Source organism: Streptomyces sp. NPDC037242 (assembly GCF_055604165.1).
Genome location: NZ_JBVJUY010000025.1, coordinates 1 through 55,012, shown reverse-complemented (window position 1 = coordinate 55,012; position 55,012 = coordinate 1). Strand labels below are relative to the sequence as shown.

Sequence of the window (55,012 nt, the reverse complement as noted above, 5' to 3'; positions counted from 1 at the left end):
GGCACCCCCCCTCCCCTCCACCCTTGTCCCCCCCGCCCGCTTCTGTCCGTGGGGTGTCGGGGCCCCCCCCCCCCCCGCCAAGCCGTGGGGACGAGCATCGACGTGACATCGATCAGCACGTGCTGTCACGTTGGCGATCTTGTGGCCTGGTTCTGTCGCCTCGCTGACTGGCGAGCGCACTGCGGGCGACCGCGCGGGCAATGTGCTTCGTCAGCTGGCCAGGATCACGGAGGCGACCGTCCGCCATCCCGCGTCGGTACGGGCGGCCAGGTAGAGCACACGGACACGCTGGAACTCCCGCCCCTGGCTGTCCTGGCGCGCCCAGGTCACCTCGATTTGCGCGGCCCGCTCGTTGAGCGCGCGCACCACCGGGTCGAGGGCCTTGCTGCCCCCGTAGTCGGCGTCGCGCAGTGCGCGCAGCTCGTGTGCGAGTCCCTGGGAGAGCGCCTCGGCGGAGGTGAGAACGGTGTGGGCCGTCCCCATGGTCATGCTGATCGGCACCGAGAAGTAGTCGAGGAGCGGCGAGGGATCGGTGCTCCCCTTTGCTGCCAGTCCGATGAACGTCTCGACGTAGCTGTCGAACCATGCCTGTGCTTCGTTCGCGACGGCGGCCAGATCGGTGTTCGTCATGATCTCGTGATCCTTCTTGCGGAGATTTCAGGTGCGGGTTTCTTGGAGGGGAGTGCGCTGCCGTCGTGTCACCGGTTCGCGAACGCGTTGGTGCCGGTCAGCTGGGCGGACAGGGTCCACAGGCGTGCGGCCTGTTCGGGGTCGACCGCGTAGGGCCTGACTCCGGGTGCGTCGTCCTGGGAGAGCGGGGCGATCTCGCAGTCGTCCAGGTAGACGCCGCCGGTGTGGGCCAACTGCGGGGAGGTGGCCGCCCAGACCTGGGTGGCGGCACCCTGCTCGGGGGTCTTGAAACTGGGGGCCGTGTTGCCCTGGTCGTCGATCCAGCCGAAGGCGATCATCTCCTCGCGAGTCATGTGCCGCTGGAGCGGGGTCATGACGGCACCGGGGGCGACGGCGAAGGCCCGCACCTGGTGCTCGCGGCCTAGGGCGTCGAGGTGGACGGCGAACAGCGCGATCGCGGTCTTGGACTGTCCGTAGGCGACGGCCTTGTCATAGTCGTTTGCGAACATGACGTCGTCCCAGCGGATCGGCGAGTAGCGGTGTCCGGCAGAGCTGAGCGCGACCACGCGCGCGCCGCCGTCGGCTGCCAGGGCGGGCCACAGCCGGTTCGTGAGTGTGTAGTGGCCCAGGTGGTTGGTGGCGAACTGCGCCTCCCAGCCGGGGCCGAGGCGGGTCTCGGGCAGGGCCATCACGCCGGCGTTGTTGATGAGGATGTCGATGCTGCGGCCGCTTGCCAGGAACTCGTCCGCGAAGGTGTGCACGCTGGCCTGGTCGCCCAGGTCGAGACGGCGCACCTCGACCCCGTCCATTGCGGTGAAGGCTTCCGCGGCCGCTTCCGGGCGGCGGACGGCTGCGACGACGCTCGCGCCGGCGCCCCGCAGGGCGCGCGTGGTCTCCAGCCCCAGTCCGGAACTACCGCCGGTCACGACTGCGAGCTTTCCGGTGAGGTCGAGGCTGGCCAGGACGTCGGCCGTGGTGCTGCGGGCCCCGAAGCCGGAGCCGATGGGCTGCTGTGCTGTCATGATCGCCATTCCTTGCGCGTGGAGCGTCACGGTCAACGCCGTAACCGGGGAGTTCCCCGGTTAGTCATCACAGTAAACGGGGAACTCCCCAGTTGTCCAGATAGACTGATCCCCTGACGAAGGGAGCAGCCTTGACCACCAAACCGAGCGTGTTGCGCGCCGACGCCCGCCGCAACCGCGAGCGCATCCTCGAAGCGGCCGTACGCGCCTTCTCCGAGAAAGGCCCGGACGTCGCCATCGACACCATCGCCAAAGCCGCGGGCGTCGGCTCGGCCACGCTCTACCGCCACTTCCCCACACGCGAGGCACTCATCGAGGCGACCTACCGCAACGAGCTCGCCCGCGTCTGCGACAGCGCCGCACAACGACTGGCCGACCATGCCCCGGACGAGGCGCTGCGCCTGTGGATGGACGACTTCATCGACTACCTCACTGCCAAGCAGGGCATGGCGGACGCACTGCGGGCCGCGGCCGCATCCGGTGCGGACCCCTTCGCCGAAACCCTCGACAAGCTCGCCACCGCCCTCGGCACCCTGCTGCACGCCGGCGCCGACGCCGGTCTCCTGCGCCCGGACATCGACCCCTTCGATGTCGGCTTCAGCCTGGCCGGCATCGGGCTGATCACCAGCGCTCCCCACCAGCGCGAACGGGCCGGACGCCTCCTCGACCTGCTCCTCGACGGCCTCCGGTACGGAGCGGACGGATCGGCGTCCAGCTCGTGACCCGGCTTTGGCCGCGGTCCCCGCCGGCTTTGTGACGTCAGCGGTCCAGCAGCCCCGACCGCGTTACGGAGCGCGAGCCACTGACACGGGTCAGGAAATGCGAAACAGGCACTTATCTTGACGTCTAAACGTCCGGCCTGAACTTGATCAGTACAACTCGTCGAGTTGATCAACGAGGGACCGCAGCTCGCGACCTCGAAGTCGGGACATGCCGAGCATTACGGCTTCTAGTGCCGTGACCGCATAGGTTCGCCGGGTCGGCGGTCGTAGCGGTTGGATGTGCGGTGACGTCCGATCCGACCGCTGGAGGCGCGGCGGCCGAGCCCGTCCGTGTGCGCAGACTTACTGATCAGGAGGGGCAGCAGCTGCAGCAGATCGTGCGCCGGGGCAGCACCAGTTCGGTTCGCTACCGGGGGGCGATGATGCTGCTGGCCTCGGCCGGCGGGAACCGGGTGCCGGTGATCGCCCAGCTGGTCCAGGCCGACGAGGACACTGTCCGGGATGTGATCCATGCGTTCAATGAGGAGGGCCTGGCCTGCCTGGACCCTAATTCGTTGATAGCGGCGCCGGTCGGCTTCTCGAAGCCAACCGGGCTGTTCGACAGCGGGACCGTCATGCCTTCCTGGACCCCGGCCAACGAGGCCTTCACTGAGAGTGGCGGGCGGCCCCACTTTGCGGACATCGCTGTTGGTAGCCGCGCGGGTGCCGAAGGCATTCCTCAAGCAGACACGGTCCGCCGAGACCTCAGCCGAGAGGGGAGCCCTTCGGCACCTCCGCGGCCACCAACACTGACCGCCGTGACCACTCGTTGGAGCTCGTGGTACGAGCCCGCTTCACGGTGACCTCTCATCCGACCCGAGTCGTCGAACCCCGGTCAAGACCGAGGCCCGTGTGGTGCGCTGGTGCCACGAACGGCTTGTGAGATGTCGGACCAGAGAGTCCTGGAATTAGGGAGCCGCGTGGCCCGCATGCGCTCGTGACCAGCACAGATGACAGTGCCAAGGGGAGGAATGACTTGATCTACTGCGGGATCGACTGGGCCGAGAAGCACCATGACGTCGCCCTCGTCGACGATACCGGCCAGCTGCTGGCCAAGCGCCGAATCAGTGACGATGCGGCCGGCTACGGACTCCTGCTGGACCTGCTGGCAGAGTACGGCGATACCGAAGGCACCCCGATTCCAGTTGCGATCGAAACGAGCCGCGGCTTGCTGGTTTCTATCCTGCGGCAGGGCAAGAGGCAGATCTTCGCCGTCAACCCGATGGCCGCCTCCCGCTATCGCGACCGTCACAGCGCCAGCCGGAAGAAGTCCGACCCCGGCGACGCCCTCGTCCTGGCGAACATCCTCCGCACCGACATGCACGCCCACCGGCCCCTGCCCAACGACAGCGACCTCGCCCGATCCATCGCCGTCCTCGCCCGTGCACAGCAGGACGCGACCTGGAACCGGCAGCAGATGGCCAACCAGCTCCGCTCGCTCCTGCGCGAGTACTACCCTGCCGCCCTGGACGCCTTCTCCAGTTGGGCCAACGGCCTCTGCCGCCCGGAAGCCCGCGAGGTGCTCAAGCTTGCCCCCACCCCGGCGCGGGCCGCCCGGCTTACCCGGGCCCAGCTCTGCTCTGCCCTCAAACGCGCCGGCCGCAGCCGCGGAATCGAAGCCGAAGCCGAACGGCTCCGCGAGGTCTTCCGCAGCGACTACGCGAGCCAGCCGCCCCTCGTCGAGGACGCGCTCGGCAAGCAAGCCCTCGCCCTCCTGCGGCAGCTGGAAGCCGCCTGCATCGCCGCCGACGAGCTCGCCGAGGCAGTGGAGGCCTCTTTTCTCCAGCACCCGGACGCTGAGTTGATCCTGAGCTTCCCTGGCCTCGGGGTCCAGCTCGGCGCCCGGGTGCTGGCCGAGATCGGAGACGACCGACAGCGGTTCGCCGACGCCCGGGGGCTCAAGGCTTATGCCGGATCAGCACCCGTCACCCGAGCCTCAGGCAAGAAACACCACGTCGGACGCCGCATGGTGAAGAACGACCGGCTCAACCATGCCGGCTACCTGTGGGCCTTCTCAGCCCTGCGATCCTCGCCAGGAGCCGACGCCCACTACCGTCATCGACGCAAACAAGGGGACTGGCATGCAGCTGCCCAGCGGCACCTGTTCAACCGCATGATCGGACAACTCCACCACTGTCTCCAGACTGGCGAACTGTTCGACGAACACGTCGCGTTCCCCTCCGAACTGGCCGCTGCCGCTTGACACGTTGGCATCGTGAGATGTCTCGGTGGGCGGGAGGCCGTCCCCGCCGACTCGGTGATGATGACGAGGACTTCGTCATCGCGACGGCCACTACCCGCCCGATCAAGCTCGGCCAGCCGTTCACCCGCTGGTCGCTGCGCAAGCTGGTCGCCTACCTGCGCAAAGTGCACAGCCGGGTGATCCGCATCGGCCGGGAGGCGTCACGGTGCCTGCTCGCCTTCGACGAGTTCGGCCCGCTGGGGATCCGGCCCATCGCGGGCTCGGGCTGGGCCGAACAACGGCGTCCCGACCGACTGCCAGCGACTTACCACCGCACTCACGGAATCCGGTACTTCCACGGCTGCTACTCGGTAGGCGACGATCGCCTGTGGGGCGTGAACCGGCGCAAGAAGGGAGCCGTGAACACGCTGGCCGCGCTGAAATCGATCCGCGCCGCCCGGCCCGACGGCGCACCGATCTACGTGATCCTGGACAACCTGTCCGCCCACAAGGGCGCCGACATCCGTCGCTGGGCGAAGAAATACAAGGTCGAGCTGTGTTTCACTCCGACCTACGCCGCGTGGGCGAACCCGATCGAAGCGCACTTCGGACCGCTGCGGCAGTTCACCATCGCCAACTCTCACCACCCCAACCACACCGTGCAGACCCGGGCCCTGAGGTTGGTCCCTGGGAGAACTCGGCTGGTGTGTGGTAGCCGAGCGCGGAGTGGCGGCGGCGCCGGTTGGAGTACGAAAGCCAGCGGAACAGCTCGAGCAGGGCCTGTGCTGTCGAGGTTCAGCGGCGTCCGTGGAGCCACTCGCGCTTGAGGCCCTGGAAGAACGACTCGGCGAGCGCGTTGTCGTAGCTCGAGCCGACCCGGCCCATGCTGCGCCGGATGCCGTGCCGGCGGCAGACGTCGGCGAAGGCGGCCGCGCTGTACTGGGCGCCCCTGTCGGTGTGGACAACGATTCCGTGGACCCGGCCGCCGCGGGCGGCCACGGCCATCTCGATCGCGTCGGTGACCAGCGAGGTGCGCATATGGTCCGCGATCGACCAGCCCACGACCTTCCTCGAGCAGATGTCGATCACCGTGGCGAGGTAGAGCCAGGCCGGGCCGACGGCTATGTAGACACCTCAGGCGTGTAACTCGTCAAGCTGCGGCGGCGAGTTCGGGTGGGTAGGCGGTGTGTTCATCGAACAGACAGTGGTTCTGTAGGCAGTGGTAGAGCTGGCCGATCATGCGGTTGAAGAGGTTGCGCTGGGCGGGGGCGTGCCAGTCTCCGTGGGCGTCGCGGCGTCGGCGGTAGTGGGTTTTGGCGCCGGGTGACGCGGTGATGGCGGCGAAGGCCCAGAGGTAACCGGCGTGGTTGAGGCGGTCGTTTTTGACCCATCGGCGGGTGATGCTGGACTTCTTCCCCGAGGCTCTGGTGATGGGTGAGGCGCCGGCGTATGCCTTCAGGCCGCGGGCGTCAGCGAACCGCTTGCGGTCGTCGCCGATCTCGGCGAGCACCCGGGCGCCGAGCTGGGTGCCGAGGCCGGGAAAGCTCAGGATGATCTCAGCGTCGGGGTGCTGAGGGAACGTCTCCTCCACCGCCTTCGCGAGGTCGTCTGCGGCCGTGCAGGCGGCTTCCAGCTGGACTAGGAGGGCGAGCATCTGCCTGCCGAGCGCGCCCTCGACCAGTGGCGGCTGGTGAGCCCAGTCGGCGCGGAAGACTTCTTGGAGCCTCTCGACCTCGGCGTCGATGCCGCGCTGGCGGCCGGCCCGCTTGAGTGCGGCCTGAAGCTGCGTGCGGGTCAGCCGTGCGGCCTTGGCCGGTGTCGGGGCGGCTTTGAGGAGCTCGTGGGCCTCGGGCCGGCAGAGGCCGTTGCGCCAAGGGTCGAAGGCTGCGAGGGCGGAGGGGTAGTACTCGCGTAAGAGGGATCGGAGCTGATTGGAGATCTGCTGACGATTCCAGGTGGCGTCCTGCTGGGCTCGTGCGAGCACGGCGACGGCACGGCCCAGGTCGCTGTCCTGGGGCAGAGGCCGGTGGGCGTGCATGTCGGTGCGGAGGATGTTCGCCAGGACCAAGGCGTCGCCCGGGTCGGACTTTTTGCGCGAGACGGAATGCCGGTCGCGGTATCGGGCGGCGGCCATCGGGTTGATCGCGAAGACCTGCCTCGTGCCGGTCCTGAGCACGGCTACCAGTAGGCCGCGGGAGGTCTCGATCGCGACCGGGATCGGGGCCTCCTGGCTGTCGCCGTACTCGGCGAGCAGGTCCAGCAGGACCCGGTAGCCGGCGGTGTCGTCGGTGATGTGCCGTTTGGCCAGCAGCTGGCCGCTGTCGTCAACCAGGGCGACGTCGTGAGTCTTCTCCGCCCAGTCGATGCCGCAGTAGATCAAGGCCCCTCCCAGTGATCCTGTCTATCTGTGCTGGTCACGAGCTCATGCGGAACCACGCAGCGACCTAATCCCAGGACTCAGCCGTGTTGGCTGGTCCGCCACCTCAGTAGCTGTTCGTGGCACCAGCTCACCCCACGGGCCTCGGTCTAGACGGGAGCTCGGAACAGCTCGGGCTTCGCAAGAGGTCACCGTGGCGCGGGCTCGCACCACCAACACCAACGAGTGATCAAGAGTTGGGTGTTGACGCTCGCAGGTGCCGGACGTCGCCGCTCTACATATGGGCGCGGGGCCAGGTGATGTCCAGGCGTCCGTCCGGCACCCGCGGGCACCAACACCCTCACTTCAGTGCAGGCATGCGCACCGATCTACGGAGAGGCTTCCTGCAGCCCGGGAATCGAAAGATGTCGCAAGCCTGCACTCGAACAGGCCCGAGGAACTCGATCTCCTCCAGCACCGCCCTTAACAAGGGATTAGGTGATGTCGCCGCACCACCGGGTGTTCAGGGCATCCGCGGTGAAGCCGCGCATCACCAGGTCCGGCGCGGGCGCCGCGGTCCTGTCCGCGATCGTGGTCCGCTTCCTCTTCCGCAGGTGCCGCCCGACGATGTGGTTGATCCGCATCAGCCGGGTCCGCGGTCGCCCAGTGGCGCGATGCCGACGCGCCGAAGAGGCACGTCAGGGGGCTGCTCAAGGAGATGGCGTCCGGGATCGAGCGGTGCATGTACTGCGAGGACAGCCTGGGCACGGACATCGACCACTTCCAGCCCATCGCCGACGACCCGCTGCGCACCTTCGACTGGCCGAACCACCTGCTCGCCTGCGCGCACTGCAACAGCAACTCCAAGGTGCACAGGTACCCGCGTGATGCTTCCGGCGCGTGCCTGCTCGTCGACCCGACCTCCGAGGACCCTGCATCCCACCTGGTTCTCCTCCTCGCGTCAGGCGAGTACCAGGCGCTGACGCCGAAGGGACGGAAGTCGATCGAAGTGTTCGGACTCAACCGCCAGCCACTGGTCAGAGGCCGGAAGGCGGCCTTCATCACTGCGAAGAACCTCCTGTCCAGCTGGTACGAGCACCGGCAGGCAGGGCGTAGTGAGCAGGCACGCGAGATCGTCGAGGCCATAGCCGAGTCGCCGTTCTCAGCAGTGGTCCGCGCCATCGTGATGCTGCCCGGGCCCGTGGCGCTGGCGGTCATGGGCGCCGGGACCCTCCCTGCGGTCGACGAATGGCGTCGGCACGCGGCGCATTGAAGGGTCGGTCGGGGGGCCGCGGCATGTGCTGCTTCTACCCGGCCTGTGCCGGAGTCGGCGGAAGTGCTTCGGAGACACCTGCCGCACCCATAGAGGTGCACGGCCTGTCACTGGCACAAGCGCGCACCATGGCAGATGAGTTGAAGACCACCGGCCTCGTGGGCACGCTCGTCGAGATGGAACTGGTAGCCGTCCGGCTCCGACACCATTCCGTCAAAACCAGTCGAGACATCGTCCAGCTGACCCTCAGGAGCGAGCAACACGCCGGTCGAGACGCTTTCCGCAGCCGCAAGAGTCCCCAGCACCCCGACGCCGAGGACACTGTCCACATCGCCTCGTCCCTGGTCACGCCCATCCTCATTTGCGACGGATCAAGATGACGGAAGGAAACGGCGCCTTGTGGTCGACACACGCGGTTCAGCGCGGATGGGAGCGCCGCGATCGACGCTCACCTCACTGGTGACGATGCCGCAGAGACCGCACCGGCCGACTGTGAACGATCCCGTTCAGGATCATCCGGTCGTCCAGCCGGGGCCACCCCAAGCGCGGGCCGGGCCGGCAGCGGGCGTATCAGGTTCCACTCGGCATCGGACAGTCCATGGCGACGTATCACCACCCCATGATCCAGCACCCGTACACTGCCTGGCGGGCTGCCCGGATGTTGCGGATTCTCCGTCAGGGAATCCGTCGGCTCTTTAGGGTAGTCCCGCTGTCTTTCGGTGCGGCCGGCCCAGGGGCGGTCCGCAAAACGGGGGGTGAGGACTGTGCTGGTCGAAGCGTTGACTGCGTTGGCGGCGGCCGCGGGCGGTGCCGTGGTACAAGCCGCCGGGACGGACGCGTGGCACGGCATGCGGGGCCGCGTGGCGGAGCTCCTCGGGCGTGGTGACGCGGAGCGAGGCCAAGCCGAGTTGGAACGCCTGGACCGGACCTCGCGGGCGCTGGAACCGGGCACGACCGAGGACCTGGAGCGGGAGCGGGCCCGGCAGGGCGGCGTCTGGCAGGAACGTTTCGAGACCCTGCTGGAGAGCCTGGACTCCGGGGACCAGGAACGCGTGGCCGAGGAGCTGCGGGCGCTGCTCGCCTTCGCCGCCGGAACGGACGGTGACCTGGCCGTGGCCACCGGAAGGGCGGTGGCCAGGGACGGCGGTCGCGCGGTGACGGGCGTCGAGCGCACCAGCGGACGGTCGGCGCGAGCGGTGAATACCGGGGACGCTGAGGCCACCGGCCCGGGCTCCCGGGCGGTCAGCGGCATCGCCGACGCGTAGCCGTCGGGCACAGGGCGAAGAGCGAAAAGCGAAGAGCCGAGAGATTCGGGGGAGCCGTGGCCAAATGGCGCTGGGGCAGACGACGTGACGGCGGCGGGCGCAGCCCGGCACGGGGCACCGCCGTCGAGGTAATACGAGTGACGGGGGACGTCCCTTCCCCACCTCCTGTCCAACAGGTGACAGGGTCCGGCAACGCGGTCGCCGACAACGGTGGCATCGCGGTCACGGGCATCTACAACGACCACTCCAGCGTGCTGCTGCCTCCCGAGGTGTTACGGGCGGCGGCCAAGGTGAAGGCCCCGCGGGGAATGGACGATCTGCCCTACCTGCCGGGCCACTTCGTGGGCAGGGAGGCCGAGCTCCAGGCTCTCGACTCGGCCTTGAGGGCCGTCGGTCAGGTGCATCTCCAGGCGGTGCACGGGCTCGGCGGGGTCGGCAAGAGTGCTCTGGCCGCCCACTGGGTGGCCACCCGGGCCCGCTCCCAGGGGCTGAAGCCGGTCAGATGGATCACCGCTGACAGCCCCACCGGCGTCCAGCAGGGGCTCGCCGCTGTGGCCATCGCCCTGCAGCCCGCCCTGGCCAAGGTGCTCACGACGGCCGCCCTGGCCGAGTACGCCCTCCAATGGCTGGCCGGGCATACCGGATGGCTGCTGGTCCTGGACAACGTCACCGACCCGGCCGACATCGCCGGACTGCTCGCCCGCGCCCCCGGCGGCCGCTTCCTGATCACCAGCCGGCTCGCCACGACCTGGACGACCGCCACCACCGTCATCCGGCTCGATGTCCTGGACCCGGCCGAGTCCCTGGCCCTCCTCACCCGCATCACCACCGCGGCCGGCCCACGCGACCTGGACGGCGCTGCCGAGTTGTGCGCCGACCTCGGCCATCTGCCGCTCGGGGTCGTGCAGGCCGCCAAGTACCTGGCGCAGAACCCGCTGCTCACCCCGCGCGACTACCTCGGCCTCCTGAGCGCGGACCCGGCCGGGACGTACCAGAGGGGAGGCGAAGGCCGCACCGCCGCCGAGCACACCGTCGCCCGTGTCTGGCGCGTGACGCTGGACCGCGTCAGCGAACTCCAGCCCTTCGCCGTCGGCGTCCTGCGCGCCCTGGCCTGGTACGGCCCCGACCGCATTCCCGCCCACCTCGTCGACCGTTTTCCCGACAACCCCTTCGAGCCGATGCCGACGCCGCGCGAAGTCGCCGACGCCATCGGTCTCCTGAACGCGTACAGCATGATCGATGTAGACCCGGCCACCCGCTCCCTCGGCATGCACCGTCTCGTGCAGGGACTGGCTCGTACACCCGACCCCGCTGACCCTCACCGCGATCCGGTTCTCGTCGAGATGGCGCGCGTCTACGCGACCGTCGGCCTGTACAAGGTCGTCAGTCCCCTGGCCTGGCGGGATCCCGCCTCGTGGCCCCAGTGGCGCAGCCTGATCCCGCACATCGACGCCTTGGCCCACAACACTCGGGTCGCCGACGACCTGCCGGACATGGCGGGCCTCCTCAACCAGGCGGGGTGTTACCTCCACAGCCATGGGCTGGCTGACCGGGCGGTCCCGCACCTCGAACGAGCCCTCGCCTATTTGGAACGAAACCAGGCTCCGGACCATTCGGACACCTCCCATGTCCTCAACAACCTCGCCGCCGCCCGCCATACGATCGGTGACCTTGCGGGCGCTATTGCCCTGCTCGAGCGGGCCATCGCGGTGACCGTGCGGCAGTGGGGCGAGGACCATCCCCTCAGCATTGGGTCCCGGGTCAGTCTCGCGGTCGTCCAGATGGAGGCCGGGGACGTGGACGGGGCGACGGCCGTGTTAGCGCAGGCCCTCGCCGACAGCCTCCGTCTGGGAGGCGAGGGCCATTTCCTCACCATTACCACCCGCTCCAATCTGGCGACCGCTTACCTGGCGGGTGGGCATTTCGACCGGGCACTGGAACTGCAGACGCGGAACGTCGCCGTCAGCGCCCGTGTGCTGGGGGAGGACCACCCTGACACCCACGCCGCCCGTCTCATCCTCACCCAGGCGTCCCAGGCGGCGGCAGACCCAGCCCGAGCCGTTCCGCTGTACGAACGGCTCCGCCGGGGCCAGGAGGAGGCCCTGGGAGAGGACCACCCCCTCACCCTCGCCACTCGCGCCAACCTCGCCTCCGCACGTCAGGCGGCCGGGGATCCGCACCAGGCGATTGAGGAGTACGAGCACGTGGTCGAAGACAGGGCGCGAGTCCTGGGTCACGACCATCCGCACTCGCTCGCCGCCCGGGGCCAGCTCGCCGACGCCTACACCGAGGCGGGGGACACGGAGCGGGCGATCCCGCTCTGCGAGCAGGTACTCACAGACCGGCTCAGGGTCTTGGGAGAGGCTCACCCCGACACGCTCGCCGCCCGCGAGAGTCTGGCCGGGGCCTACCGGGCGGCGGGAGACCTGGGGCAGGCGCTGCTGCTCTGCGGCCAGGTGCTCGACGACCGGCGGCGGGTGCTCGGCGAGGATCACCCCGAAACCCTCATCGCCCTCAACAACCTCGCCCTCATCCATCTGGAGAGGGGGGACTGGGACAAGGCGATCCCGCTCTTCGAACAGAACCTCGCGGCGAAGGTACGTGCGCTGGGCGAGGGACACCCGCACGTTTCCGCCACCCGTCTCAACCTGGCGTCCGCCCACCTGGCCGCCGGGAACCCGGGCCGGGCGATCCCCCTCCTGGAGCAGGCCGTCGACACGAACGTCGACAGGCGGAGCGAGGACCATCCCGAGACCGTGAACGCCCTGTACGGGCTCGCCTCGGCGCACCGCGACGCGGGGAACCCGGTCAAGGCCGTTCCACTCTGCGAACGGGTTCTCGCCTCCCACCGTCGGACGCTGGGCAAGGACGACGCCCAGACCTTGAAGTCGGCTTCCAACCTCGGTCTCGCTCTCTTGGAGGCGGGGGACACGGCGCGGGCCCTCCCCCTGCTGAAGGCCACCTTCCGTGCGCAGAAGAGCATCCTCGGCCCAGCCCACACCGATGTCCTCACATCCGCCCACAACCTCGCCCTCGCCCATCACACGAAGGGAGACCTGGGCAAGGCCATCCGGCTCTACTGGAAGGTCCTGGTCATGTCCGGTCCGCTCCTCGGCGAGGACGATCCCCTGACAATCTCCGCCCAAGCCCATTACGCAGCCGCTTGCGCGGAAAGGGACGCCCGCCGGGCAGCCCGCTAGACAGCGTTTGGGTGGTGGATCAGGGGGGGCGGGGGTCGAGGAACATCGGAACGAAAGCCGGCCCCTAGCCCGAGCACCGCTGGTGGGCGGCTGACGGTACGTCGACGCTGGCCGGGCCCTTCCGTTTGCCTTGCGGGCTGCGGTGTCGAGGCCTTCGAGGGCGGACTCGCGGATGTTCTCCCGTACGGTCTCCTGGGGTCGTGCATCCCGGGCAGGGGCCCGGCGAGCATCTCCGGGACCAGGTCGTGGGCGGTGAGGTGGTCGGCGAGCGCGGTGGGTTCGCGGGCGTGAGTAGTTGCGGTACAGGAAGTGCCGCTGAGATTGATCTTGGTGAAGCGCGCGGGTTCGAGAGCGGCCGTTTCAGGTCGCGTGCCAGGCCGCGTCCGGCCTGGTCGGGCGGGCGTCCGAGGTGAGGCGAAGGGCGTACACCGGTCGTTCGCCGGGGACGGGGCCGAGGTAGTGGTGCCCGGTCACGTGGCACCAGGCGGGCAGGTCGAGCGGTGCGGCCGGGTCGGTGGCGATGACGTGGACGATCGTTCCTGCCGCGGCTCCTTGGATGGCTGCGCGGAGGCGGAGCAGGAGGGTGACGCACAGCAGGCCGGTGCCGTCCACGGTCATGGCCGGTGCAGGTGTCGGTGTGGTGGTCATCGTGGCAGGGTTTGGGTGACGCGCCACAGACGGCGGGGCAGCTCGCCTTCCTCGAAGGCGTGGACCTCGTCGAGGGTCCAGCCGTGGGCGAGGGTGTCGACCAGGTGGCGGGGGAAGAAGTGCACGGCGAAGCCGCCGTGCTCGTAGATGTCGTCGCCGTGCGCGGTGCCGGCGCCGTAGTGCGCGTCGCCGGTGTGCCGGACGGTGTAGACGAAGGAGCCTCCCGGCCGCAGTACGCGGCGGATCTCGTCGACCACCGTCTGGATTTCCTTGGTGGACAGGGCCATGCACAGCAGCATGTGCGCGAAGACGCCGTCGACTGAGGCGTCCGCGAGGGGCAGGGGGGTGCGCACGTCGTGCTCCATGGTGCTCACGCGGTCCGCGACGTTCTGGTCGCGGGCGGCGTGGCGGAGCTGTTCCAGGCCGGTGGCGGAGAAGTCGGTGGCCTGGACGGTGAACCCTTCCCGGGCGAGGAACAGGGCGTCGCGGCCGTGGCCGGCGCCGAGTTCCAGCACGTTCAGGCTCCCGGACGCCCGGAAGACGGTGGCGGCGTGGAGTGCCGGTGCGCTGGGCTCCTGCCCGTACATGCCGGGGTGGGAGCCGTAGGTCTGCTGCCAGTGTGCGCGCTGGGCTTCGGCCAGCTCCCGATCGGGGCCGTTCATGCCTGCCTGCTCCTCTCGTTCCCGGCCGGTGCCGGGTTGTCCGCTGGCCAGCCTAGGTCCGCTGCGGGGCGCCTTGATCGGGCCCCGTGGCCGGTGCGGGAGCGGGTCAGCGCTGGCCCGCTTCGATCTGGCGGCGCAGGGCGCCTGAGCGCAGTTCGCGCAGGTCGGGGATGTGGTTGTAGAGGGTGCCCGGGGAGACGCCGAGCAGCTTGGCGATGGAGGTGATGGAGCGGCCGGGGTCGGGCAGCAGGTCGCGGGCGGCGCGGATGACTTCCTCGGTGGCGACGCTGGGGCGCCCGCCGACGCGGCCGCGGGCGCGGGCGGCGGCCAGGCCCTCGTTGGTGCCGATGACGATGAGTTCGCGGATGAACTCCGCGAGAGCGGCGAAGACGTGGAAGACGAGCCGGCCGCCGGGGGTGGTGGTGTCCAGGTTCTCGTGCAGCGAGGTGAAGCCGATGCCGCGGTCACGGAGTTCGGCGACCATGTTGATGAGGTCCTGGAGGCTGCGGCCGTAGCGGTCGAGCGAGGGGACGACGAGGGTATCGCCCGAGTCGAGGAAGGCGTGACACGCCTTCAGTTCGGGGCGGAGGGCGTTCTTGCCGGACTTCTTGTCCGCGAAGATCTTCCGGCATCCGGCGGCGGTGAGCGCGTCGAGCTGCCGTTCGAGCTTCTGCCCGCCGGTAGAGACCCGGGCGTATCCGATCTTGATTTCGGTGCGGTGAAGCGGTTCGGCGACGAGGAGGTCCGGTTCGTCGGCCGGTTCGAGGGCGATCATGGCCCCGGATCATGTCAGAAAACGGTGGTCGGGAGTTGTTGAACGACTCCGGTTTTTGAAGGGGTTTTTGAAGGCGCGAAGGTGCGCAGGGTTCACGATTTCCTGAATTCAGAACCTTGTGTACTGTCGTGGGCGTGCTGACTGTTGCCTCCGACATCGAGGTGCTGGCCCGCTTCGGCCGCGCGCTCGCCGACCCGATCCGCTGCCGCATCCTGCTCGCCCTGAGCGACGCCCCCGCCTACCCGGCCGACCTCGCCGACGCGCTCGGGATCTCCCGTACCCGGCTGTCGAACCACCTGGCGTGCCTGCGGGACTGCGGCCTGGTCGTCACCGTGCCCGACGGCCGCCGCACCCGCTACGAGCTGGCCGACGAACGCCTCGGCCATGCCCTGGACGATCTGCGCACGGCCGTGGTGGCCGTGGGGAGCGACCGCAGCTGCGTGGACGCCGAGACGAAGGGCTGCTGCTGACCATGGCCGCCGAGATACCGATATCTCTCGGACCCTCCCCGGCCCGCCGCGACGCGCTCACCCGACGGATACGCCTCCTCGTCGCGGCGACGATCACCTACAACGTCATCGAGGCGATTGTCGCCCTCACCGCCGGCACGCTCGCCTCCTCCACCGCCCTGATCGGCTTCGGCCTCGACTCGATCATCGAGGTCTCCTCCGCCGCCGCGGTCGCCTGGCAGTTCTCCGCCGCCGACCACGCCGTCCGCGAAGCCCGCGAACAACGAACCCTGCGGATCATCGCCGTCTCCTTCTTCGCGCTCGCCGCGTACGTCACCTTCGACGCCGCCCGGGCACTCACCGGCACCGCGGAAGCCGAACGCTCCATCCCCGGCATCATCATCGCTGCCTTGTCGCTTGCGATCATGCCGTTCCTCTCCTACGCCCAGCGCAAGGCCGGACGCGAACTCGGCTCCGCCTCCGCCGTCGCCGACTCCAAGCAGACCCTGCTCTGCACCTACCTGTCCGCCGTACTGCTGATCGGGCTGCTCCTCAACGCGACCCTCGGCTGGTCCTGGGCCGACCCGATCGCAGCCCTCGTGATCGCCGCCATCGCGGTGAAGGAGGGCCGCGACGCCTGGCAGGGCAAGGGCTGCTGCGCCCCCACGGCCGCGGCGGCGCCGTCCGCCCAGGCGGACGCGTGCGACTGCCGTCCCGGCTGCGACTGCTGCTGACCTCCCCCCGCCCGCTCCAGGGCCCCGGTCTCCGACCGGGGCCCCACGCGTGCGTGCTTGTTGTTTTCCCCGGTCCTGCTCAGGTGACGGTCTGGACGGCGTAGAGGGCGCCGATGGTGGCGGCCAGCGCGCCCAGGAGGAGACGCAGCGCGGTTTCGGGGATGCGGGGCTGGAGGCGGGCGCCGAGGTATCCACCGATGAGTCCGCCGAGGCCGATGGACAGGCCCAGGTACCAGTCCGGGGAGATGTTCCCCCGCCCGGTCAAGGAGAGCAGCGCGAAGGCGGCGGCACCGACGAGGGAGGTCGCGAAGGTGGCGGCGAGTGCGGCCGGGGCGACACGGGCGACGGGCACGCCCCGGCCGACGAGGACCGGGCCGAGGAGGGAGCCGCCGCCGATGCCGTAGATCCCTCCGACCGCGCCCACGGCGACGGCGAGGGCGGTGACCGTACGGTCGGAGGGTTCGGCCGCGGCCCGGCCACGTGACGGGCGAAGAGTGCGGGTGCACAGCCACAGACCGAGCGGAAGCAGGAATCCGGCGATGAGCAGCCGGAAGACGGTCGGGCCGGGGAGGGCGAAGACCCGCACGGCCGCGCCGATGACCACACCCGGCAGGGTGCCCAGGAGCAGACGCCGGGTCAACGGGCCACGCAGGGCGCCGGTTGCGCGGTGACGCCACAGCGAGCCGGGACCGGCGACGACGTTGAACAGAAGGTTCGTCGGCGTGACCGCCGGGCTGGGCACCGCGAACACGCTCAACTGGACAGGGGGAAGGAACACCGCACCCGACACCCCTACCGGCGCGGTCATCACCGATATCAGCAACCCCGCGGCCAGCCCGCCCAACCCAACCCACCACTCCACCACTGCCCCCGCCCCGAGATCGTCAGGGCCAGTATCGGTGCGGGCGCCCCGGGTGCAGCCGTCCGGCAACACGGCGTTCACACCGTTCTCCGGGGAAATCCGGATGCTGTCACGAGCCTCCCGGGACATGCCCCGGACCACTTTTGAGTGAGAACGGGTTCTGACAGTGAAACTGGGTCCGGGCCGTTTCCGCCGACCATTTCCGATCTTGCTCCGCGAAAGGTTCGATTCTGAGAATCGATCGGGCCGTCCGGTCACGCGGTCGGTGGATTCCGATCGGGCGGGGGAGGCGGAGTCGCGGGGCCGGATCGTACGATTCCCGTATGACCAGCACGATGCAGTCGAGCCGTCGCCCTGCGGGGCGCGGTTTTGCGCTGCTGGTGCTGGCGGTGCTGGCCGGCGTGCTGGCGATGCACGGCCTGGGGCCGGGGCCTGCTCCCGCGAAGGCGTCGGCGGCTGCCGGAAGCCACGTGATGGCGATGGGCCACGAGGAAGCCGCCCAGCAGGTGGTGGACGGCTGCTCGCACACCGATGGCGGGCTGGGTCACGTGGATCATGCGGATGCCACGTGTGCGGCGGCCGGTGTCGCCGCTGCGTACGCGCCTCCCGCTCTGGCCGCGGCCCTCGATGCGGCCCCTGTGCCCGTGGCGCTGCCCGGCGGAGCGGCGGGGATGCCCGAGAGCGGGCGGGCGCCGCCCGACCTCGCTGAGCTGCAACTCCTGCGGATATAGGAACGCCCGCACGGCACCTCCTTGCCCCGGCCCAGTGCCGGCGGGGGATGTCGCGCTCCGGTACGTCCTCAATTCCGTATCGGCACTGCCCGCTCGGGCGGCGCATCAAGGAGTCGCATCATCATGAACACCAACCGTTCCCTCGTCCGCCGTGGCGCCGCTGTCGCGACCGCGGCTTCGGCCGCTCTCGTCCTCGCCGCCTGCGGGTCGAACGGCGACGGCTCGGCCGGGGCGGTCGGCCACGCCTCGACGTCGCCGACTGCCCCTACTTCGGCTCCGGCCGTGCAGGGTCAGCACAACGCCGCGGACATCGCGTTCGCCAAGGGGATGATCCCCCACCACCGTCAGGCGGTGGAGATGGCCGGCCTCGCGCCCACTCGCGCGCAGTCCGCCGAGGTGAAGAAGCTCGCCGATGAGATCAAGAAGGCTCAGGACCCGGAGATCAAGACGCTGTCGGGCTGGCTGACCTCCTGGGGCGAGCAGGTTCCCGCCGAGGGAGCCATGGATCACTCGATGCACGGCATGGTCGGGATGATGGCGGCCGAGGAGATGGACAAGCTGAAGAGCTCCTCGGGCAAGGCGTTCGACACCGCCTTCATGGAGATGATGATCAAGCACCATGAAGGCGCTGTGACGATGGCGAGGACCGAGAAGGCCGACGGCTCCTTCCCCGACGCCAAGACCATGGCCGACGCCATCATCACCTCGCAGACCGCCGAGATCGCCAGGATGAACAACCTCCTCGGCAAGAGCTGACCCACTCCGGCGGAGGGGTGCGCCGGGCCTTCGCGGCCCCGCGCACCCTTCTGTCATTTCTCGGATCCGCCACCCTCGCGGAATACCCCTGGGGGGTATACGGTTGTGATGTGGGTCCGCGGGAGCGGGGTCACACTGGACGAGATTGGGGATGACGGTCATGGACCACAGCGCACACCACACAGCCGCCGCGCACGACCACAGCGCGCACCAGGCGCACACGGGTCGTTCCGACTGATCCCGGCGCGGTTCAGCGGCGCCTTGTCCCGTGGTCACGGACAGCGGTACGTATCGCACTCCGGCTGCGTGGGGTCGATTGCCTCGTCCGGGAGGGGGAACTGGTGGCCGTGAAGCCGGTGGACCATCTCGTCCGGCGCCGCCAGCATCCGTGCCTGGCGCCAAGCCGCGTCGAACGACAGGTGCTCGCTCGCCTTGAATTGCAGGCACAGCGCTCGCCAGGAAGTGACCGGGTCGAGGGCTATTCGCCAGAGGGTGAGTCTCATCCTTTGCGCCGCCCCTCTGAAGGAGCGGGGCAGGGGACGGACGGGTCGGCCCCTGCCGAATCCACTGACGCGTCATCGCCCTTCAGCTTCTGCAGCGCATCGCAGAGCGCGAGCATGGCCCGGTGCTGTAGCTCGATGTCGTTGAAGCCCTGGCCGACCTGCTCCCACTGGTCGAGCATGGGCTGCCACCACTCGTCGGCCGCGACGATCCACCGGGCCAGGCGCTGCCAGTCGGCAACCTGCTGAGCGCCCGGCCAGTCGCCCTGTCGTTCGATTCGGTCGAGTACGAAGAGGTCGGGTTGCTCGTACAGGTGCTTGCGTAGGAACCGCAGCCGCCGTACGCGTGCTTCGTCCGCCTGCTGCTGGGCGAGGTCCTCCCGGGTGCTCTCCGAGAGCCCCAGTTCCACGCGGGCAGCCAGGCAGCGATAGCCGGTGCCGCGTCTGTGCTTCGGAGCACCGAGTTCGGCGTTGATGGTGTCCTGTGCGGTGCGCACCTCGATGGCTTCGAAGCGCTGCGCGATCTCCCCGGCCTGCGCCAGGGCCTGGCTGAGTACGAGGTCTTCGAGGTTGGGCCGGGTCTGCAGCGCGGGGCGCCATCCGATGGTGAACGTGGCTTCGAAATGGATGCCGGGTGTTGCACAGCGGAGCATCCGCGGCTGCGTGCAGTGGATCGTGCGGGCCCGGCGCTGCCAGAACCACCTCACGCCGGATTCCCGTTGAGCTGGATCACCGTGCGGACACGGGGATCGACGAGTCGCTCCCAGAAGTCGTTGGCGGCGTTCGTCTCCCCGTCGACCCGAACGTTCTCCAATGCCTGCATGAGGCCCACGGAAGCCTTGAAGATGTTCTGGCCGCGCAAGACGGGGAGCAGCCTGTCGCGCACTCGGGCATAAGAGACCGGATCGGTTGCAGACTGCTTGATCCATGTCGTGAGGCGGTTGATGGTGTCCGACGCCGTGGCGATGTCTCCCAGCAGGTCCTGAAGGGCCCGCTTCACATCCACCCCGGACGGGACTTCGTCGGACAGCAGCCACGGGATGGCGGTGCCTGGTGCATCCATCAGGGCCAGGAAGGCGGTGGTACCGGCTCCACGGGACCGTCCCGACTGCTGCCAGGTTCGAACTTCGGTGATCAGACGGGCGACCCCAGCAGACCGCTGCGTCTGCTCCACGAAAGCCTGGAGGACTTCGGACCGGGCCGCATCGTTCTCGTTGGCGACTCGTCGCAGCCGGACCATGGCCATCTTGGCTTGAGACGCCGTGACGTCCTCCGCGTTCAGGACGTGTCGGCAAGTGGCCACCACCGTGTCCGCGCGATCCTTGACCGACGCCCAGCCGTACAGAATTCCCCAGGCCTGGCGGCCGATGTGCTCGTCCCGCACGGCCTGGAGCAGGAGGGCGCTGAGGAGTTCCTTCCTCGCCGGGTGGGTCGGGGACCCGAGCTGGACGAGATGGCTGACGTTCCCGTGCCGCAAGGTCAGAGCGGCGATGGCGTCCACGACGTGCGCGTTCGCCTCTTCGCTGCTGCCGCTGTCACCGGACAGGAGCCACTTCAGCAAGGGGTCGCGGATGACTTCGTAGTTGTCCCAGACGTAGGTCAGCACGGCCCTGCCGTAGCCGGGCTGATCGAAGACGACGTTGTCGTGGGTACCGACCTCGGCGCCGACGTCCCTGAGGCGGCGGCGTAATCCGCGGCCTGCGAACGCGGCACTCACCGTCGCGGCGAAACCGCTGGCGCCCGCGTCGGTGCTGATCTTCTGCTGCAGGTTCCGGGCGGCCTGAGACACCTCGGGCATGGGGGCGGATTGGCGTACGGCGAGGGCCAGGAGGAGGCAGCGGTCCTCCAGCGGGAGAGAAGTGGCGTTGCCGCCGTGCGTGGTGGCCGTCTCCCCGAACAGGATGTCGAGTTTGTCCCGCCAGTCGGACAGGGCGGAAGTGATGCGCTCGGCCAGTGCGGCATCGAGTGCGGACCACGACGACTGGACGTTCATGGGGAGTGAGGAACCGGACAGCCGTTCGTGTTCCTGCCACGTCAGCACGATCGAGTCCGCCGTACGGACCGCCTCAACGGCATCCAGGCGACTCAGCGAAGCCTTGGCCTTGTCCACGGAGTGGAGGTAGGGAATGAGGCCGGGGGCTTCGCGAGCCTTCAGGCGGACTTCTACGACGCTCTGGGCCGGCGGGGGCTCGGTGAGGTGGACGAGGTGGATGCCCGACTGGACCGGTACGTAGTGATCGGCCCAGAGGTCCTTGGCCACGTTCAGTACGAGGTAGGACCCCAGATCTTTGAGGGTCCGGGCGTGGTCCTGGAGCCTTGTGAGGAAGTCTGCCGAGACGAGGTCGCGGACGGGGTCCTTGAGGTCGAGTTGGTACGCATGGCGTTCCTCGGCGGGAAGCCGGCCCACCTTGGGGACCTGCCAGTCCGCATCCAGTTTCACGATGTCGGTGTCGTCGTCCGTGTGCCGGGCGAGGAGGTGCAGGGCCAGGGTGGTCGACCCGAACGAACGCGGGGCGACAATGATCAGTACGCGCTGTCGCGGGCGCACCCCCGCTGGATCGAGCGCCTGCCGCCATGCCTCGGCCCACTGGCCTTCGCGGATGATCTGTTCCTGCTTGATCCGGTGGCGGGGCACAGTGGCCCCGTCCAGGATGTCCTGCCTGCGACTCTCGTTGATGAACTTGCCGATGTGGTTGGCGACGAGTTCCGGGTTGTTCACCGTGATCGGCGCCGGCCCGGTGCCGGGTGTAGGGGGCAGGACGTTCAGTGCCGGGGTTGCCGGGTGGCTGTCGGCTGCCGCCATGTCATGAGCGGTGCCACTAGCCGGGCCCGAGAACCACGCAGTACTGCCGCCCTCGCCGGTGGGAGGAGGCGTGGGGTCGTCGGAAGGGCGGGGCGGCAGAGCGGGACGATCGTCGGACATGCGCTGTCTGCTTCCTTTCCATGAGGCATGGGCGTGCGGGCACGGGCAGGGTCAGATCCGGCGCCGGTCGATGCGGATCGTTCCGACCTCGTTGATGACGGTCGTGTCGGTCATGTCGCCCTCGAACGTGAAGACGGAGGGCGAGCTACTCGGGCCGGCCGGGGGCGTCGGCAGCGTCGGCGCAGCCAATCCGCCCCCCTCTTCGGACGGGTCCGGGTTGATGAGCGGGGAGAGGGCTCGCGGTGTCATCTGGGGTACGAACAGCCAGCACGGCTCCTCGAACGCCTTGCCGTCCACGCGGGCCGTCGTGCGGAGGAAGTGCTCTTCGCCGAGGTCCGGAGTGCGTCCCGCGCGGACGGTGCGGCGGTAGGCCGCTTCTGAGACGACGGCGGCCAGGAAGCCGCCCCGCTGTTCGCGGGCTACGGTCAGACCCGTGCGCGCGACCTGGCTGTCGAGCAGCCGGCACACCTCGTTGATGGCGTCGCCACGGTGGTCGGGCAGGGAGAGCGGTCCGACGTGCACGGCAGCTCGCAGCCGGATCGTCGGAGCACTGGGGAGCCGGTCCCGGTCGTACCGGACCAGGGCCGCGTGCAGGTGTTCGAGCAGCGGGTCGACCAGCCGTGCGATGTCCATGGCTGGCATGACGAAAATGACTCCGTCGCCGGTGTCCTTGTACGCGCCGGGCTGGTCCCGCGGGTCCTGGAGCCCGATGTGGGCCATCACGTTGGTGAGGACGTCGTCCAGGTCTGAACGGACCGGCGCCATCTTCGCTTCCGGGATCTGGCTGTAGCCCTGCATGTCCACGGCCAGGAGAGCCTGTTCCGGAGGGACATCGAGGGGCGAGTGCGGGACACGGGGCACGCTGTCACCGACCTTTCGATCACGACGGTGGATTCGGGTGCCCCATGCTCATCCGGCCGGCCGCGCGGTGGTGCCCACTACTGGGCACCACCCGGGTGCGGCCGGTCACATCGTGCTGCGGACGTGCGCCTCGATCGATGCGATGTCGTGGATCAGCAGTCCTCCGCCGTGATCCGTCTTCAGCCAGCCTGCTTCGCGCCACGGCTTGATTGCCGCGCCGACGGCGTTGCGGGAAGCGCCGATCATCTGGGACAGCTCTCCCTGGGTGAGTCGGACGCTCACCACCGGCCGGTTCGTCGATGCCGCTTCCACGAGCCGGCTCAGCGCACCGGCCAGGCGTGCGGGGACGCACGCGGTGGCGAGTTCGAGTCTGACGGCCTCGGACTCCCTGACTCGCGCGATCGCATGGCGCAGCAACGGGTTCAGCAGACTGTTGGCCTCGACGAAGGAAAGGAACTCGGGGGCTGGAATGAGGTGCACCCGGCAGGATTCCGCCGCAATCACCGAAGCCGAGCGGGGCTGGCAATCCAGTACGGCCAACTCGCCGAGCAGCTCACCGGGGCCGCGTACCGAGAGCAGCGTCCGTTCCCCGCTCGGCCCCGTGAGCGTCACGAGGGTCGATCCCGAAGACAGCAGGACCACGTGGGTGCCGGGGTCTCCCTGCCGCAGCAGAACACTGCGGGCCGGGCGGACTCGCACGGGCGCGAGGCAACTCAGCGCCTCCCACAGATCCTCGCCAATCACTTCCATATGCGACTGATACATTTCCCCCCAAACCTAGGGACCATCCCGCAGGGAGTGAGGGTTTCAGGACACGACAAAGATGAGCAACGGGACCAATCCGGCCACAGTGATTGCGGCCACCGTGAGATCCACGCCCAACCTGATCGCCCGGAACTTCCGCCGAGCGAGGCCGGTCAGAATGGCCTCACGTTCCAGTCCCTCCGTGTGGCTCACCAGTCGCGGAACGGATGACGGCGCGTGCTCTCCAGCACTGCCTCCACCGGGAAGCTCCTCGCGCCACACGAGCGCGTCATCCTTCGGAAAGGCGGGACGCAAGACTCTCAGCGCCGAGATCAGGGCTGCCCCGAGCAACGCGCCCACCAAGGTCACAGCCGTGCGGAGGAGGTGCGACGACCCGACTGGAGTGGACAGCGCAGTCCCCACCAGGATGGCGAGTAGCGCGCCGATGACGCCGCAGAGCGCCGTTGCTTTCGTATCCGCGCGCTGCAATTCGACGAACATCCGGCTGGTCCTGCTCGCTGGCACATCGCTTGTTGCCGGGACGGGGAGTGGGGCGTTCTCTTGCCAGCATCCGGCCACTGCGTACTCCTGTTCGTCAGCTTGCGACTTGAAGCATCAGTGTTGGCCGGCGATTGACACGACGCTGCCCACCAAGTGGTACAGGCTGCGATCGGTGGATCACCATGTGGGGCTGCCGATGTGTTGGGCGGCATGACAGGCGGCAGTGGTGACGCCTGGATTTTGGATCTTCGCGCTGCGCCCGCGGGGATGAACCCACGAAAACGCCCCGACAACCGCCTTGGACCGGCTACTGCCCCTCCCGCCTTCGGGGATGGCGGAGCGGGCCCGGGCGCATGGGCGTCCTGATGCGGCGGACAGGCTCGTGGACGTGGTGCTGTCCGCCGCATCCGGCTGATCAGCCGCGTTCAGGGGGGCGTTGCCCGATGTGTAGAGCCGTGCCGCCTCGGTCACCACGGCGCCGTCGTTGAGTGGTCTCGTCATGGCCCATCGTGTCGCAGGCGGCGGCGTCCATCGCCAGGACAGGCCGACGGAGCGGACCGTCACCGCCGTGCCTCCCCTTCGAGTGAGCGATCTGGGCGAACGGGCTTCGGCAGTCGCTCCCCAGGCATACGGTCAGGAGCTTGCGCATCGGGCTCCTCCGACGGATCTGAGGGCCTGTTTGAGTGAGGTCACCACGAGGTCGATGTCCGTGTCGGTGAGGTGCTGGTGGAAGGGCAGGCTGAGGATCTCCTCGCCGGCCTGCTCAGTGGCCGGCAGGGGGCGGTGCCAGGCGGCGAACGCGGGCTGGGTGTGGTTGGGCGGGTAGTGGACACCCACGCTGATGTCCCGGCCCCGGAGGTTGGCGAATACCTCGTCGCGGTGAGGGACGCGGACCTGGCACAGGTGCGGCACAGCGTGGTCCACGTCCACGTCGATGAGCGTCACGCCGTCCAGCGAGGGGAGGGCGTCGCGGTAGGTCCGCCACAGGTGGCGGCGGGTGTCCTCGGCGGCCTGGAAGGCGTCGAGCTGGACCAGGCCGATGGCGGCGTTGAGGGCGGAGAGCTGGTAGCGCAGGCCGAAGGCCTCCACGCGGTAGCGGGTGGTGTTCGCACGCTCGCCCTGGGGCTGGACGACGCCCAGGAGCCGGATCCGGCGGATCGTGTCGGCTTCGGCGGGTGTGCGGGGGATGACCATGCCGCCCTGGCCGCAGGTGAGGTTCTTGATCGGCCCGAACGAGAAGCAGGTCAGTGCCCCGTTCGCCCCGACGCGGCGTGTGCCGTGGCGGGATCCGAACGCGTGCGCCATGTCCTCGATGACGACGATGCCTCGTTCGTCGAGTTGCTCCTGGATGGCGGAGAGGCCGACGGGCGGGCCGCCGAACAGGACCGGCATGACGGCGGCGGTGTTGTCGGTGACGGCGCCCATGACGAGCTGGTCGCTGACGCACAGTGTGGCGGGATCGATGTCGACGAAGTGCGGCGTGGCGCCGACGGCCAGGATGGCCTGCACGGTCGCGCAGAACGTCATGGACGGCACGATCACCTCGCGGCCGGGGCCGATCCCGGCGGCGAGCAGGGCGGTGTGGAGGGCTGCGGTGCCGGAGGCGACGGCCACGGCCTCGGGGACGCCGGAAGTCGGCGAGCTGCTGCTCGAACTCCTCGGTGACGTCGATGTGTCCGTACTGCCCGCCCTCCACTTCTGGTCGGTCTTCGACTTGACGGTGTACACCCAGACTTCCGAGTCGGAGATCCGGACGTGCTCGACGAGGAGGTCCGCTGCTTCGATGCTGCGGGAGAGCTTGCCGTTGTCCCAGTCGGCGTGTACTACCGTGGCCTGCGCGGCCACCGCTTCGTTTTCCGTCTTCATAAACGATCACGATGCAGGTGGCCGTACACATGGCCCCAGGCACCCCAGCCACCGCGCCTCCCTCGGAGTATTTTATATACTCAACGGAAGAGCAGGGAAGGAGCTACCTTCAGGCGCAGAACTACATTAGGCGGTCAGCTTGAAGTTGTGCCACGCGTTGTTTTGGACGCTCCACTGATTGACCATCTTATTGTTGTCCAGGTAGAAGATGTTGCGTCCCGACGACGAGTCAGTGATGGCACTCGGGCTTGTTCCAGCAAGTGCGGCGACATTGCCACCAGTGCCGGTGAGCTTGTTGTTATTCCAAGCACCACCCTGCACAGACCACTGCCACAGCTGGTTGTCCGGCCCGACATAGAACACGTTGCGGCCGGTTGCGGAGTCGACGACTACGCTCGGGCTGGTGCCCGGCGCCACCGTCTGATTGCCATTCGTGCCAGAGACCTGGAAGTCATTCCACTGACCGTTTTGGACGCTCCACTGCCAAACGTGGCGATCGGCTCCGACGTAGAAGATATTCCTTCCCGTTGCGGAGTCGCTGATCGCGCTGGGGCTGGTACCCGGCGCGGCAGTCATAAGACCACCGGTGCCAGTCAGCTTGAAGTTGTGCCACGCGTTGTTTTGGACGCTCCACTGCCAAACGGCATTATCTGCCCCAATGTAAAAGACATTACGCCCACTCGACGGATCGACGACGGCGCTAGGGCTAGTGTTCGGTGCCGCTGCGGCATTGCCGCCAGTGCCAGTTAGCTTGAAGTTGACCCACTGGTTGTTCTGAACGGACAACTGCCAGATCTGGCTGTCGCTACCAACGTAAAAGACATTACGCCCCGACGGCAAATCCGTGACAACACTGGGGCTGGTGTTCGGTGCAACGCTTCCACCGAGGCGGGTGTTGATCCACTGACCACCCTGTACGCTCCACTGCCAGATGGCATGGTCTGCCCCGACGTAAAAGACATTGCGTCCACTCGACGGATCGACGACGGCGCTAGGGCTCGTACCCAGTGCTACAGCCGCACCGCCTCCGGAACCGCCAAGCTTGACGTTACTCCAGGCACCACCGATGATGCTCCACTGCCAGATGGAATTATCTGCCCCGACGTAAAAGATGTTCCTTCCGGTCGAAGGGTCGGTGATAGCGGAGGGCGCCTGGAGGTTTTGTGGCGAGGTTACACTGCAGCCATCACCCACAAACGCAGTACCGCTCCACGTCCCGTTACCACCATTCGGGCCGGTAGCGGTCAGGTCTGGGGCACCGCAGATCCGCGCACTGTGTGCAGAATCGAACGGGATGACCGAGCTGTTGTAGCAGTTGGGTGTGCCCCACATCTGGAAGTGGATATGTGCGACTCCGGCGTTATTGCGCGTGCCCGCCGGAGCAACTGTTCCTACGGCCTGACCCGCAGTGACTGCTCCACTTGTGATAGAGCTGTCGATGTGAGTGAGGGTGATACTGCGTCCGTCTGCGGTATTGATGCACAGATTGCCGTAGCTGGCTTGGTAGTAATAGACCGTGCCATCCATCGGCGCTCGGACGTTCCTACCCGACGCCGAGTTGTCGCACCCTGCGCCAGTCAAGTCCAGACCGTACTGAGACGTCCCCGCGTGCGAGACGCTGCCGTCATAGCCCTGACAGATGTTCCATGTCTGCCCGATGTCGAACGGCGGCAGGATGTTGCCTGTTGCCGCCGCAGCCGGCGTCGCCGCCACAACCGCTCCCGTGAGGCCCGCAAGCACAAGGCCTACGATAGCTAGGAGAGCTTGGAGACGCACGAATACCTTGCGCCTCAAAATTTCTATTGTCATGCAGCTGACCCTATTCTCGGGATGCCGTAGAAGATGCGCGGCATTATCGCCATAAATCCCTTCACCTTGCTACTAGTGACGGGAACGCACCTGGGCGCAATTATGGGATAGGGAGCAAGGAGAGCGGCGCATAAAGGTTATCTTCACTCTATTGAGTGACGCAATGCTCGCAGTGAGCGTGCTCACCTACATGCTCCTGGCCGTCGGCTCCCTCCATGAACGGCGCCGCACCACCCCGACGGCCACGAGGCCGAGTTGCTCGTGGCGCCCGCCCGCTCGCGGGCCGAGGCCGTTCAACGGGCGCGGGAAACCGCCTTCAGCCCGGACTCCAGCCTGAGCATGCTGCATGACGCCGCCGAGCACTGGGCCGCTGCTGCCGCCTCTTCGACCAGGAACACCGCCTGTACGCGATGAAGCCGCTCAGGGCATCCACTGCCACTTCTGGTGTACCCGCTACGGGAGATCCCGGTTCGCGATATATCCGCAATCGTTGAAAACAACCGCGCTTCCGCGATGCTGGGCCTGGACACTGGGTCAGGCGGACTCGAAGCTAGGTCTCGCGGGTCCGATGTTGCCCGCCTCGTCCATGAACTGAAGATTCGTGACGAACTCAAGGACGAAGGCGGCAAAGGGGCCGTCGAAGGTCACACAGCTGGATCCATGCACCGCTGTGACGACCTTCCAATGGTTCGGATCAGGGCTGCACGGCAGGAAGAAGTGCTCATCCCCGCCGAAGTCGTATCCCCAATAGATGAGACCATTTTCCTCAGGGTGGAACGGGTGCGGAAAGTCGTCCGGGCGCCGCTCGCGGGACCGGCTGGCACGCGCGTGTATCTCGCGCATGCGTGACAGGAGGGGAGTCGAGCCTTGGGGATGAAAGACCATGAGCTCATCGGAGATGATGCCGCAGCCGTAGGCGTTCATGAAGGCCTTGTAGTCCGTCGGCAGCGACGTGCCAAGGTGGCTTTCAACCTCAGCCCAGTCGCTCGACGAGTACGGCCTCGGTGCAGGATCTCCCAACAATCTCTTCAACTCGTCAAGGCCTGACACGTACCCCACCTCGCTCGAACGTCGCGTTGACCAGCGACGACGAAGATAGCTGGGCCAGTCAGGCCACGGCGAAGGGGGTAGTCGTCACCCGGAGCGGTGCCTCGGAACGCGATTCCAAGAGGGCTGGCATGCCGGATCGATTCGCTGCGGCAGAGATTCTGTATCCGGTTGCGTGAGCTGTCAGATGCCCTGCTTCCCGGCCTCGAGCTGCGGATGGAGCGGTTGCATGTCGCGGGCCGCACTCTCTTTGTGGACGTGGTTGGTACCGGCCCTCCTGGCCCTTGTCCGGACTTTGGCAGCAGCGCACGGAGGGTTCACAGTCGGTACTGGCGGCGGCTGGCTGATCGGGCTGTCGGCGGTCGAGAGGTGCTCGTCCGACTGCGGGTGAGGCGGTTCCTCTGTGACGTCGTCCTTGACGGCCCGGCTCGGCCCGCACACTTCAAGATCGGGCGGCCCCCTCAGTTGGCACCGTCGTATAGAGGCCGGCGCATGGGGACGAAGGAGGCAGGGATGGGGAATTACGTAAACGCTTACACGCAGCGGTTCACCGCCCTGGTCCGCGAACGAAAAGGTCACTTGTTGGCCGATTGGATCAGCGAAGTGGAGCGTGACGCGCCTCAGCCGATCCGCGGGTTCGCCCGGTTCATGAAGTTCGACATCGACGCCGTCACCGCGGGCCTGACCCTGCAATTCAGCTCCGGCGTCGTAGAGGCCACGTCAACCGCATCAAAACGATCAAGCGGCAGATGTAGGCCGTGCCTCGTTCAACGCCCGACTGAAGGAGGCCGCGCAGAAGCGCGCCGAGGCGTACGAGCCGCCGTCGGACTGGCAGCCGATCTGGAAGCGGCCCCGGAAGCCGAAGTCCATGAAGGCGAGAAAGGCGGAGCTGGCCAAGCAGCGCAAGCGGCTCAAGGCGGCCGGTGTCCGACGGTTCTACGGCGCCCAGGCGCGCCGGCCTCAGCCCCGGCAGAACCGCATCGGCAGCGCCGCCGCCCGCCGCGCCGCCCGAGCCCTGGCCCGGATGCGGCACTCGAACGCCTGGCTGTGGTGACGACGCCAGGCATCGTCCGCCGAGTGGACGGCCCGACGCCGACACGAGTGGAGCCCATCGAGTGGACTCCACTGTGGGCTGCCGAGCCCGCGCGCCGCAGCTTCCCATGCACCCTTCGCCCCGCCCCGTCCGGGGAAATAGAGTGCGCTGAGCCTGAGCCGAGGCAGATCATTGGCGCCTGACCGGCCATCACCCGGCCGCCCCGTGCTAGGAGTTGCCGATGACCGATGAATCCCCGATGACCTGGGAAGAGCTGCTGGCCAGCCCGTTCAAGATATCCACGGTCACCACGCACAACAGCAGCTACCTGACCGAGACCCGGCGCATGTTCAACATGAGCGACGAGGCCTTCCAAAAGATGATGCGGGTCGCTCACCGCCAGCTCACCGACGACCTCGAAGGCCACGGGATCTCGTACGACAGCCTGGCCAAGGCCCTGCTGCCCCAGCACGGCCGCAAGGAGACAGCGCTCCTCTTCGACTCCGAGGTGGCCTCCGCCCGGTCCAGAGGCTTCTACGGACACGACGTAGCCGAAGCATGGATACCGGCGCTGCCGAAGGTGAAGAGCGGCGTTCCGGTGAACTCGATCCTGCGCGGCGACATCCTCGAAGGCCCCCTCGACCAGATAGCCCTCGCGCTCCAGAAGAGCGTCATCCACCACCGGCCCCACAGGTACGTCCACCCGCAGTTGATGTACTGCGTCTACATCAACAACCTATCCCCGACGCAGGACCGTGAGCTGAGGCAGGCAGTCGAGGAGCACCCCGCCTACATCGGCTACGCGGATTGCTCCGGCCGTAACACGCTGAAGCAGTACCTGGGCATGTCGCTGATGAACTCGGGCCTACGTGTGGGCGACCAGATCCTCGACGGAGTCCTCCACGACGGCCGGAGCTTCGATGGCACGCCCAACGCGGCCGGCCTGCCCTACAAGGAGAACGGCTTCACACCGACCGCGATCCGCGAGTATCTGTTCCTGCCGTTCCTCAGCTACCGCATCAACAGCCACCTCACCGGCAGGAACGCGGAAGACGCGTATGCCGCGCTCACGACACTCTCACCCGATGCGTATCTGGTGGAAAGCCCGGCGATCTGGATGACCCCCAACCGGTACGAATACCTTCACGATGCCGGCAAGCACCTCGTCTCCCTCCAACAGGCCGGCCTGGATCACCTCGATCACCCCGGGCTGGAGGCCGTCGTCAGCAAGCTGGTTGCGCAGGGCCACATCTATAATCTGCGCCTCAACGAGTACGGCGCGCTCCTGTACACCTCCATGGTCGAGGTCGACACGGGAGGCGGCGAGTACAAGACCTTCACCGTCGGCCTGAAATTCAACCCCGAGGACAAGCGCGTCGAGCTGACCACCTTCTTCTGAGTCGCCTCGGCCCCCGCCCCGGCAGCACCGCATCGGCAGCGCCGCCGCCCGCCGCGATGCCTCCGCCCTGCCCTGGATGCGGCACTCGAACACCTGGCTGTGGTGACGACGCCGGGCATCGTCCACCGAGTGGACCGCCCGATGCCGACACTGAGTAGAGCCCATCGAGTGGACTCCACTCAGTGAGCCCCCGCCAACTTGAAGTAGCAGGTCAAAGGGCTGGTGTGATCGGCGCTCAGGGTGCTCACGCTGGTCATGGGCGGCTGTCTGCGCAGTAGATCGTCCGTCAGCGGTTGGTTGCCGGTCTTTCGGTGCTCGAAATCGGTGGCGGACGTGCGCTTTCCGACCAGTGACAGGCGTGACTCCGACGCCGTGGTGTTCGGCCGCAGAGCCTCCTCAAAAACCCGTTGGCGGAACCACGGCAGCCACTGCTACGTTTCCGGAGGCCGTGCAAGAGAGCGAGGAGGTGGTACCCGTGAACGTATCGACATGGGTGCTCCCCTCCGGGGTCACGGTCGGGCGGTAGGTCGTCCGGGAGCGCCGTTCCATGGCATTCCCGAAAGGCATGACCATGCAATTCACTTCTGAACAGCGTCTCGACGACGCTGTCCTTGAGCGCGAATTCACCCTCGGCGAGATCCCCGGCATCCTGTGGACGCCCGGATCTGCATCCACATCCGCACCGGCGCCGCTGATCCTGCTCAGCCCCCCTCCTCTCGGGCTGCGCAAGATGTACCCCCGGCTGCTGGCCCGGGCCCGGCACTCCGCGGCGGGCGGCTTCGCCACGGCCACCATCGAGCTCCCCGGAAGCGGCGACCGGCCCCGTTTGCCCGCAGCCGAGCAGGCCGTCGCCGACCTGCGCCGGGCTATGGAGGCCGGCGAGCCGGTCAGCGACGAGATCATCGACGCCCTTATCCTCCCCCTGGTCGACAAGGCGGTCCCGGAATGGCAGGCCGCCCTGGACGCCCTCCTGTCGCTGCCCGAGATCGGCGGCCCGGTCGGGTACTCGGGGGGAGTGATCTCCATCGGGACCCGGCTGGCGGTGGTCGAGCCGCGTATCTCGGCCGCTGTTCTGTTCGCCGGGAGTTTCGTCCCTCGCGCCATGTTCGAGGAGGCCCGCCAGGTAACCATCCCCCTGCACGTCCTGCTGCAGTGGGACGACGAAGGGAACGACCGGCAGGCGGCCCTGGACCTGTTCGACGCCTTCGGCTCCAAGGAGAAGACGCTGCACGCCAATATGGGCGGGCACACCGGCGTCCCGCAGTTCGCGGGGGACGCCGCGGCCCAGTTCTTCACCCGACACCTGAAGTGACGCCGGGCCGTCAGGCCACCAGCAGACGGTAGCCGTGTTGGCCAGGATGCTGCTCATCTAGGGACGGGTCCCAGCCCCCCTCGGCTCCCTACACCACGGGCCCCTGCCAGACCCTTGGCAGTGGCTGCGTCAGTGGCAACTGGGTCCATCAGTAGGCCTGTTCCGGCTCCACGCAGGGGTCTCAGGGCCAAGATCTGAATGTGAGAAGTGACTCCACCTTGGGCGCGTGAGAGACCGACATTTCAGCTGTTCTGGACCCGGCTGCCGACCTGCTCGGCCAGCCAGGCGGCGTACCGCTGCGCATCGCGGGTCCGGTGGACGTCGACGCACACAGTGTGGGTGCCGACCTGCCAGTCGGCTCCGGCAGCGTCGCAGTTGAACACCAGGGTGACCCCATCGTGCTCGACCCTGCCGCCGTACCCGAACTTCGGTACCTCCGGCCAGATCACTTGGTCCCAGCGGATCAAGCCGTAGTTCGCGCCCACCAAGGCGGTGAACCCGTCCTCGATGCTGCCGACGGGCCGGTCCAGCATCGACGCCCAGAGCGGGAGCAGGGGGAGGAGGTCATCCGTGTCCTCTGAGAGTTCCGGCGCGTGGAATTCAAACCGCAGTTCCGCCCGCTCGTCAGGATCCCTCGACCAGAAGTCGTCGTTCTCAGTGCGAAACCAGGCGTCTGGCAGCGCCCGACGCAGCCGCAGCACCTCCGCGACCGTACCGAGCTCCACGTCCACCGACACCTGGGCGTATTCTCGCTCGCCCAGTGTGAGGAGCCGACGCGCCATAGCGAGGGCCGCTGCCGGATCGGACGTGCGGAAGACGGGATAGGAGACGCCGTTGGACATGCGGGCACTCTGCCACACGCTGACGCCGGCCAGCATCCGCGTTTCGGCGGCACGCGGTTTCACCAATTGCCGTCCGCTACGAAGCGACCACCACTTCCACACCAGGCCCTAGCCCTGTGACCGGGACAGACGTCAGCTCGTGACCGCCGCGGCCGCTTCGGCGCGGGCCCGTGTGACGGCCAGGCGGTAGGAGTCGGTTCCGGTTTCGATGATGTTGCCGCCGAAGGTGAGGCGGTCGACGATGGCGGCGCAGAGCCTGGGGTCGGTGAAGGTTTTCGTCCAGCCTCCAAACGATTCGTTGGAGGCTATCGCCACAGAGCTCTTCTCCTCGCGCTCGGTCAAAACCTGGAAGAGGAGTTCGGCACCGCGCCGGTCCAGTTCCATGTATCCCAGCTCGTCAATACAGAGAAGGTCGACGCGGCCGTAGCGGGCGATCGTCTTGGCGAGGAGTTTCTCATCAGCGGCTTCAACGAGTTCGTTGACGAGTTTGGTCGCGAGGACGTACTTGACCCGGTAGCCGTGCATCGCGGCCTCAGTGCCGAGCGCGATCAGCAGATGTGATTTCCCGGTCCCGGAGTCGCCGATCAGGCAGAGCGGCATGCTCTTCTTGACCCAGTCGCAGGAGGCCAGTGTATGGATCGCGGCAGGGTCGATGGCCGGGTTCGCGTCGAAGTCAAAGGCCCGGAGCGACTTGTCACGCGGGAAGCCGGCGGCCTTGATGCGCCGCTCGGAGCGGCGCCGGGCCCGGTCGTCGCACTCCGACATCAGCAGCTCGGCCAGGAAACCGCGGTAGGTCATTTGGTCCTGTGCGGCGGCCGCTGCCAGTTCCGGGTACTGGGCTCGGATCGTCGGCAGCCGCAGCATCCGGCATGCCTGGTCCACGGCCGCGTCCGCGGCTTCCTCGGTCAGTCCCCGGTTGCGCTTTGCGCTCATGATTCCCCCTGTTGGGTGGATGGTCCGGCGTGCCGACGGCGTAGCCGTAGCAGTTCGTCGTAGGCGGCTACCGATGGCAGTGGCCTGGGGTCTGGTGGCAGCGCGGCCAGCCGGCGCGCGGTCAGCGAGGTCACCGTCGCCCCGCCCTCCGCCGGGCGTGTGATCCGTTCCTGGTGCGGCGCGGGCACGCTGGCATCGGTGTCGGCGGCTTTGCGGGCCTCCAGTGCGACGGCGTCCGCGGTCAGCGCGCCAGCCTTCAGCGCGGCTGCGATCCCGGCGACCACGTCCTCGTGGGCCATGTGCCGGTGCAGGAGCAGGACCGAGATCAGGGCCCGGGTGCCCTCGGGGTCGCCGTGGGCTTTACAAGCGGCCTGCCACCAGGCGTCGTGGACCGGGGTGAACTTACCGGCTGAACGGGCCTGCTCGAGCGCGGTGGCGCCGGGAAGGGCGCCGGGCTTGCGGACCAGGGCCTCGAGGTAGTGGTCCAGGTCCAGGCGGGATCCGCCCTTGGCGATCAGCCGCTCGTGCCGGGCCACTTCCTTGGGCCCGTCGTAGACGACGAGCTCGGAGGCGTGCAGGACGATCCGTACCATCTGGCCGATCAGCCGCACCGGCACCGAGTAGTGATTGGTGCGGGCCGAGACCTGCCCGTAACGGTCCACCCGCACCGAGGAGACGAACCCCGTCTCGAAAACCTCGTCAGGCAGCGGAACCAGCAGCGGGTGCTCGGCCTGGAAGTATTCGCCGATGGTTTTCGGGCGGAGCCGGATCCGGCGGTCGTTGTCCTGGCGATCCCACTGCTCGACCAGCAGATTCAGTTCCGCGAGGGTGTTCACCTGCGGGACGGGGACCAGGTGGTTCCTGCGGAACCAGCCGATCTGGCCTTCGACCCCGCCCTTCTCGTGGGCGCCCTCGATGCCTGGGTGGCAGTAGAAACTGGTGATCGAATAGTGCGAGCGGAACGCGGTCCACCGCTCGGATTCCACTCGGCGCCGGGTCAGGCCCAGCACTTGGGCGACCGCCGCCCGCAAGTTGTCGTAGCGGATCTTGCCGTAAGGGACGCCGCCGAGCGTGTTCAGCGCGTGGACGTGGCCTTCGAGGAAGGCCTCCTGCCCGCAGGACGCGAGACCTATTGACCGCACTAACGGCGTGTCCTGTATGAGGTTGGCCAGGTAGTCCAGGACGCTCCGTCCGAGATGTGATCTCACGGACGGAGTACTGGTGGAACAACAACAAGAGGTGGCGCGGCGGGATGTGTCGGGGATCGTAGTCGCTAGGGCCGGGCGCGTGACGGCGACGACCGATCCGACGCTGCCGTGGGTGGTACGCGACGGTGCTGGGGTGCCGGTCGAGCCGGTCAGCGCGTTCCTGCGGGAGCTGTTGGCGTGCGGGAACAGCCCGGCGTCGTGTCGTTCGTACGGATACGACTTGTTGCGGTGGTTTCGGTTCCTCGCGGCGGTCGGCGTCGTGTGGAGTCGTGCGCAACGGGTGGATGTGCGGGACTTCGTGCTGTGGCTGCGGACCGCGCACAATCCGGCACGGGATCGGCGACGCCCTGGTGCCCCGCTCCCGGGCTCGGTGAATCCGCGTACGGGCAAGCCGTACTTGTCCGGGGGCTATGCCCCGGCCACCGTCAACCACGCTCTGTCGGTGATCTCGGCGTTCTACGACTTCCATCTGCAGACCGGGGAGGGGCCAGTGGTGTCGCCGGTGCCACCTCAGTCACGGTCCGGCCGCCGCCCGAACGCCCACCACAACCCGCTGGAGCCGTTCCATCCGCTGCGGCGGGGCGCCTACCGGCAGAAGCAGACTGATCGGCCGCCCCGGGCAGTGCCCGACGACGTGTTGGACGAGGTGTTCGCCCGACTGGGGTGCAACCGAGACCGGGCGCTGTTCAGCATGTTCTTGTCCAGCGGCGCGCGGGCGTCCGAGCTGCTGGGCATGGCGGTGGGCGACGCTCACCCCGGCGACGGCCGCATCTACGTGCGGACCAAGGGTCTTGGCGGGATCAAGCAGGCGTGTCCGGCGGCGCCGGAGGCGTTCGCGTGGATGGCTGTCTGCCTCGGCGAACTCCTGGACGCGGGGCACCGGCCCGAGCCGGACGAGCCGTTGTGGTGGACGCGTCGTCATCCGCTGCGGCCCTTGACCTACACCGCCCTGCGGGCCGTCCTGACGCGGATCAACGACCGGATCGGGGCCAACGTCAGCCTTCACGATCTGCGGCACACGCTGGGGTTGCGGCTGATTTCCGACCCCAATGTCACCCTCGTCGACGTCCAGCAGGTGATGCGGCACCGGCAGATCACCACCACCTGCGGCTACCTGCGTCCGCGAACCGACGAGGTGATCGCGAAGATCCACGAGCACTACGCGCGCCCGAAACCGACACCGCAGCCGCTGCACGGCTGGTCCTACGACCCGCAGGACCTGGCCGACGTGTTCGGCAGCAACGGCTGATGGGCGGCCGACATGGCAAGGTGGCCCGCACGCCGGTCAGCCCGCGTGATCCACGCATGCTGGCGGGCCTGCCGCCGGCACGATCGGCGGGGCCGGCCGCTTCGCGCGGGCAGGCCGCCGCGACGCGTGCGCAGTTGAGCTCGCTGGCGGACGCACTCCTCGACCAGCCGACCTACCAGCAGCGGTGGAGGCAGACTCTGGCGTTGACGCGCGTCCTGGACCGGCTGGAGACCTTCCCGGGCGAGGACTGGCAGGACCGCTGGTTGCTGAGCGGGGCCGAAGACCAGGGCCGACGATGGGGCCCACAGGATCTCACCCCCGCGCTGCGGAACCGGCTGACGGCCGGGCTCGGGATCATGATCGCGCTGCGGGCCGTCCGCCCGTCCTACGCCTGGCTGTCGAGCAGCAGGCTGCTGGGCGTCTACGCGTCGTTCCGCCGCCACAACCAGGCCGACACCTTCGCTGACGTCGAGCGGTACGCCGCCCGCCACCAGGGGCACGAGTACGCGGCCGAGGCGGTGAACGTGCTGACCCGCATGGTGATCGTGACCGGCAAGCCGCTGCGCGAACTCGACCTCGCCGACTTCGGTGAGTACACGACGGCCCGCCAAGCGTGCGGCAGCAAGGTCGCCGCACTGCCGATGGCCTACGAGTTGTTGCGCGCGGCCGGCGGACTGGAGGACTTGCCGCCGACCCTGCGGGAGGCCCAGGCCCGCGGGTAGATGTCGGTGGCCGAACTCGTGGACCGCTACCCGGTCGCGAACAAGGAGATCCGCGACGTCCTGGTGCACTACCTGGTCGAGCGTTCCGCCGCGCTCGACTACGGATCATTGGTCAACCTGGTCCAGGTCCTGGTGGACCTGTTCTGGCGCGACCTGGAGCGCCACCATCCAGGCATCTGCTCGCTCCATCTGCCCGAACCGGTGGCCCAGGCATGGAAACAGCGGATCCGTACGCTGCCGAACGGCCAGCCCCGGCGCACCTTTCACTCGGTGTTACTGGCGGTCCGCGCGTTCTACCTCGACCTGCTGCAGTGGTCGCTGGAGGACCCCGCCCGTTGGGCCCGGTGGGCCGCACCGTCCCCCGTCGGCGAGGCCGACATCCGCGGCTACATCAAGGAGCCCCGGCGCCGCCAGGCCCTCATGCAACAACGGACCCGCACCCTCATTCCCGTGCTGCCGCGACTCATCACCGCCGCGGAGGACGAACTCGACGCGGCCGGCCGGATGCTGTCCGCTGCCCGGGACGCCGCAGCCGGCGAAGAGTTCACCATCGACGGCCAGCGCTATCGACGCACCGGTCGGGGCTCCAGCACGTGGCGTCCGAGCGCGCTGTTCGTCACTCCTGCCGACCAGTCCGGCCCCCGCTTCGACGCGGAACGCCTGGAGGACAACGCCTTCTGGACCTTCGCGGCCATCGAGGTTCTGCGCAGGACGGGAACGCGCATCGAGGAGCTCCTCGAACTGACCCATGTGAGCCTGCGCCAGTATCAGGCCCCGACCGGGGAGATGGTGCCGCTGCTGCAGGTCAGCCCGTCCAAGACGGACGCCGAACGGGTCATCCCGGCCGCCCCGGACCTGGTCGCGGTGCTGGCCCGCATCATTCGCCGGATCAAGCGCGACGGCACAGTGCCGCTCCTCAGCCGCTACGACGGCTACGAACGCACCTTCGGCCCGCTGCTGCCGCATCTGTTCCAGCGGGTCACCCACCACCAGCTACAGGTCATCCCGCCGGACCGCATCCGGGAACTCCTCGACGGACTGGCCCGGCGGGCAGGCATCACCGACGTCGACGGCACCCCGCTGAAGTTCACCCCACACGATTTCCGAAGAATCTTCTCCACGGAGACCGTCAACGGAGGACTGCCCATCCACATCGCGGCGAAGCTACTGGGACACCTGGATTTGAATACCACCCAGGGGTATGTCGCGGTCTATCCGGAAGAGGTGATCCGCCACTACCGCCAGTTCGTCGACCAGCGCCGGACCCATCGGCCGAGCGAGGAATACCGCGAGCCGACCGACAGCGAATGGGAGGAGTTCCGAGACCACTTCAGCCTGCGGAAGGTCGCGCTCGGCCGATGCGACCGTCCGTATGGGACACCCTGCCAACATGAATCAGCGTGCGTGCGCTGCCCGATGCTTCACATGTCGTTGAACCAGGTCCCCCGACTGTTGGAGATCGAACGCAACACCCACGAACGACTGGACGAAGCCCGACGGCTGCGATGGCTCGGCGAGGTCACCAACCTTCAAGAAGGCCTGCGGCACATCGCGGCCAAGAAGCGCCAGGCCGAACGCCTGCGTCGACAACAACCAGACCAGGGCGAATCGGGAGACAACGTACTCAGCTGACTCGTTGGCGCTCACGCCATAGCGATGCCGCCAGGGAATCCTCCACGAGGACCCAGCTGTCGAAGTCTTCGCGCACGAGCCCGCGGTCGACGGGCATGAGTCGAATCTGCGGACGGTCATCCATCCACCAGATCTCGAAGTCCGCCGTCGTGCCGACGGCGGGCCAGCGCGTCGCGTCCCGAGGCAGCATGAGCACGTCGACGAAGCCGCTGACGGCAAGCCCCAGGTCGACACCGATCCCGGTGACGCCAGGACGGAGAACCCAGTCCACTGTTCCGGCCAGCCGCTGCCCAAGCCGAAGCTGTCCGCGCAGTTCGTCCCAGGCATTGTCGTGAAGAGTCATCCCAGACATCTTGCAGCATGTTCGCTTGGCGTCTCCATCGGCCCCACATCAGTAGTGCGGAGAAAAATCTTGTGGACTGAGCGGCCCGAATACGAAAGCCGCAGCGAGAACAAGAAGCACTTCGTCAGGGTGCCGCCGAGGTTGATCCACACGTCCCCGAAATCGACCTCCGCCTCATCGCCCGGGCGGTGGGTCTGCGGGATGAACGAGGCCGGGGGCCCGCGGCCCTCCTCGACCCGGATCTCGCGGCGGCGGTCGAAGACGTAGTCGCGGACCATTGCGTAGGACACTTCCTCGGCGCCGTACTCGTCGAGCAGCCGGTGGAAGATCCGCGTGAGCGTGTGCCGCTGCTTGCGCGGAGCGTCCAGGTCCGCCCGCAGCATCCCGTCGATGGCCAGCTTGTACGGATCAAGACGTGACCCGCGCGGCGGCATCCGCTTCCGGGCAGTCGGCCACGCCGACTCCAGTGCGAGAGCCACCGTGCGCCGGCCCACCGAGTACTTCAACGCCAGCGCGCGAGTGGACAGACCTGCCTCCCGCGCATCACGACGGATCGCGGCATACAACTCGACCTTGGAGCCGGGCACTGAAGTCCCCTCACGCTCGCTAGCACCCCGATCCTCCCACCACCAGCCCTCCACTGGAGCCAAAAACCCATCAACACGAACTCCACCCAGCCCAAGTGGAGTCAGAAGTCACCTTCCGACTGGAGTCACTTGTCGTCTATAGAGCCATGGCAGGGACCCGTGCTGCCCGAAGCCATGAATTGCTCGACGTCTGCAGAGGTTCGAGTGCTGCCCAAACCCGTGTACAGGTGCTGTCGGCTCGTGAACAAAGCCACTCGATCGCACCCCTTTCCGGAAAACCCCATCAATGGGCTTCTACGATCTATGCATGCTGGATCCCGAGCTGCTGGAACGGATCACCGCGCGGCGCGCGGAACTGGACGGACTCGAAGAACGGCTGGCCAAGGAGCTGGCGGAGGTGCGGGCTGAGCGGGATGAGCTCGCTGTCGCCGAACGGGTCCTTGAGCTGGTGTCCGGGCAGCTCGCCGAGGAACGCGCCTCGGACCTGCCGGCGCCCGGGCAGGTGGCCGGACGAGCGGTGATGCTGATCCCGCACCGCGAACCGGGCGTGGAGGAGAGCACGCTGCCGCCGGACTATCAGCGCATTCTCATCGTTGTGCGGCAGGCCGCGGGACCGGTCATGGCCCGCGAGGTCGGCGAGGCGGTGGGCGTCGACATCAGTGTGCGGGCCAAGCTGGAACCGCTACGCGGCAAGCTGGTCAGACTCGTCGATCGCGGCTGGCTGCGGAAACTCCCCGACGGCCGGTTCACCTCGCGCCTGTGACTAGGGGCACCGCCGCCCGGAGCGGTGCGGCACGGGCGTAACCAGGGTGCCCCCGGCGGCCGTTGGAATTGTGTGACGAATACCAAGAAGCACGCCGAGGACACCTGCCCGATTGTCTACCAGTGCCGTCTGTCGCTGTCCACGCGCACCGTCAACCACCTCGCCGATCTGCTCAGGCGCCATCTGAAGGCGATCAGGTCCCGGTGGCGGATCCTGCCACCGGGGAAGATCGCGGTGATCGTCCTGGCCGTACTTCGCCACGACGAACGTCTGGCCGACATGGCCGGCGGCAACGACGTGTCCGAGTCCACTGTCCGACGCTGGCGGGACGAGCTGATCGCCCTGCTCGCCGCCCAGGCGCCGCGCTTGGACCGCGCCCTGAAGAAGGTCGTCAATCAGGGCGGGGAGGTGGTTCTGATCGACGGCACCCTCATCCGCACCCAGCGCCGCACCGGACCGGCCGACCGGCGCAACTACTCTGGCAAGCACCGCAGCCACGGCCTGCACTTCCTCGCCCTGACCGACGAGAACGGCCGCCTGATCTGGATCTCCGCCGCCCGGCCCGGCCGCACCCACGACAACACCGCCGCCCGCCACGACCACATCCTGGCCCACCTACGTGCCGCCGGCCTCGGCGCTCTGGCCGACCTCGGCTTCCGCGGCCTGGACAACGACATCCGCGACCCCGTGATCGTCACCGGCTACACCGCCAGCCGCACCCACAAACTCACCGCCGGTCAGAAGGAAGCCAACCGCGTCCTCGCCGTCGGACGCGCACCGGTCGAGCACGGCTTCGCCCACCTCAAGAACTGGCGGATCCTCACCAAACTCCGTACCGATCCCGCCCACGCCACCCAACTCCTGCGTGCTCTGCTCGTCCTGACGAACCTCGAAGTCGACCGCTGACGGACGATCTTGTCCGCAGACTTCCGCCCGCGACCAGCACGAGCACCACGAGAGCCGATCACACTAGCCCTTTGACCTGCGACTTAAAGTTGGCGGGAGCTCACTGCACCTCCGAGTCCCAGGCCCGCAGGGTCCTGGCCGCATTGCACGGACGGATGGCCGAGGTCGGGCTGGAGCTGCACCCGGACAAGACGAAGATTGTGTACTGCAAGGACAGTAACCGGCGTGGCTCGTTCGAGCAGGTGTCGTTCACGTTCCTGGGGTACACCTTCCGGCCGAGGTCGGCCCAGCGGAAGGACGGCGTGGTGTTCACGGCGTTCCTCCCCGCGGTCAGCAGGGACGCCCTGAAGAAGATGAGCGCGGTAGTGCGGTCCTGGCGACTGCACCGCCGCGTCAACAGCACGGAAGCGGACCTCGCACGGATGGTCAATCCGATCGTGCGGGGATGGATGGCCTACTACGGGGCCTTCTTCCATACCGAGCTGACGCCCGTACTCGACCGCATCAACACCTATCTGTTGCGGTGGATCATGAAGAAGTACAAGAGATCGGGGACCTTGCGAAAGGCCCGCCAGGCGATGGCGCTGGCCGCCGCCCGGAGCCCCCGGTACTTCGCACACTGGATCTGGGTGAAACCGGCCGTCAAGTGACCAGAGCGACAAGAGCCGTATGACGGGAGACCGTCACGTACGGATCTGTGGGAGCCCCGGGGCTGCGATGCCCGGGGCCACCCGACCGCGTTCTCTTGTACGCCGACAGACGCCAAGGACGCCGCGGTCATCGCCGACCAGGTCCGCATCCGACGGGACCTGAACCCCTTACGCACCGGCGACGAAACCGTCACGGACCTCAAGATCCTCACAGGGCGTCGCGCGGACCTGGTCGCCGACATCACCCGCACTGTCAACCGTCTCCACGCCCAGCTCACCAGCATCTTCCCCGGTCTGGAGCGGGCCCTGGACCTCAGCAACACGGGTCCGCTCGTGCTGCTGACCGGCTACCAGACCCCGGCCGCCCTGCGCCGGGCGGGTAAGAAACGGCTCGAGACCTGGCTGCGCAACCGCAAGGTCCTGAGGGCCGACCGGCTCGCCGAGACAGCTCTGGACGCCGCCGCACGCCAGCACACCAGCCTGCCCGGGGAGAAACTCACCGCGCAGATGGTGCACACCCTGGCAGCGGAGGTGATGGCGCTCAACCAGCAGGTCGCCGAGGCCGACAAGGCGATCGAGGCCCGGTTTCGCGACCACGGGGACTTCGGGGTGATCACCAGCATGCCAGGCCTGGGCATCATCCTGGGCGCCGAGTTCCTGGCTGCCACCGGCGGAGACATGACCGCCTTCGGCGGCCCAGACCGACTCGCGGGCTTCGGCGGTGTCGCCCCCGTCCCCCGCGGCTCCGGCAAGATGAGCGGCAACCTTCGCCGACCACGCCGCTACAACCGCAGCCTCCAGCGCGTCTTCTACATATCCGCGTTGTTCAGCATCCGGCACAGCGAGGACTCCCGCCGATTTTACGAACGCAAGCGCGCCGAAGGTAGACGCCGCATCCAAGCAGTACTCGCACTGGCCCGCCGCCGCGTCAACGTCCTCTGGGCCCTCCTTCGCGACGGACGCATCTACCAACCTGTCCCGCCCACCCCGCTCGCGGCTTGACAGACCGCATTAGGAATCAGTGATGAACCGCTTCGTCGAGTTCATCAACACGGGCGACGAGGGTCTCGCTTGCGAGGTCATTTCTCCGGACGCGGTGTTCCACGCGCCGAGTCACCCGGAACCGCTGCGGGGGCCTGATGGGTACGTGGACGTCCTCGGGATGATGCGCAGCGCCTTCCCGGACGTCCAGTGGACGCTGGAGGAGACGGTCACCGAAGGCGACACGGTGGCGGCGCGGTTCACCATGCGGGGAACCCACGACGGTGAATTCTTCGGGATCCCGGCGAGCGGCAACAAGATCTCGGTGCAGGCCATGAACTTCTACTATCTCGCCGACGGCCGGATCGTCGGCGAACGGGGCCAGCCCGACCTTCTCGGGGTGCAGCAGATCGGTGCCGTACCAGCGCCGTGAACCTCGTAGCGCCGCGTGAGCCCGCTATCGCGCGGAACTACCGCCGCCGGGAGGTACGTCGCCCCGGCAAAAGGGGAAGGCCCACACCAGGCCCGCGGGCGGCCGACGCAGGTTCACTGCAAGAGGTTGGCCTCCCATATGACGCTCCTTGCCATCCAACCCAGTCGGAGCAGGCGGGCCAGGGGGTCCGGGCCGAAAGAAGCGTCACGCGGCTGCGTTGACAGCGAAGTTAGTCCGCGCAGGTCAGCGACTTCGGCCCGACTAACTTCGCTGTCAAAGGACAGTCGAGGCTCTTGAGCGCGACATCCGGGCCTGGCTCGCCGACTGCAACGACCAGCCCAGGCCCTTCGTCTGGACGAAGACAGCCGACGAGATCCTCGACAAAGTCGCCGCCTACTGCCACCGAATCTCTGACTCAGGTCACTAGAACGGGCCGGGGAAATACCAGTTCTGGTCATCGTGACCGCAAGAGAACTGGATCAGCTGCTGCCCCCACTGGCCGCTGCTGCCGGTGCCTATACATTTACCCGAGTACACATTGCGGATCTGCAGAGTCATGACACCGTTTCCAGGCTCGACCCAGAACTTCTCATCCACGGCACCGTTACAGGTGTACTGAATGAGGGCAGGTCCATTCTGGGTGCTCGATCCGACCCCCATGCACTTTCCGGTGTAGTAATTCTTGATGAAATACGCTTCGTTCCCGTTGTTGTCGCGGGTGGGGACAAAATCCCAGACCGTGTCCGAAGCCCCGTTGCATTCCCATTGGATTACATGGGCGCCATTTCCAGTAGCGCTGCCCATGCCCGCGCAAAGCCCGTTCCAGTTATTCTTGATGGTGACCCATCCGTCTACTGCGTTGGCGGTACCCGTATTAAGAGCTATAGCCGCGGCAGTAGCCACCACAATTCCAACTACCCGAGAGAGTTTCACACCCATCCCCTTTCGTAAAATAAGAAGAGAAACGACCTTGATTTCACCAACGGAAGCCGCAAGTGGCCCAGTCAACCTGTAGATACGTTCATGTCCACTGCGACGTAGGTGCCCTTGAGGCCGATACGCATTAGCAGCGCACACCGAGTGGGTCAGGCAGTCCCCTTCCCGCGCCGCACCATCTGCCACTTGTCGCACGCCCCCTGGCTGAAACCGATACGATCATAAGCGCAGGCGAGTATCGGTTGAACAGCTATGGGCCTGCCGCATGCAACAGATCGGCGACAGCCAAGGCCAATACGCCCTTTTGGGGCGGACCTGGCCCGTTTCGGGGAAGATGCCGGTGATCCCGACACGCCTGCGGCGGCATCACCGTCGACCGACTGCACGTAATCGGCGGAGGGCTGACGAGCAGTTACGACTGCGCCTGCGGCACCTGGGCCCGGATCACCCACAGGGGCACTCTCGCCCAGCACCCCCATTATGACGGGCCATTGATGCAGTGCCTGTGCGGGCCTTCTGACCTGGGTGTGTGCAGGTTGGTTGGCTGGTATGTGGGTGTGGTCGGTGTTCCTCCGGCTGTCGGGGGTGTTGCTGCTTGGTGTGGGTCCAGGTCCGGAGCAGGTCGTCGGGTGGGAGTACGAGGCGGTCCAGGCCGAGGGCGTGGGCGGTCTGGTCGAGGAAGCCGAGCCTGGTCTGGCTTCGGGGTGTGCGTGTGAGGTGTCGGGCGAGGGTGACGGTCTCGGGGTAGGTGACGGGGTAGCGGCCGGTGAGGGCCCAGGATGTGCCGCCTGCAGGTGGCGGGTTCGTACGGGCGAGGCGAGTGAGCCGGTTGTGCCAGCGTCGGGTGAGGTGGTGTTGGTGGTCGTACCAGCGGGTGGTGATCATGCCCGCCCACTGGTAGGCGGTGGTGGCGTCAGGCCGGCGTACGAGACGCCGGTGGGCGCGGTGGGCTTGGGCGAGCTCCGGTAGTGCACGGGTGTCCAGGGATGTCTGGTCACCGGGCGGGGTGGCCCATCGATGGTGGCGTGGGCACAGCCGCCGGTGTTCGGCCTGGTAGGCCCAGGCTTGGCTGGTGGTTCCGTGGGTGTGGTGGAGCGTGCACCAGGGGCAGGTGCGGGTGGGCTGACGGGCGGGTTCAAGAGGCTGCCAGTGAGCGGTGGGATGGCCGGTATCCGGACCTCCTGGCCCATGGAGGCCCTTGCCCAGGGCGAGCTGCAGCTCGGGGACGCGGGCGAACACCGTGAGGTGATGCAGTGCTGTGGGGGCGAGGCTGATCTCGCTTCCTCCCTGCGTGCTGCCGGGGCGGCCATGGACGGTGATGTCGAGGCCTTCGAGGAGTTGGCGTGTCTCCAGGCGGTACATGCTGGCGAGGCGGTGGAGGTAGGAGGCGGTCGACTCGTGTGCCATGGGCCTGACGCGTAGCGCTCCGGGCGCCGTGGGCTGCGGCATGTCGGTGGAGGGCGCTGCCGGAGTGCTCACGGCAGCTCTGCTCTGGCCGGTGGGCCGTCACCGTGTCCGCTTCGGCGCCGCCGGCTGGTGGGGCTGGCCTGGTGTCGGGGGCGGTGGTTGCTTCGGCGGGGTGGTCGAGGGTGATGGCTTCCAGGCCGGATTTGGTGATGCGTTCGCTGCTGTCGAGGATCGCGGTGATGGCGGCCTGGCGCAGCAGACGGGTAAGGCTTCCGATGCGTCCGCCAGTCCGGCCATGGAGGTAGTGGGCGAGCGGGGCAGGGTGCCGGGCCGGTGTCGGTCGAGGTCGAGGCAGGTCTCGAGGGCGGCGACGAGGTCGCGGAAGGGCTGGCTGGTCCCGCGGCGGGCGGGGATGGTGTCGCAGTCGATGAGGGTGGCCCGTCCGGCGAGCTGCGCGCCGCGGGTTCCGGTGAACAGGGGCGTGGTGGTGACGTCGATGCCGGCGTAGACGAAGGTCGCGGCGTGCGATCTCTCGGTTTGGGGACAGTGGTGTGAGAGACAGTGAGTCTGTGGTGTGTTGATGCTGGTGGGGGAGTGTTTTTGGGTGTGGGGTCACTGTTGTCGCCGCTTCGTGAAAACTGACCCCCAGGCGCTCCTTGGGTTCTAAGGCGGATTCGCGTGATCGTCGCAACGTTGCAGGGTTCATGGTGTCAGGGCGGCGGTGAATGCCTGTGCCGGGGTCTGCCAGCCGAGGGTTTTGCGGGGTCGGTTATTGAGCCTGTCTTCGATCAACCGGAGGTCCTCGGGAGTGTGCAGGGAGAGGTTCGTGCGCTTGGGCAGGTACCGGCGGATGAGCCCGTTCGTGTTCTCATTCGTGCCACGCTGCCAGGGGCTGCCGGGGTGAGCGAAGAAGACGCCGTCGGTGAAGTACTGGGCGAGTTCGTGATGGCGGGCCATCTCTGAGCCCTGGTCCCAGGTGAGCGTCTGGCGGGCGTGTTCGGGCAGTGCGTTGATGAAGGCCGTGATGAGTGCGTCGCGGAGCTGGCCGGCCGAACGCCCGTGGGGCAGGGCGATCAGGCGGAGGTAGCGGGTGCGGCGGTCGACGAGGGTGGCCACCGCGGACTGGCTGCGGGGTCCGACGATGAGGTCGCCTTCCCAGTCGCCCAGGCGTGTCCGCAGTTCAACGGCCGGTGGCCGGTGGTCGATCAGGACGGGCGGGGCGATGAAGCGGGCGGCCCGCTGATCCGAGCGTCTGCGCCGTTTGCGCAGGGGCCGGCTGGTGCGGAGTCGCTTGGTCAAAGTCCTGCTCAGGCCGCCTCTGATGCCCTGGTAGAGGGAGCGGTAGATGGTCTCGTGGCACAGGTGTCGCTCGGCCTGTTCGGGCCAGAGGATACGAAGGTGTGCGGCGATCTGTTCGGGGCTCCACTCGAGGTTGAGCTTGTCTTGGACCTCGGCCTTCAGCTCCGGATCGGCCGCCAGCTTCACTCGCCGCGGCCGACGGAACCGCTCCCGGGACCGCTGGTGGGCCAGGTCGGCGTCGTAGACGCCGTTGTCATGACGGCGGCTGTTGCGGCGCAACTCGCGGCTGACCGTCGACGGAGCCCGTCCGATCCGCTCGGCTATCTCACGGACTCCCAGGCCGCGTTCGCGCAGGGTGGCAATCCGCTTGCGTTCCAGCAGCGAGAGATAGCGGTCCGAGCGGGATGCCTCCGGAAGATGAGCCGGCGGAACACCGCCGCTCTCCTCCCTCCACCGGTAGCCGGTCTTCCTCCCGATCCCGAGCTGCCTGCACGCCTCGACCGTGCCCATACCCGACGCCAGCAGACGCCAGTACTCGGCCTCGAGATCCAGTCTGCGCTTCTTGCCACGCCTCGCCATCGACACACCCATCATGATCAAAGAGTGTTGCGACAAGCGTTAGAACCCAAGGAGCGCCTGGGGGTCAGTTTTCACGAAGCGGCGACACGCGTCCCCGCTGTCGCAGCTCGCGTACGGGACGAGTTCGCCGACGTCCTCAACACTCCGGCCGGACGGATCGGGGAACTCGCCGCGCTCTGCGAACTGCTCCAGTCCGTCGCCCGCGGCGAATACACCGACATCGCCGATGCCCTCATGAGCCGAGCTGAAGTTCTCACCGGCCGCAGACCACCCGTCCCGCCCCAGCGCTGAGAGGTACGCCGCGTGCAGCCCGAGCCTTCGCCGCCCTCCGGCGAAGAAGTTCAGACTGCACGCGGACACCACGTCAACCTTGGCGGTGCCCTCCTGTGCACCGTGGGGGCGGGCATGGCGGGGTGGCTGCTCTGGTCGAGGAGGCCGTCCTGGCTGTCCGACGCGCTGCCGGGATGCGCGCGTGTGGCGACCGGCCTCTCACAGCGGCGTGCCCGGACAGCCGAGCGCGGCGAGAGCGCGCCTCGTCCGTCCCCGGCAGAAGCCGGGCCACGATGGAGACCCGCAGGGCGGTGCCTGCCCGCGGGCGGTTTGGCGGCAGGCAAGGGCTTGTTTACTGGTCGGCCGCTGTCACGGCCTGACCAGCTGGCTGCCATGGGAAGCGTCTGGCGGACCAGACGCAGATGGCGGCGGGGTCGTGCCGAGGGAGGCGCCGGAGGTCTTTCGGCACGTGCACGGGGCGGGTCGTTCGGACCAGCCTGACACACGGAGGTTCGCCGGGCGACCGAGGCAGAAGCGCCGGCGGCCTCGTCGGCACTCCTGCGCGCGAAGAGTCACGGTCGGAAGGCAACACCGTCCTGCGCATCCTCCACGATATGGGGTTGGCCGCCTGGTTCGGCGGTTCCATGATGGGCGCCCTGATGTCGGATTGGCGTGTTCCGAAACGAAGTGGTGGGAACCATGACTGAGTTGGGGCCGTTCTTTGAGGCGAGGACGCGACGATGGAGCTATGGGTGGCAGGGGGGCCTGCTCTGTCAGCTCGGGCCGGAGACAGCACGGGAGGTTGGCATGACGCCTGGCCGGAAGATCACGGTCATTGTGCTGGCAGCGGGGGGGATCGTTTCCACGCCGCTGATATGGCTGCTGAACAGTCCTGATGCGGGAGAGATGACAGGGGCGTCCATTCAGGCCGCCGTCGGCATCGCGGCTCTGGTCTGGGCACTGATCCAGCATACGGTTCCGGCCGGTTCGACGGACAGGGCCAGCCGCACCGGTGATGCCGTCGATGGGGGCATCACCGGTATCAAGCGGTCTGGCGGCCGAGGCCGCGGTGAGGCTACCGCCGAACGGACGGGAAGGGCCAGCGGCGAAGGCTCCGTCTCCGGAATCGAATACACGGACTAAGGATTGCCTATGGCGAAGAGAGCACTAGGCGGGGACGAAGACCCCGACCCGTCTGTAATGGTGGCCAACACCGGCAACGCCCAGGCAGCCAGCGACGAGACTGCCGTGACCGGCTACCGCGGCCCGGAACCGGGAACCCACACCGCACCGATTGGACCAGTCCGTATTTCAGGGACCGGGGACGCGACAGCCGCCGACGGCGGGACGGCCATCACCGGCTACGTGCATTCCTTGACGATCCAGCAGCTACCCCGTCGAGAACCGGCACCTTGGCCGCATCAGGTCGGCCTGATTCCCCCCGCCGCACGCTCGTTCCAACGCCGCGCCGAATCAGATCGACTGCGCCTCACCGTCACCGGTGGCGGCACGACGGTATTGACCCAGACCGCACTGCTGACCGGCGGGGGTGGGGTCGGAAAGACTCAGATTGTCGCCGACTACGCTCGCACCGCTTGGAACGACGCCGGGACCACCGGTCGCCTCGATGTCCTGGTGTGGATCACCGCCAACACCCGCTCCGCCATCGTGGCCGGCTTCTCGCAAGCCGGCGTCGAACTGTGCCGTGCCGATCCCGGCGACCCTGAGCAAGCCGCTCGTTCCTTCCTCGCCTGGCTCACCCCCAAGACCGCAGCGAAGCCGTGTCGGTGGTTGATCGTGCTGGACGACGTTGGTCACCCCGACGACCTCAAGGGTTTGTGGCCGCCGCTCAGTCCCCACGGGCGGACTCTTGTCACCACCCGCCGCCGGGACGCCGCGCTCACCGCCGACGGCCGTCGCACCGTCGAAGTCGGCGTGTTCAGCAAGGCCGAAGCCGTTGCCTACCTCACCACCGGCCTTGCTGGCTGTGGGCGAGATATCTCGGCCGACGAGCTCAGCGCTCTGGCGCACGATCTCGGGTACCTGCCGCTGGCTCTTGCCCAAGCCATGGCTTACATCATCGACACAGGCGAGAGCATTGACGGTTATCGGGGACTACTCGCCGACCGCACCACCCCTCTCTTCGACGCCGCCCCCGACGCCCTGCCTGACGACCAGGCCCTGCCCCTGGCCGCTGCCTGGACCCTGTCCATCGACCACGCCGACACCCTCCGCCCCGCCGGCCTGGCTCGCCCCATGCTCCAACTGGTTTCCTTCCTCGATGCGAACGGCATCCCCCAGGACGTTCTAACCAGCCCACCCGCCCTTGCCTACCTCACAGCCCACCGCACCCTCACCGGTTTCGGCCCAGGCGAGAAGCTGGCCCCGGTCACCGAGCGCGCGGCGCTATACGCCTTGCGGGCTCTTCACCGCCTGAGCCTTGTCGACCACATCCCCGCGACCCCGTACCAAACCGTCCGCGTCCATCAACTCATCCAACGCGCCACCCGCGAGACCCTCACACGCGACCAGCGCAATCGGACGGCGCGCACCGCAGCCGATGCCCTTCTCCATGTGTGGCCCGTCATCGAACGGGATACCAGCCAAGCCCAGACCCTGCGCGCGAACACCACAGCCCTCACCACGTACGCCGGGGACGCGTTGTACCTGCCGGACACGCATGTGGTGCTGAACACATTCGGCAGCAGCTTGGCCCAAAGCGGCCAGGCCATTGCTGCCCGGGACCACTATCAACACCTCTTGGAAGCCATCCACGGTCACCATGGCGCTGACCACATCCATGCCCTCGTCGTCCGAGACAGTCTCGCTGTCTGGAGGGGTGAGGCGGGAGACGTGGTGGGAGCTCTCGAAGCCTTCACCGAACTGCTCGAAGACACGAGGCGGGTACTGGGCCCCGACGACCCTCACACGCTGAACGCCCGCAGCAGCCTCGCTTTCTGTCGAGGCCAGTCTGGGGATGCGGCGGGAGCGGTGGAGGCCTTCACCGACTTGCTGGAGGACGTGCAGCGGGTACTCGGCCCCGACCACATTGGCACCCTCACCGTTCGAGGCAACCTCGCTTCCTGGCGAGGCGAGGCGGGGGATGCGGTGGGAGCTCTCGAAGCCTTCACCAAACTGGTGGAGGACCGGATCCGGCTACTGGGCTCTGATGACGCCCGTGTCCTCCTGAACCGCTACAACCTCGCCTCCTTACGAGGTCAGGCGGGGGATGTGGAGGGAGCGGTGGAGGCCTTCACCGAGTTGCTTGAGGACATGCGGCGTGTGCTGGGCCCCGACTACTTCCATACACTCCTCACTCGGCACAGCCTCGCCTCCTTCCGGGGCCAGGCGGGGGATGTGGAGGGTGCTGTCGAGGGCTTCACCGAGCTGCTTGAGGACATGCGGCGCGTGCTGGGCCCCGACCACCCTGACACCCTCACCACACAGGGCAACCTCGCCTCCTTCCGGGGCCAGGCGGGGGATGCTGCGGGAGCTGTCGAAGCCTTCACCGACCTGCTGGAACACACTGCGCGGGTACTGGGCAGCGACCACCCCAACGTGCGGACGTACCAGCTCAACCTTGTCCACTGGCGGGCAATGGCCATGGAATCTTCCTAAACGCACCGCTTCGCCTCGGTACTGCGCCGCCGACGACGCCCTCCACATCCCACGCTTGACCAGCTGAACGCCCCACCCCGGCGGGACTGTAAATCGTTCGGTGTAACTCCCGATCAAGGAAGATGCACCGATGACCAGTGAGAACGTGACCGAGGCCGGGGCCTTCAAGCTGGCGGAGCCGAAGCCGTCGAAGGCGGTGGACGACCGGCTGATTGACGAGTTGGTCTCCCGGGCTCAGGCCGAGGGCCTGCAGCTGACCGGTGAGGGCGGGCTGCTGCAGCAGCTGACGAAGCGGCTGCTGGAGTCCGCCCTGGAGGGCGAGATCACCGACCACCTCGGCTATGACAAGCACGATCCGGCCGGGAAGGACGGCGGCAACAGCCGCAACGACACCCGTGCGAAGACCGTCCTGACCGATGTCGGCCCGGTCGAGATATCCGTGCCCCGGGACCGGGACGGCCCGTTCGAGCCGAAGATCGTCCGCAAGCGGCAGAAGCGCCTGTCCGGCGTGGACGAGATGGTCATCTCGTTGTCCGCGAAGGGTTTGACGACCGGCGAGGTCCAAGCCCACTTGGCCGAGGTCTATGGCGCCGAGGTCTCCCGGCAGACGATCTCCACGATCACCGACAAGGTCATGGACGGCATGGCCGAGTGGCAGAACCGGCCCCTGGACCCTGTTTATCCGGTGGTCTTCATCGACGCGATCCACGTGAAGATCCGCGATGGCGCCGTCGCGAACCGGCCGATCTACGTCGCCCCGGCAGTCACTGTCGAGGGCCGGCGGGACATCCTGGGGCTGTGGGCAGGCGACGGCGGTGAGGGTGCCAAGCACTGGATGCACATCCTCACCGAGATCAAGAACCGCGGCGTGACGGACGTCCTCATGCTCGTCTGCGACGGCCTGAAGGGCCTGCCTGACGCCGTCGAGACCGTCTGGCCCCGCGCCACCGTGCAGACCTGCGTGGTCCACCTGCTGCGGAACTCCTTCCGCTATGCCGCCCGCCAGGACTGGGACAAGATCGCCAAGCTCCTCAAGCCCGTCTACACGGCGGCGACCGAGGACGCGGCCCTGGAGCGGTTCGCCGAGTTCGCCGACGCCTGGGGCCGGAAGTATCCGGCGATCGTGCGCCTGTGGGAGAACGCCTGGGAGGAGTTCACGCCGTTCCTCCGGTTCGACACCGAGATCCGCCGCATCGTCTGCACCACCAACGCGATCGAGTCCGTGAACGCCAGGATCCGGCGGGCGGTCAAGGCTCGCGGGCACTTCCCGAACGAGACCGCAGCGTTGAAGTGCGTCTACATGGCGATCATGTCGCTTGACCCCACCGGGAAGGGCCAGGCCCGCTGGACCATGCGCTGGGAGACCGCCCTGAACGCCTTCGACATCACCTTCGACGGCCGACTCTCCGATGCCCGCCAGTAACCCCAACCACCCTCGATACACCGTTCGATTGACAGCCCCCCGGTCGGTGAAACTGAGCAGTCGTCATGCTTCTGACCTGGGGTTGTGTAGGTTGGCTGAGCGGATTGGTGCTGTGTTTGGTTCGCTGATTCTGCGCAGAGCCTGTGCTCGCCAGCTGTCTGGCCTGCGGTGTTGTAGGTCTGAGGTGCGGCTGCGCAGGTTGGTTGGGTGCTGCGCGGGTTTCACCAGTCGGCGACAACAGTTGCCGCTACCTCCGTGGCGGTGGGGGCGCCTGGTTCCAGTCTCTATCCGTGACTAAAAAAGAAGCACTCCAGGTAGTTTTGACCTGGGGTGCAGGGCATCTCTTCGGATCCGCAGGGTTTGCGGCTTGGGCTGGCCCGCGTGGGAGGCAAGCGACCGCTATGAGCCGGGCGCAGTTTCCGGGGCTTCCTTGTGTGGTGATCGTCTGGGTAGGGTCGTGTTCCGGTTTCTTGTATCGGGGGTGGGGCGGCGTGATTGAGCGTGGTGTGTTTTTCGGTGTGATGGGGTTGGCGGTGTTGTGGATGGTGTGGACTTTGTTGCGGCGGGGCAAGAGGCGTACGGAGACTGCAGAGGGTCTGCTGATCGAGCAGGCCCGTAGGCAACAGGCTAGTAGTGACCGGGTTTCCTACAGTTCGAACGCCGTGCACGGTTCTTTGACGCACGGGAACGAGTACAAGCCGTAGCCCGCGGTTGAGGGGGAGACTCCAACCTGTTCGGCCCCGGACCGGGACAGCAGCCCCAGGCCACCCGCTACTGCCGCCAGCCGGGCCCGCGCAGCGGGCCCAAGGTCCCTGGAGGCGAAGCCGGAAGGACCGGATGGGAGCGCCGCGAACACCCCTGACGGGCCGAAGCCCCGAACCCCGTGAAACGGGGTCATTCGAAGCAGAGCTGTGTCGAACGGCGCGTAGCGCCTGCAGGAACGGGGCTGGGTTTCGCCTGCCTGCGTCAGCGGTCCTTGGAGGGTGCGCCCCTCATGAGCCGGCAGGTCGATCGGACTTGATGGGCGGTCGTCCGGTCGTAGTTATGCGGTGGGTGCGCCTGATGCCGGGTCCGTGCCGCGGAGCTCGGCACAGGCTGCGCGCAGGATGGAGATCTCGTGCTCGAAGTCGGTGACGTGTAGGTCGTTGAGGTGGATGAGCAGTTTGCGCCGGCCGTTGGACAAGTAGGCGTACGTGACCGTGTCCGGCATGGAGCTTGAGCTGTCAGCTATGGGGCTGGTCGTGATGTCCTGGATTTCTGCCCAGGCCAGCCGGCGACTCCGGAGGGGCCCTCGGATCTCGATGCCGCTGCGGTCCACCGTGGTGCCGGTGCGCGGGAGCGCGACGGCCACGACTGCGAAGGACAGTAGTGTCACTATGCTGACCAGCAATTTCACCTGGTCGGTGATGGGGTCTTCTGCGGTCCAGGTGATGACCAGAAACCCGACCATCGAGATACCGAAGGTGGCCAGCAGGCCGACTGCTTTCCGTCTGCTCACTCGGTACTGGCGTGGCAGTTCTTGCATCCCCATGGTGATTCCTTCCCCCCGATGAGCCCACTGTAGATCGAGCAAAAGATCACTCGGAAGCCGGGGTGCTCGGTCTGCTGTGCCCCTCAACAGGCCGAAAGTACGTGCCCCGTGAAACCGGGTCACCTCCCGCGCGCAGTGCGGGAGCATCCATGCTTGCGAAGCAAGCCTTGTGTGGGGGAGCGGAGCGGACCCACACAGGACGGGCCGGAGGGCCCGGACCCCGTGAAACAGGGTCACTCAGGCCCGCGTAGCGGGCCGTTCGGGTGGAGCGCAGGGGAACCCGAACCCATCCGGAGCGAAGCGGAGGATACCGGCCCGAAGCGGCCGGCCCTGGGGTGGGGGAAGAAAGGCCCCCCAAAAGCCAAAAGGAGGGGCAGGCCCCAAGACGTCACGGTCCTG

50 protein-coding genes and 7 pseudogenes are annotated in these 55,012 nt (G+C 67.6%); 29 read left to right on the top strand and 28 right to left on the bottom strand.

Features of this window, described 5'->3' with window-relative positions:
• Nucleotides 1-210 precede the first annotated feature (210 nt).
• Nucleotides 211-630, bottom strand: a complete 420-nt coding sequence (locus ACZ7GJ_RS26700; RefSeq protein ID WP_470755390.1) for a DUF6841 family protein — start codon at nt 628-630, stop codon at nt 211-213.
• Nucleotides 631-698: 68 nt separating this feature from the next.
• Entirely contained in the window at nt 699-1,655 is a 957-nt protein-coding gene (locus ACZ7GJ_RS26695; RefSeq protein WP_470755491.1) for an SDR family NAD(P)-dependent oxidoreductase, read from the bottom strand.
• Between the two features lie 128 nt (nt 1,656-1,783).
• On the opposite strand from ACZ7GJ_RS26695, the gene ACZ7GJ_RS26690 reads away from it, so the two are divergent.
• The 4 genes and pseudogenes from ACZ7GJ_RS26690 to ACZ7GJ_RS26675 form a co-directional block, all read left to right on the top strand.
• On the top strand, nt 1,784-2,374 hold the full coding sequence (locus tag ACZ7GJ_RS26690; RefSeq protein ID WP_470755388.1) for a TetR/AcrR family transcriptional regulator: 591 nt from the start codon (nt 1,784-1,786) through the stop codon (nt 2,372-2,374).
• Between the two features lie 284 nt (nt 2,375-2,658).
• Nucleotides 2,659-2,922, top strand: a pseudogene (locus ACZ7GJ_RS26685) (helix-turn-helix domain-containing protein); the annotation flags it as partial.
• 467 nt (nt 2,923-3,389) lie between these two features.
• Nucleotides 3,390-4,616 carry an IS110 family RNA-guided transposase gene (locus ACZ7GJ_RS26680; protein ID WP_470755490.1) on the top strand — a complete coding sequence of 409 codons (1,227 nt, stop codon included), beginning with the start codon at nt 3,390-3,392 and terminating at the stop codon, nt 4,614-4,616.
• A 23-nt stretch (nt 4,617-4,639) separates the two neighbouring features.
• Nucleotides 4,640-5,368: pseudogene (locus tag ACZ7GJ_RS26675) on the top strand (transposase); the annotation flags it as partial.
• Here the strand turns inward: ACZ7GJ_RS26675 and ACZ7GJ_RS26670 are convergent.
• The 3 genes and pseudogenes from ACZ7GJ_RS26670 to ACZ7GJ_RS26660 form a co-directional block, all read right to left on the bottom strand.
• Nucleotides 5,283-5,723: pseudogene (locus ACZ7GJ_RS26670) on the bottom strand (IS3 family transposase); the annotation flags it as partial. The pseudogenes ACZ7GJ_RS26675 and ACZ7GJ_RS26670 overlap by 86 nt on opposite strands.
• 22 nt (nt 5,724-5,745) lie before the next feature.
• Nucleotides 5,746-6,975 (bottom strand): IS110 family RNA-guided transposase, encoded by a 1,230-nt coding sequence (locus ACZ7GJ_RS26665; protein ID WP_470755386.1) that lies wholly within the window; start codon nt 6,973-6,975, stop codon nt 5,746-5,748.
• 473 nt (nt 6,976-7,448) lie between these two features.
• Nucleotides 7,449-7,631: pseudogene (locus tag ACZ7GJ_RS26660) on the bottom strand (IS3-like element ISRhosp1 family transposase); the annotation flags it as partial.
• 38 nt (nt 7,632-7,669) lie between these two features.
• On the opposite strand from ACZ7GJ_RS26660, the gene ACZ7GJ_RS26655 reads away from it, so the two are divergent.
• Nucleotides 7,670-8,224, top strand: coding sequence for an HNH endonuclease family protein (locus tag ACZ7GJ_RS26655; protein WP_470755385.1), 555 nt, complete (start codon nt 7,670-7,672; stop codon nt 8,222-8,224).
• A gap of 107 nt (nt 8,225-8,331) precedes the next feature.
• On the opposite strand, the gene ACZ7GJ_RS26650 is transcribed toward ACZ7GJ_RS26655, so the two are convergent.
• Nucleotides 8,332-8,553: a hypothetical protein gene (locus tag ACZ7GJ_RS26650; RefSeq protein ID WP_470755383.1), complete on the bottom strand. Its 222-nt coding sequence runs from the start codon at nt 8,551-8,553 to the stop codon at nt 8,332-8,334.
• Between the two features lie 435 nt (nt 8,554-8,988).
• On the opposite strand from ACZ7GJ_RS26650, the gene ACZ7GJ_RS26645 reads away from it, so the two are divergent.
• Both ACZ7GJ_RS26645 and ACZ7GJ_RS26640 read left to right on the top strand, forming a co-directional pair.
• Entirely contained in the window at nt 8,989-9,489 is a 501-nt protein-coding gene (locus tag ACZ7GJ_RS26645) for a hypothetical protein (RefSeq protein ID WP_470755381.1), read from the top strand.
• 176 nt (nt 9,490-9,665) lie between these two features.
• Nucleotides 9,666-12,689 carry a tetratricopeptide repeat protein gene (locus tag ACZ7GJ_RS26640; RefSeq protein ID WP_470755380.1) on the top strand — a complete coding sequence of 1,008 codons (3,024 nt, stop codon included), beginning with the start codon at nt 9,666-9,668 and terminating at the stop codon, nt 12,687-12,689.
• Between the two features lie 360 nt (nt 12,690-13,049).
• Here the strand turns inward: ACZ7GJ_RS26640 and ACZ7GJ_RS26635 are convergent, their stop codons facing one another.
• From ACZ7GJ_RS26635 to ACZ7GJ_RS26625, 3 genes are all read right to left on the bottom strand, one after another.
• Nucleotides 13,050-13,337, bottom strand: coding sequence for a sulfurtransferase TusA family protein (locus tag ACZ7GJ_RS26635; RefSeq protein WP_470755378.1), 288 nt, complete (start codon nt 13,335-13,337; stop codon nt 13,050-13,052).
• Nucleotides 13,334-13,999 (bottom strand): class I SAM-dependent methyltransferase, encoded by a 666-nt coding sequence (locus ACZ7GJ_RS26630; protein ID WP_470755377.1) that lies wholly within the window; start codon nt 13,997-13,999, stop codon nt 13,334-13,336. Before ACZ7GJ_RS26630 ends, ACZ7GJ_RS26635 begins: the two co-directional genes overlap by 4 nt.
• 106 nt (nt 14,000-14,105) lie before the next feature.
• Nucleotides 14,106-14,774, bottom strand: coding sequence for a recombinase family protein (locus ACZ7GJ_RS26625; RefSeq protein WP_470755376.1), 669 nt, complete (start codon nt 14,772-14,774; stop codon nt 14,106-14,108).
• Between the two features lie 134 nt (nt 14,775-14,908).
• On the opposite strand from ACZ7GJ_RS26625, the gene ACZ7GJ_RS26620 reads away from it, so the two are divergent.
• Together ACZ7GJ_RS26620 and ACZ7GJ_RS26615 are read left to right on the top strand one after the other, a co-directional pair.
• Nucleotides 14,909-15,244 (top strand): ArsR/SmtB family transcription factor, encoded by a 336-nt coding sequence (locus ACZ7GJ_RS26620; protein WP_470755375.1) that lies wholly within the window; start codon nt 14,909-14,911, stop codon nt 15,242-15,244.
• Between the two features lie 2 nt (nt 15,245-15,246).
• A complete protein-coding gene (locus tag ACZ7GJ_RS26615) occupies nt 15,247-15,957 on the top strand; it encodes a cation efflux transmembrane domain-containing protein (protein WP_470755374.1) in 711 nt (236 codons plus the stop codon).
• A 79-nt stretch (nt 15,958-16,036) separates the two neighbouring features.
• Here ACZ7GJ_RS26615 and ACZ7GJ_RS26610 read toward each other — a convergent pair whose 3' ends face one another.
• Nucleotides 16,037-16,819: a TSUP family transporter gene (locus ACZ7GJ_RS26610; protein WP_470755373.1), complete on the bottom strand. Its 783-nt coding sequence runs from the start codon at nt 16,817-16,819 to the stop codon at nt 16,037-16,039.
• A 323-nt stretch (nt 16,820-17,142) separates the two neighbouring features.
• Here ACZ7GJ_RS26610 and ACZ7GJ_RS26605 point away from each other — a divergent pair, with 323 nt between their 5' ends.
• On the top strand, nt 17,143-17,550 hold the full coding sequence (locus ACZ7GJ_RS26605) for a DUF6153 family protein (protein ID WP_470755372.1): 408 nt from the start codon (nt 17,143-17,145) through the stop codon (nt 17,548-17,550).
• 123 nt (nt 17,551-17,673) lie between these two features.
• Complete coding sequence (locus ACZ7GJ_RS26600) at nt 17,674-18,306, top strand: DUF305 domain-containing protein (protein ID WP_470755371.1); 633 nt, start codon at nt 17,674-17,676, stop codon at nt 18,304-18,306.
• Nucleotides 18,307-18,578: 272 nt separating this feature from the next.
• On the opposite strand, the gene ACZ7GJ_RS26595 is transcribed toward ACZ7GJ_RS26600, so the two are convergent.
• The 9 genes from ACZ7GJ_RS26595 to ACZ7GJ_RS26555 all read right to left on the bottom strand — a co-directional run bounded on the left by ACZ7GJ_RS26595 (nt 18,579) and on the right by ACZ7GJ_RS26555 (nt 28,560).
• Entirely contained in the window at nt 18,579-18,809 is a 231-nt protein-coding gene (locus ACZ7GJ_RS26595) for a hypothetical protein (protein WP_470755369.1), read from the bottom strand.
• Nucleotides 18,806-19,513 carry a hypothetical protein gene (locus tag ACZ7GJ_RS26590; RefSeq protein WP_470755367.1) on the bottom strand — a complete coding sequence of 236 codons (708 nt, stop codon included), beginning with the start codon at nt 19,511-19,513 and terminating at the stop codon, nt 18,806-18,808. Before ACZ7GJ_RS26590 ends, ACZ7GJ_RS26595 begins: the two co-directional genes overlap by 4 nt.
• On the bottom strand, nt 19,510-21,609 hold the full coding sequence (locus ACZ7GJ_RS26585; protein ID WP_470755365.1) for a hypothetical protein: 2,100 nt from the start codon (nt 21,607-21,609) through the stop codon (nt 19,510-19,512). The genes ACZ7GJ_RS26590 and ACZ7GJ_RS26585 overlap by 4 nt, the downstream gene beginning before the upstream one ends.
• Before the next feature lie 171 nt (nt 21,610-21,780).
• Nucleotides 21,781-22,590: a hypothetical protein gene (locus ACZ7GJ_RS26580; protein ID WP_470755364.1), complete on the bottom strand. Its 810-nt coding sequence runs from the start codon at nt 22,588-22,590 to the stop codon at nt 21,781-21,783.
• A 105-nt stretch (nt 22,591-22,695) separates the two neighbouring features.
• A complete protein-coding gene (locus tag ACZ7GJ_RS26575; protein ID WP_470755362.1) occupies nt 22,696-23,355 on the bottom strand; it encodes a Crp/Fnr family transcriptional regulator in 660 nt (219 codons plus the stop codon).
• Nucleotides 23,356-23,397: 42 nt separating this feature from the next.
• Complete coding sequence (locus ACZ7GJ_RS26570; RefSeq protein WP_470755361.1) at nt 23,398-23,835, bottom strand: Pycsar system effector family protein; 438 nt, start codon at nt 23,833-23,835, stop codon at nt 23,398-23,400.
• Nucleotides 23,836-24,468: 633 nt separating this feature from the next.
• Complete coding sequence (locus tag ACZ7GJ_RS26565; protein WP_470755359.1) at nt 24,469-25,701, bottom strand: DegT/DnrJ/EryC1/StrS family aminotransferase; 1,233 nt, start codon at nt 25,699-25,701, stop codon at nt 24,469-24,471.
• A gap of 126 nt (nt 25,702-25,827) precedes the next feature.
• Entirely contained in the window at nt 25,828-27,510 is a 1,683-nt protein-coding gene (locus ACZ7GJ_RS26560; RefSeq protein ID WP_470755358.1) for a peptidoglycan DD-metalloendopeptidase family protein, read from the bottom strand.
• Between the two features lie 534 nt (nt 27,511-28,044).
• Nucleotides 28,045-28,560, bottom strand: coding sequence for an SMI1/KNR4 family protein (locus ACZ7GJ_RS26555; RefSeq protein WP_470755356.1), 516 nt, complete (start codon nt 28,558-28,560; stop codon nt 28,045-28,047).
• A gap of 213 nt (nt 28,561-28,773) precedes the next feature.
• Here ACZ7GJ_RS26555 and ACZ7GJ_RS26550 point away from each other — a divergent pair.
• The 4 genes and pseudogenes from ACZ7GJ_RS26550 to ACZ7GJ_RS26535 form a co-directional block, all read left to right on the top strand.
• A pseudogene (locus ACZ7GJ_RS26550) lies at nt 28,774-28,953 on the top strand (ISL3 family transposase); the annotation flags it as partial.
• Nucleotides 28,954-29,425: 472 nt separating this feature from the next.
• Complete coding sequence (locus tag ACZ7GJ_RS26545; protein WP_470755355.1) at nt 29,426-29,611, top strand: hypothetical protein; 186 nt, start codon at nt 29,426-29,428, stop codon at nt 29,609-29,611.
• 220 nt (nt 29,612-29,831) lie between these two features.
• Entirely contained in the window at nt 29,832-30,989 is a 1,158-nt protein-coding gene (locus ACZ7GJ_RS26540; RefSeq protein ID WP_470755353.1) for a hypothetical protein, read from the top strand.
• Nucleotides 30,990-31,560: 571 nt separating this feature from the next.
• Nucleotides 31,561-32,301: a dienelactone hydrolase family protein gene (locus tag ACZ7GJ_RS26535; protein WP_470755351.1), complete on the top strand. Its 741-nt coding sequence runs from the start codon at nt 31,561-31,563 to the stop codon at nt 32,299-32,301.
• Nucleotides 32,302-32,543: 242 nt separating this feature from the next.
• On the opposite strand, the gene ACZ7GJ_RS26530 is transcribed toward ACZ7GJ_RS26535, so the two are convergent.
• The 3 genes from ACZ7GJ_RS26530 to ACZ7GJ_RS26520 form a co-directional block, all read right to left on the bottom strand.
• Nucleotides 32,544-33,143, bottom strand: coding sequence for a hypothetical protein (locus ACZ7GJ_RS26530; RefSeq protein WP_470755350.1), 600 nt, complete (start codon nt 33,141-33,143; stop codon nt 32,544-32,546).
• Between the two features lie 132 nt (nt 33,144-33,275).
• The gene (gene istB, locus ACZ7GJ_RS26525; protein WP_470755348.1) at nt 33,276-34,076 is read right to left on the bottom strand and encodes an IS21-like element helper ATPase IstB; all 801 of its coding nucleotides are present in this window, start codon (nt 34,074-34,076) and stop codon (nt 33,276-33,278) included.
• A complete protein-coding gene (locus ACZ7GJ_RS26520; protein ID WP_470755347.1) occupies nt 34,073-35,218 on the bottom strand; it encodes a Mu transposase domain-containing protein in 1,146 nt (381 codons plus the stop codon). The genes istB and ACZ7GJ_RS26520 overlap by 4 nt, the downstream gene beginning before the upstream one ends.
• A gap of 145 nt (nt 35,219-35,363) precedes the next feature.
• On the opposite strand from ACZ7GJ_RS26520, the gene ACZ7GJ_RS26515 reads away from it, so the two are divergent.
• From ACZ7GJ_RS26515 to ACZ7GJ_RS26505, 3 genes are read left to right on the top strand one after another with little or no spacing between them, the layout of a single operon-like run.
• Nucleotides 35,364-36,533: a tyrosine-type recombinase/integrase gene (locus ACZ7GJ_RS26515; protein WP_470755345.1), complete on the top strand. Its 1,170-nt coding sequence runs from the start codon at nt 35,364-35,366 to the stop codon at nt 36,531-36,533.
• On the top strand, nt 36,533-37,255 hold the full coding sequence (locus ACZ7GJ_RS26510) for a hypothetical protein (protein WP_470755344.1): 723 nt from the start codon (nt 36,533-36,535) through the stop codon (nt 37,253-37,255). Before ACZ7GJ_RS26515 ends, ACZ7GJ_RS26510 begins: the two co-directional genes overlap by 1 nt.
• Before the next feature lie 6 nt (nt 37,256-37,261).
• Entirely contained in the window at nt 37,262-38,887 is a 1,626-nt protein-coding gene (locus ACZ7GJ_RS26505) for a tyrosine-type recombinase/integrase (protein WP_470755343.1), read from the top strand.
• On the opposite strand, the gene ACZ7GJ_RS26500 is transcribed toward ACZ7GJ_RS26505, so the two are convergent.
• Nucleotides 38,880-39,230, bottom strand: coding sequence for a hypothetical protein (locus ACZ7GJ_RS26500; protein WP_470755341.1), 351 nt, complete (start codon nt 39,228-39,230; stop codon nt 38,880-38,882). The two genes, ACZ7GJ_RS26505 and ACZ7GJ_RS26500, sit on opposite strands and share 8 nt — an antisense overlap.
• The gene (locus ACZ7GJ_RS26495; RefSeq protein ID WP_470755340.1) at nt 39,227-39,817 is read right to left on the bottom strand and encodes a hypothetical protein; all 591 of its coding nucleotides are present in this window, start codon (nt 39,815-39,817) and stop codon (nt 39,227-39,229) included. The genes ACZ7GJ_RS26500 and ACZ7GJ_RS26495 overlap by 4 nt, the downstream gene beginning before the upstream one ends.
• A gap of 307 nt (nt 39,818-40,124) precedes the next feature.
• Between ACZ7GJ_RS26495 and ACZ7GJ_RS26490 the strand changes: the two genes are divergently transcribed.
• The 6 genes and pseudogenes from ACZ7GJ_RS26490 to ACZ7GJ_RS26465 all read left to right on the top strand — a co-directional run.
• Nucleotides 40,125-40,580, top strand: coding sequence for a hypothetical protein (locus ACZ7GJ_RS26490; RefSeq protein WP_470755338.1), 456 nt, complete (start codon nt 40,125-40,127; stop codon nt 40,578-40,580).
• 72 nt (nt 40,581-40,652) lie between these two features.
• Entirely contained in the window at nt 40,653-41,486 is an 834-nt protein-coding gene (locus ACZ7GJ_RS26485; RefSeq protein WP_470755336.1) for a transposase family protein, read from the top strand.
• A 71-nt stretch (nt 41,487-41,557) separates the two neighbouring features.
• A complete protein-coding gene (locus tag ACZ7GJ_RS26480; RefSeq protein ID WP_470755335.1) occupies nt 41,558-42,136 on the top strand; it encodes a group II intron maturase-specific domain-containing protein in 579 nt (192 codons plus the stop codon).
• Between the two features lie 105 nt (nt 42,137-42,241).
• Nucleotides 42,242-43,138 (top strand): annotated as a pseudogene (locus ACZ7GJ_RS26475) (IS110 family RNA-guided transposase); the annotation flags it as partial.
• Between the two features lie 22 nt (nt 43,139-43,160).
• On the top strand, nt 43,161-43,550 hold the full coding sequence (locus ACZ7GJ_RS26470) for an ester cyclase (protein WP_470755333.1): 390 nt from the start codon (nt 43,161-43,163) through the stop codon (nt 43,548-43,550).
• A 292-nt stretch (nt 43,551-43,842) separates the two neighbouring features.
• A pseudogene (locus tag ACZ7GJ_RS26465) lies at nt 43,843-43,977 on the top strand (IS630 family transposase); the annotation flags it as partial.
• Here the strand turns inward: ACZ7GJ_RS26465 and ACZ7GJ_RS26460 are convergent.
• Together ACZ7GJ_RS26460 and ACZ7GJ_RS26455 are read right to left on the bottom strand one after the other, a co-directional pair.
• Nucleotides 43,974-44,453, bottom strand: coding sequence for an RICIN domain-containing protein (locus ACZ7GJ_RS26460; RefSeq protein WP_470755332.1), 480 nt, complete (start codon nt 44,451-44,453; stop codon nt 43,974-43,976). The pseudogene ACZ7GJ_RS26465 and the gene ACZ7GJ_RS26460 sit on opposite strands and share 4 nt — an antisense overlap.
• Nucleotides 44,454-44,930: 477 nt before the next feature.
• Nucleotides 44,931-45,935, bottom strand: a complete 1,005-nt coding sequence (locus ACZ7GJ_RS26455) for a TniQ family protein (protein ID WP_470755489.1) — start codon at nt 45,933-45,935, stop codon at nt 44,931-44,933.
• 291 nt (nt 45,936-46,226) lie between these two features.
• Here ACZ7GJ_RS26455 and ACZ7GJ_RS26450 point away from each other — a divergent pair, with 291 nt between their 5' ends.
• A complete protein-coding gene (locus ACZ7GJ_RS26450; protein WP_470755330.1) occupies nt 46,227-46,448 on the top strand; it encodes a hypothetical protein in 222 nt (73 codons plus the stop codon).
• A gap of 147 nt (nt 46,449-46,595) precedes the next feature.
• On the opposite strand, the gene ACZ7GJ_RS26445 is transcribed toward ACZ7GJ_RS26450, so the two are convergent.
• Entirely contained in the window at nt 46,596-47,771 is a 1,176-nt protein-coding gene (locus tag ACZ7GJ_RS26445) for an IS30 family transposase (RefSeq protein ID WP_470755487.1), read from the bottom strand.
• A gap of 24 nt (nt 47,772-47,795) precedes the next feature.
• Between ACZ7GJ_RS26445 and ACZ7GJ_RS26440 the strand changes: the two genes are divergently transcribed.
• The 4 genes from ACZ7GJ_RS26440 (at nt 47,796) to ACZ7GJ_RS26425 (ending at nt 53,082) form a co-directional block, all read left to right on the top strand.
• Entirely contained in the window at nt 47,796-48,062 is a 267-nt protein-coding gene (locus ACZ7GJ_RS26440) for a hypothetical protein (protein ID WP_470755329.1), read from the top strand.
• Between the two features lie 786 nt (nt 48,063-48,848).
• Complete coding sequence (locus ACZ7GJ_RS26435) at nt 48,849-49,184, top strand: hypothetical protein (protein ID WP_470755328.1); 336 nt, start codon at nt 48,849-48,851, stop codon at nt 49,182-49,184.
• Nucleotides 49,185-49,241: 57 nt separating this feature from the next.
• Nucleotides 49,242-51,659: an FxSxx-COOH system tetratricopeptide repeat protein gene (gene fxsT, locus ACZ7GJ_RS26430; protein ID WP_470755327.1), complete on the top strand. Its 2,418-nt coding sequence runs from the start codon at nt 49,242-49,244 to the stop codon at nt 51,657-51,659.
• Nucleotides 51,660-51,828: 169 nt separating this feature from the next.
• Complete coding sequence (locus ACZ7GJ_RS26425; protein WP_470755486.1) at nt 51,829-53,082, top strand: IS256 family transposase; 1,254 nt, start codon at nt 51,829-51,831, stop codon at nt 53,080-53,082.
• A gap of 1,042 nt (nt 53,083-54,124) precedes the next feature.
• Here ACZ7GJ_RS26425 and ACZ7GJ_RS26420 read toward each other — a convergent pair.
• Entirely contained in the window at nt 54,125-54,613 is a 489-nt protein-coding gene (locus ACZ7GJ_RS26420; protein WP_470755324.1) for a PH domain-containing protein, read from the bottom strand.
• Between the last annotated feature and the right edge of the window lie 399 nt (nt 54,614-55,012).

Excerpts from the sequence above, each read along its gene's own strand:
- ACZ7GJ_RS26565 (WP_470755359.1), bottom strand. The coding sequence starts at position 25,701 with ATGAAGACGGAAAACGAAGCGGTGGCCGCGCAGGCCACGGTAGTACAC.
- ACZ7GJ_RS26535 (WP_470755351.1), top strand. The coding sequence starts at position 31,561 with ATGCAATTCACTTCTGAACAGCGTCTCGACGACGCTGTCCTTGAGCGC.
- ACZ7GJ_RS26615 (WP_470755374.1), top strand. The coding sequence starts at position 15,247 with ATGGCCGCCGAGATACCGATATCTCTCGGACCCTCCCCGGCCCGCCGC.
- ACZ7GJ_RS26435 (WP_470755328.1), top strand. The coding sequence starts at position 48,849 with ATGACGCCTGGCCGGAAGATCACGGTCATTGTGCTGGCAGCGGGGGGG.
- ACZ7GJ_RS26545 (WP_470755355.1), top strand. The coding sequence starts at position 29,426 with ATGAAGGCGAGAAAGGCGGAGCTGGCCAAGCAGCGCAAGCGGCTCAAG.
- ACZ7GJ_RS26700 (WP_470755390.1), bottom strand. The coding sequence starts at position 630 with ATGACGAACACCGATCTGGCCGCCGTCGCGAACGAAGCACAGGCATGG.
- ACZ7GJ_RS26540 (WP_470755353.1), top strand. The coding sequence starts at position 29,832 with ATGACCGATGAATCCCCGATGACCTGGGAAGAGCTGCTGGCCAGCCCG.
- fxsT (WP_470755327.1), top strand. The coding sequence starts at position 49,242 with ATGGTGGCCAACACCGGCAACGCCCAGGCAGCCAGCGACGAGACTGCC.
- ACZ7GJ_RS26445 (WP_470755487.1), bottom strand. The coding sequence starts at position 47,771 with ATGGCGAGGCGTGGCAAGAAGCGCAGACTGGATCTCGAGGCCGAGTAC.
- ACZ7GJ_RS26595 (WP_470755369.1), bottom strand. The coding sequence starts at position 18,809 with ATGAGACTCACCCTCTGGCGAATAGCCCTCGACCCGGTCACTTCCTGG.
- ACZ7GJ_RS26455 (WP_470755489.1), bottom strand. The coding sequence starts at position 45,935 with ATGCCGCAGCCCACGGCGCCCGGAGCGCTACGCGTCAGGCCCATGGCA.
- ACZ7GJ_RS26530 (WP_470755350.1), bottom strand. The coding sequence starts at position 33,143 with ATGTCCAACGGCGTCTCCTATCCCGTCTTCCGCACGTCCGATCCGGCA.
- ACZ7GJ_RS26635 (WP_470755378.1), bottom strand. The coding sequence starts at position 13,337 with ATGACCACCACACCGACACCTGCACCGGCCATGACCGTGGACGGCACC.
- ACZ7GJ_RS26420 (WP_470755324.1), bottom strand. The coding sequence starts at position 54,613 with ATGGGGATGCAAGAACTGCCACGCCAGTACCGAGTGAGCAGACGGAAA.
- ACZ7GJ_RS26585 (WP_470755365.1), bottom strand. The coding sequence starts at position 21,609 with ATGGCGGCAGCCGACAGCCACCCGGCAACCCCGGCACTGAACGTCCTG.
- ACZ7GJ_RS26575 (WP_470755362.1), bottom strand. The coding sequence starts at position 23,355 with ATGTATCAGTCGCATATGGAAGTGATTGGCGAGGATCTGTGGGAGGCG.
- ACZ7GJ_RS26510 (WP_470755344.1), top strand. The coding sequence starts at position 36,533 with ATGGGCGGCCGACATGGCAAGGTGGCCCGCACGCCGGTCAGCCCGCGT.
- ACZ7GJ_RS26600 (WP_470755371.1), top strand. The coding sequence starts at position 17,674 with ATGAACACCAACCGTTCCCTCGTCCGCCGTGGCGCCGCTGTCGCGACC.
- ACZ7GJ_RS26570 (WP_470755361.1), bottom strand. The coding sequence starts at position 23,835 with ATGTTCGTCGAATTGCAGCGCGCGGATACGAAAGCAACGGCGCTCTGC.
- ACZ7GJ_RS26630 (WP_470755377.1), bottom strand. The coding sequence starts at position 13,999 with ATGAACGGCCCCGATCGGGAGCTGGCCGAAGCCCAGCGCGCACACTGG.
- ACZ7GJ_RS26500 (WP_470755341.1), bottom strand. The coding sequence starts at position 39,230 with ATGACTCTTCACGACAATGCCTGGGACGAACTGCGCGGACAGCTTCGG.
- ACZ7GJ_RS26490 (WP_470755338.1), top strand. The coding sequence starts at position 40,125 with ATGCTGGATCCCGAGCTGCTGGAACGGATCACCGCGCGGCGCGCGGAA.
- ACZ7GJ_RS26625 (WP_470755376.1), bottom strand. The coding sequence starts at position 14,774 with ATGATCGCCCTCGAACCGGCCGACGAACCGGACCTCCTCGTCGCCGAA.
- ACZ7GJ_RS26560 (WP_470755358.1), bottom strand. The coding sequence starts at position 27,510 with ATGACAATAGAAATTTTGAGGCGCAAGGTATTCGTGCGTCTCCAAGCT.
- istB (WP_470755348.1), bottom strand. The coding sequence starts at position 34,076 with ATGAGCGCAAAGCGCAACCGGGGACTGACCGAGGAAGCCGCGGACGCG.
- ACZ7GJ_RS26655 (WP_470755385.1), top strand. The coding sequence starts at position 7,670 with ATGGCGTCCGGGATCGAGCGGTGCATGTACTGCGAGGACAGCCTGGGC.
- ACZ7GJ_RS26605 (WP_470755372.1), top strand. The coding sequence starts at position 17,143 with ATGACCAGCACGATGCAGTCGAGCCGTCGCCCTGCGGGGCGCGGTTTT.
- ACZ7GJ_RS26470 (WP_470755333.1), top strand. The coding sequence starts at position 43,161 with ATGAACCGCTTCGTCGAGTTCATCAACACGGGCGACGAGGGTCTCGCT.